The sequence below is a fragment of the Clostridium pasteurianum genome (genome assembly GCF_001705235.1).
Classification (GTDB): domain Bacteria; phylum Bacillota; class Clostridia; order Clostridiales; family Clostridiaceae; genus Clostridium_S; species Clostridium_S pasteurianum_A.
This window is the reverse complement of the sequence record NZ_MCGV01000001.1, coordinates 2,941,245-2,998,915: the sequence shown is the minus strand read 5'-3', so window position 1 is coordinate 2,998,915 and position 57,671 is coordinate 2,941,245. Positions and strand designations below refer to the sequence as shown.

Below are 57,671 nucleotides of genomic sequence, written 5' to 3'. Positions count from 1 at the left end.
AGACACATCTCCTTTTTTACTTTCTAAAACTAGTTTCTTTATCTCCAAATCTTAACCTTCTTTCAAATACTGCAGCATTTTGATTTTACATATGTTAGATGATTATGTAAATAAAAAAGTTTCATATAAAATAATAATATTACTGAACATTAAATAAAAATCATAAATCTAAGGGGCTTAATCATTAAAAAGCTAAGAAGTTTTAATAACTCGCTAAAAGCTCAAACACTTAAAACTTCTAAGTTTTTTAATGATTAAGCTCCAAGATTTATTGATTTTTATTTAAATCGTTCTGTAATATTATTATTTTATATGAATATGATTTTAAGGAAAAAATTCCTCCGTACCTACGGAATTTTGAAATACTACGTAATTATAAGTAGTGTCACAAAAATGAGAATAAACTATATAATTTTAAAAATATACTTAATACTATAAAGATAAATCCATATTAACAATCCACTATCCACTTACATCCTAATCAAATTCAAACCTCCTAAAATTGCCATAATTAAAAGTTTAAATCTATATAAGCTTTTAATTCAGATTTTCGAGAGCGCGAGTGGAAGAAAATCTTCCTTGCTTTACCCTCTAAGTGAATTAACAGTGATTTGGAACGATTTAAAAAAATTCTAATAAATCTTGGTTGAAAAATCTTAAAATACTTAGATATTTCAATTTGTCTGAGCTTCTTTTCAGCGAGTTATTGAAATATCTTAGGATTTTCATTATTTATGTCTTAGCATTATATAATCTTTTAACCTAGATTTTCCGAAGCGCGAGCGGAAGAAAATCTTCCTTGCTTTACCCTCTAAGTGAATTAACAGTAATTTGGAACGATTTAAAAAAATTCTAATAAATCTTGGTTGAAAAATCTTAAAATACTTAGATATTTCAATTTGTCTGAGCTTCTTTTCAGCGAGTTATTGAAATATCTTAGGATTTTCATTATTTATGTCTTAGCATTATATAATCTTTTAACCTAGATTTTCCGAAGCGCGAGCGGAAGAAAATCTTCCTTGCTTTACCCTCTAAGTGAATTAACAGTAATTTGGAACGATTTAAAAAAATTCTAATAAATCTTGGTTGAAAAATCTTAAAATACTTAGATATTTCAATTTGTCTGAGCTTCTTTTCAGCGAGTTATTGAAATATCTTAGGATTTTCATTATTTATGTCTTAGCATTATATAATCTTTTAACCTAGATTTTCCGAAGCGCGAGCGGAAGAAAATCTTCCTTGCTTTACCCTCTAAGTGAATTAACAGTAATTTGGAACGATTTAAAAAAATTCTAATAAATCTTGGTTAAAAAATCTTAAAATACTTAGATATTTCAATTTGTCTGAGCTTCTTTTCAGCGAGTTATTGAAATATCTTAGGATTTTAAGATTTTTTAATCTTAGATTTATAGAATTTTTTTAATGTTCCAAATCACTGTTAATTCGCTATTTCGTTAGTTCATCAAGAGTTCCTATTTTATAGCCCTGCTTCTCCCACTCTGTTAAAAGTTCATCTAGTACATCAGCATTTGTTTTTGAAACTGCATGAAGTAAAAGAACTGTTCCATTATGCGTTCTGCTTAAAATCTTATTTCTTGCTTCATATTTACTAGGCTGCCTATTGGGTTCCCAATCACCATAGGCAAAGCTCCAGAATATCGTCTTATATCCTAATTTTTGAGTGTGATAAAGTGATAACTCACTGTACTTTCCCATTGGCGGTCTAAAATATTGAGGCATTTTCTTTCCTGTTACTTTCGTATAAGCTTCCTCAACACCTGTTAGTTCACTTTTAAACTTCTTTTCATCATATATAGAAGGCATAGAACCATGATGTACACTGTGATTACATACTAAGTGTCCTTCTCTTTCCATTCTTTTTATTATTTCTGGATTTCCTGTTATATATGGTTTAACTACAAAAAAGGCTGCCTTTGCCTTATGCTTTTTTAAAACATCCAAAATCTTAGGTGTATAACCTTTTTCATATCCTTCATCAAAAGTAAGATAAATAACTTTTTTAGATTTATCTCCAATATAGTAACATTTGTACTTAGGAACATAATCTGATGTTTCTTTTGGTGGACCTTCTTCTACACCCTTTTTCTGATTTTCATTCATATAATACCATTCATGTGCCTGAGTTTTAAATCCATTATGACTTTTATTCTGAAAAACATTTTTAATTTTATCTACAAAATTCTCTCCTTGTGAGCCATCAAACTTGGAATTTTCCTGCATAACAGGTGTCTTACTTACATTGGCAGCAGCAATTTTATTTGGCAATACTAAAATACTCATCAATATTACGACTAAAATCAAACTAACTTTTTTCTTCAACGGTAACACTTCCTTTTCATCTATTATTATGTTCCTTTTTTTTAAATATATTTTAAGAAAAAAAAAGCACCTTAGGTTTTTTTATCCTAACGTGCTTTTAGTAAACTTCTATTTATTATGCTTTTTTCTAGATTTAGCTACTTCTATATTTACTCTTCTGCCATTTATCTTTTTACCATTTGAGCTTTTTATTATAACGTCCTTAAGTTTTTCAGGAACATCAACAAAAGTAAATTTATCAAGTATATCTATATCTCCAACTTCATTACCTGAAACACCTGCTGTATCATCTATAAATTCAAGCAACTTTTTTACACTCAATTTATCTTTTCTTCCTACGCTGAAGAACAATCTAACATTCTCATCAGTAGTATTAAGTTCATTTTCCTTGTAATCAAAGTTCATTTCTTTATCAAATATCATTTTTACCAAAGCTGCTGATACATCAACAATATTAAATTCATCATCAAGCTTTTCAACAAAAGGAACATACTTTTTAAAATCATCTTTTTCTATATTTTTTCTTATTTTATCAATTAAATTATTATATTTAGTCTCAAAAATATCATCTACTGTAGGTATTTCTTTTCTTCTTATTTTGCTCTTTGTAAACTTTTCAATTTGTTTAATCATTATGTACTCTTTAGGAGTTACTAATGAATACGCTGTACCTTCAGCATTGGCTCTTCCTGTTCTTCCTATTCTATGAACATAAGATTCCATATCCTGAGGTATATCATAATTTATAACATGTGATACATTATGAACATCTATTCCTCTAGCTGCTACATCTGTTGCAACTAAAAAATCAATGTTATTTTCCTTGAATTTTTTAAGAGTACTTATTCTTTGATTTTGACTCATATCACCATGCATTCCTTCAACATTGTATCCTCTAAACTGCATAGATTCTACGAGTTCATCAACTCCTCTTTTAGTTCTACAGAAAATTATAGTAATTTCAGGTTCTTCAACATCTATTATCCTGCATAAAGCTTCGAACTTATCTTTATTTTTAACTTCAAAATAAAACTGCTTTATTTTCTCAACAGTTAATGAATTTTTCATTATTGCTATATGCTTAACTTCTTTTTTCATATAATGAGAAGCTAATCTTTTTATTGGTTGAGGCATTGTTGCTGAAAAAAGCATTGTCTGTCTATCACTATTTATATTTTTTATTATACCTTCAATATCATCTATAAATCCCATATCAAGCATTTCATCTGCTTCATCAAGGACTAAAAATTTAACCTTATCTAGTTTTACTGTCCTTCTCTTTATGTGATCCATTATTCTTCCAGGAGTTGCAACTATAATATCTACTCCTCTTTTAATTGCTCTTACTTGTCTCTCTATCGATTGTCCTCCATATACAGGTAAAACCTTAACTCTTGCATACTTTGAAAGTCTTGTAAGTTCATCAGTTATTTGAATAGCAAGCTCCCTTGTAGGTGTTAATATGATAGACTGAATTCCTTCTTTATTTTCCATATCTTTAATTTTACTTATTATTGGTGCTCCAAATGCAACAGTTTTTCCAGTTCCTGTTTGAGCCTGACCTATCATATCATATCCATCTATAACTACAGGAATTGCCTCTGCCTGTATTTTAGATGGCTCTTCAAATCCCATATCATCTATAGCCTTTAACACGCTGCTATTCAATTTTAAATCACTAAATTTTTTGTTTTCCATTAAATCTTTTCCTTCCTTTAATACACTTAATACACTTTTTCCCTTAAAAAAAGCTGTTGACATATCAACAGCCACCAAAATCAATCTATATACTTTTAGTATTGCCTATTCTTTAAATTTTCATGCACATTAAAATTCAAACCTAGATTAACATAATAATATTAACATACAAAAAAATAATAAGCAACATAAGTATACGTTTAACATACTAAATATCTATAAAAATACCTACATTAAAATATGATATAATACTTATATTGTATAATTTATATATATGAAAGTTAAGTTAATATAATTATACTTGTTTTCCTAATATAAATATGGAAAGGATTTTTGATATGAATTTAATAACTTTAGAAAATATATCAAAGAACTATGGTGAAAAAGTTCTTTTAAATAAAGTCTCCTTAAGCATAAATCAAGGAGACAAAATAGGTGTTATAGGCATAAATGGTACTGGTAAATCAACTCTACTTAAAATTTTATGCGGCACAGAAGATTACGACAGTGGAAAAATAACAACTTCTAATACTTTAACTATGAATTATCTGCCTCAAAATTCAAGCTTTGATGATAATGCCACAGTACTAGAACAAATTTTCAAAGGCGATTCTAAAGAAATGAATTTGCTTAGAAAATATGAGGCCTCCCTTGAAAATGCAGCTAAAAAAAGTAACGACGCTAAAAGCCAAGATTTACTGTTAAGTCTAACCAGTCAAATGGATTCTATGGGCTTGTGGAATATAGAAAGTAACGCCAAAACCATACTCACTAAATTGGGCATAAATGATTTTAGTGCAAAAGTTGGCACTTTATCGGGTGGTCAAAAAAAGCGTATTTCTCTAGCCGAAACCCTCATAACCCCTTCAAACCTTTTAGTACTAGATGAGCCTACAAACCATCTTGACAATGAAACTATAGAGTGGCTTGAACAATATCTTAAATCTACAAAGAGTGCAGTTTTCATGGTAACCCATGATAGATATTTTCTCGATAGAATATCAAATAAAATCTTAGAACTTCATAGTGGAAACATCTATACTTATACAGGTAATTACAGTGTATTCCTTGAAAAGAAGGTAGAAAGAGAACAAATTGAAGCCTCCTCTGAGCAAAAGAAAAACAATTTATTAAGACGTGAACTTGCCTGGATAAAAAGAGGTGCAAAAGCAAGATCCACAAAGCAAAAAGCAAGAATTCAAAGATTTAATGATTTAAATAATGAAGAAAGCACCATAATAGAAGATAAAATTGAAATTTCAACAGCAGGTTCTAGATTAGGTAAAAAAGTAATTGAACTAAAAAATGTAAGTAAATCATTTGACACTTTTAATGCAGTAACTAACTTCAGTTTTATCTTTTCAAGAGGAGATAGAATTGGTATAGTAGGCCATAATGGTATAGGGAAATCAACTCTCCTAAATATGATAGCAGGAAAAATAGAACCTGACAGCGGGACAATTGACGTAGGCGAAACCGTTAAATTAGGATACTTTTCTCAAGAGACTCCAATTATAGATGAAAATTCCCGAGTAATAGAATACATCAAAGAAGGAGCAGAATTTATAAGGGACTCAAAGGATGAACTTATAAGTGCTTCAAAGATGCTTGAAAAATTCTTATTTACTTCTGAAATGCAGTGGACACCTATATCAAAATTATCAGGAGGAGAAAAAAGAAGATTATTTTTACTTAGAATTTTAATGGAAGCTCCAAATGTTCTCCTTCTAGACGAACCTACAAATGATTTAGATATTGAGACACTTACCATACTTGAAGATTATCTAAAAGACTTTCAAGGTACTATCGTAACAGTATCACATGACAGATACTTTCTTGATAAACTTGCAAATAAGCTTCTAATATTTAAAGGAAGCGGCTCAATAGAATATAATACCGGAAACTATTCCGATTATCTTGAAAAAGCAAAATCAGAGGATACTCAAGCAAAAAAACAGGAATCACCTAAGGCAAAAAATAAAACAGAAAAATCAAAATCCTCAAAGCTCAAGTTTTCCTTTAACGAGCAAAGAGAATATGAAACAATAGATTCTGTAATAGAAAAAACTGAAGGCGAATTAACTGAAATTGAAGATAAAATAAATTCTGCTGGCAGCGACTACATGCTTCTAGAAGATCTAATGCCTCAAAAAAAAGAAATCAAAGATAAACTTGAACATCTTTATGCTAGATGGGAATATTTAAATGACTTAGCAGAAAGGATAAAAAAGCAATAGTTTTGTGACATTAAATAAATTTGATAAATCTAAGAGGAATATTATAAAAAGTCTAAGAACTTTTAATAACTCACTTCACTCAAACAGATTAAAAGTTCTAAGACTTTTTACAATATTCCACTAAGATTTATCAAAATTTATTTAAACCGTCACAAAAACTATTGCTTTTTTATAGGAACGTTTAATGAAAAAATTCCTTCGTACCTACGGAATTTTAAATGAAGTGGCAAAATACACCACTAAAAGATTTAGAGGAAATACAACCGAGGTGTAGAGTACTGACATCGCTTCGCCCGTCAGTAAGTGATTGAAACAGAAAAATAAAATAAAAAAAGAGGTGAATCCTAGTGAAAGTTTCGTACTTATTATACACTCTCTCACTAAAGATAAAAAATGAGTTATAAAGAAAAAGTAATATCCTTGTGGAATGATATAGATAAACAAAATTGGGATAACATAAGCACATATTTTGAGAAAGATGCTGTAGTAAACTGGCATAATACAAATGAAAGCTTTAATGTCAATGAATTCATACTGGCAAATCGTGAGTATCCTGGAGATTGGAAAATTGAAATTGAGCGCCTAGAATGCATTAAAAATTTAGTTATTTCAGTAGTCAAAGTACAATTACAAAATGATAACAACATTTCATTTCATGCCTCATCCTTTTTTGAATTTAATGATAACAAAATAAAATTATTAAATGAATACTGGGGAAATGACGAAAAAGCACCTCAGTGGCGAATCGATAAAAAAATAGGTAAAAAAATTAAGTAAAAAAACAAATAAACCTATACTATTTTTCGTAGAGCAGCGGAGAAAAATTAACCTTGTCTTTACCCTAAAGCAAAGTAACAATATTTTTGGAACGATTTAAATAAAATTGTATAAATCTTAGGGGAATATTTTGAAAAGACTTAGAAATTTTAATTGTTTGAACGCTAGTGAGTTATTAAAATTTTTTAGGCTTTTTAAAATATTCCCCTTAGATTTATTAATTTTATTTAAGGTTCCAAAATACTGTTACTTTGCTCTTTTCATGCTTCTTATATTATTTTTTGTATCCTTATCTACTCTAAATGATTCAGTGATTTTTTGCAAAGCTTTGTTATATGTAAAATCATCTAAAGTATTATTTTTAAGATATTCCATAGTTTCACTTGGAAATTTTACATAGCAAATAGAAACTGCCCACGCAACTGCCATTTTGGCATAATATCCAGAATGTTTTACAGTATCAAATAATTTTAAAATTTCATTTATATATCCTTCATTTATATAAAAGTCAAGTATCATCACAACAGCAAACCTAACTTCAAATTCTTTCTCGGATAATAAATAAGGTTTAATGAATTCAAAAACTTTCTCCATATTATCCACAGTAAACTTTAATCCATTACAAAAGCTATCGCATAAAGACCAGTTATTAATTTTAGGTATAAACTCAGTAATATATTTGAGACGTTTTTCGATATCCATTTTAGCATAACCAATAACCATTCCCTGAAGCATATTTTCTTCAAAATACTTGCCATCTGAAACATTTATAAAATTACGCCAATCATCTTTTGCAATCTTTTTAGCTAATTTTCTAAGTTCAGGCAATCTGACACCTAAAATATTATTTACATTAGGTAAAAGGGACGCTGAAAACTTTCTGTACTTTTCATCCGCTAAGTCAAACAATTGCTTTTGAACCATTTTATTAAAATCATCCATTAATTACTCCCTATATAAGCTTCTAAGTAATTTAATTTCTTCAGCATATCCACTGAGCTCGTTTGGTGTCTCAAGAAAAAACGGAATACCTTTAAGCTTTGGATGATTAATAATTCTTGTAATTGCCTCAATACCTATAGCCCCTTTTCCTATCTTTTCGTGACGATCCTTATGGCTTCCAAGAGGATTTTTACTATCATTTAAATGAATGGCATAAAGCTTATTTAATCCAATCACCTTATCAAACTCAAGGAGAACTCCATCCAAATTATTTACAATATCATAACCAGCATCATGAACATGGCAGGTGTCTAAACAAACTCCCATTTTATTTGAAAGCTCCACTCTATCTAGAATTTCCTTTAATTCCTCAAAGCTTCTTCCAACTTCAGTACCTTTACCGGCCATTGTTTCAAGAAGTACTGTAGTATTTTGCTCCGGCTTTAAAATGGCATTAAGCATATCTACTATATAATTAATTCCCACTTCTACGCCCTGTTTAACATGACTCCCTGGATGAAAATTATAAAAATTACCTGGTATAAGTTCCATTCGCTTTAAATCATCTGCCATAGCTTGAAGCGCAAATTTTCTAGTATCTTCACTGCCAGAACAAGCATTTAAAGTATATGGTGCGTGACCTAGAATTGCTGCAAAATTATTTTCTTTAGTAAGCTTAATCAAAGCTTTTATGTCCTCTTCATCTATATCCTTTGCTTTTCCACCCCTCGGATTGCGTGTAAAAAACTGAAAAGTATTTGCCCCAATGCTTATAGCCTCTTTTCCCATATGTTCAAAACCTTTTGCTACAGATAAATGACATCCTATGTTTAACATCTATAATTCCTCCTTTTTTTCAAGCCTTTCATAATAATATTCTGAAAGTTCTTTATACGTGCAGAGTGCTTTTTTGCCAAATTCATTTAACCCATATACTCCTCTATCTATCCTGTCAAACCAACCATAATGATTGTTATATAGAATGGATGAAGTCTTTTTTGCATCAGTTCCTAGTTTCTTTAAAGCTGAAGGTGACATATTTCCAAACCTACTAAGGCAGCAGGCAATAAAAATAGCTTGCTCCCGGTATGCAGTTACAAGTTTTTTCTGAGTACTCCCCCCAACATTTAAATTTTTGTGTCTATTTTTTATTTCATTAATTATTTTTTTTCTCTTTTTATCATTCCTAGTCATACTTTTTTTTCTATCAAAAGCCTCAGGCTCTACGGATATTTCAATAAATGATTTGTCACCCCTAAATGAAACCCATATTAAGCCTAGTTCAAGCCTTCGTATGAGATGATATATATCTTTTAAACTTGAATTCATTCTTAATTTTTTAGGCTTTAAAACAGCTATATAAACAATGTCTGCCGTCTTTTGCCTCTTAACCGCCTGTGATAACAATTTTACTGTTAAATTCTTTTTAAGTTCAACTGCTAAAAGCACATCATCTTTAACAGCTGCTATATCACAGTCCTCCACTTCACTTCTCACAGTGTATCCCTGACCAATTAAAAAATCCTCAACAGGCCGACTGAGATTTTCTTCCTTTATATCTTTAGTTGAATTCATGATTACACTCCTAATAAAATCATACTTACCAACAATTCTATATCAAACTTAATTGTATTTCAATTATGATTTTATATAAAGTAAAAAATACTTCCCCTATCATAAACAGCCTAATTATTTAAGCCACTTACTTTAAAGGAAGTATACTTTATACTTTATATTTTAAATTAGTTTGATTCGTCCTCTGCATCAAAAGAAGCTATTTGATCAAATGTAACATAATCTGTTTTTACTACACTTGAATTAGTCTGTCGTGTTAAATCAAATTTATAGAATGGTTCTCCAACTCCTGCTGCTCTTAAATTACGCCATGCTATAAAATTATTAACTTCATCCATTGTTACATCATATCTTTTAGTTTCTCCATTTATCATGGTTATATCTAATTCTGCTTCATCATGATTTGCTGCTTGAGTTACTGTTACTGTGCATTCTGCAGTTTTTCCATCATCTGTTGTTGCTGTTATTGTTGCTGTACCATCCTTTAATGCTGTTATTTTTCCTGTACTGTCCACATCTGCTATTGTCTTATCACTCGTACTCCACGTTACTCCTTTACTAGAAACTTCATCTGGTGTAACCGTTGCTACAAGTGCATCTGTCTCTCCTGCTTTCAATGTATCTGTAGTCTTATTCAAAGTTATTTTAGTAAGATATTTTGATTTTACTGAACTTTTCGTATAATCATGTACTTCAAAGGATGATATTTTATCGAATGCAATATAATCTGTTTTTATTATGCTTGAAGAAATACTAGGTACATTAATAGCATAATCTAAAGCACCAACACCTGTTGATTTTAATCTGTACCAGGATATAAATTTATTAACATCTTCCATTGTCATATTATACATTTTAGTTTGTCCATTTATCATAGTTACATATAATACTGCCTTATCACGATTTATTTCCGGAGTTACTGTTACTGTACAAGTTGCTGTTTTTCCATCAGCAGTTGTTGCTGTTATTGTTGCTGTTCCTACCCCCAAAGCTATTACATTTCCTGATGCATCTACTGTTGCTATTGTTTTATCACTTGTACTCCAGGTTACTCCCTTACTTGCTATTTCATCTGGTGTAACTGCGGCTGTAAGTGCATCTGTTGTTCCTGCTTCCAATGTATCTGTAGTTTTATTTAAGGCTATTGTTGTGGGATACTTTACAGTTATCGTACATGTTGCTGTTTTTCCATCATCTGTTGTTGCAGTTATTACTGCTGTTCCAGGTTTTACTGCCGTTACTTTTCCCGTTATATCTACATTCACTACTGACTGATCACTTGTAGTCCACTTTCCACCCTTACTTGCCATTTCCTCAGGTGTGATTGTTGCTATCAACACTTGTGTCTGTCCTACATCCATTGTATCAGTAGTTTTATTTAATTTTATTGTTGTTGGTTCTTTTACAGTTACCGTGCAAGTTGCTGTTTTTCCGTCAGTTGTTGCTGCTGTTATCACTGCAGTTCCAGCTTTCATACCTGTTATCTTTCCTGTTATATCTACTGTTGCTATTGATGGATCACTGGATGTCCATGATGCACCACTATTTGCAATATCTAATGGTGTAATCAATGCTGTTAATGTATCTGTTCCACCTACATCTATTTTATCTGTAGTTTTATTTAATACTATTGTTGTTGGATCTTTCACAGTTACTGTACAACTTGCTGTTTTTCCATCGGCTGTCGTTGCTGTTACCATTACTGTTCCTGCTTTTACTCCTGTTATCTTTCCTGATGCATCTACTGTTGCTATTGTCTTATCACTTGTACTCCAGGTTACTCCTTGACTTGCAATCTCATCTGGTGTAACTACTGCTGTTAAAGTATCTCCCTGACCAACATCTATTGTATCTTTTTCTTTATTTAATTTTATCGTTGTCGGTTCTTTTACTGTTACTGTGCAGGCTGCAATTTTTCCATCAGCTGTTGCTGCCATTATTACTGCTGTTCCTACTCCTACTCCTGTTACTTTTCCGTCTTCATCTACAGTTACTATTGATGGATCACTAGATTGCCATGTTACTCCTTTATCTGAAACATCCTTTGGTGTAACCGCTGCTGTTAATGTATCTGTCCCACCAATATCTATTTTATCTGTAGTTTTGTTCAAAGCTATTGTTGTTGGTTTTACAGTTACTGTACATGCAGCACTTGTACCATTAGCCGTTGCTGCAGTTATTGTTGCTGTTCCTGCCTTTACTCCTGTTATTTTTCCTGTTTCATCTACAGTTGCTATTGATGGATTACTAGATGTCCATGTTACATCTTTATTCACTGCATCATCAGGTGTAACTGCCGCTGTTAATGTATCTGTATGCCCTGTATATATTTCATCTGATGTTTTATTAAGATTTATTCCAGAAACAGCACTGATTTTTTGATGTATTACTTCTGACTCATTATTGGCATTATCTATTGCTGCAATGTGTACATAAAAATCCTTCTTATGTGATCCAGTCACAACATAATTTGTTGAGGTTGTCTTAATTTCTTTTCCGGGATCAGTATTGGGATTCTCATCTACTACTATAGAATATCCTTTTAGTCCAGTTGTTATAGTTGATTCTTTTTTGTCAGAAGTTATTTTACTGCCATCAGACTTATTGGTTGCTTCAACATAATAATCATATGTGCTTCCATTATCTGTTGAAGAATTGAAATTTATAGAAACTTGATTCTTTGTTATATCATTATTTACTGAAGTTATAGTAGGCTTTGTAGGCGCATCTACATCCTGTCCTTTGTGATCTTCCCAGCTTGTTTTATCTGTTACCTGTGCTAGATAAAATAAAGTATTTGCAAGTACTTTTTGTTCATCTGGAGTTGCTTGTCCGTCTGAATGTCCCGTCTGAATCATTGCTGTATTGTTCCATGTAGTTAGATAAAAATTAGATAAAGTACTATCATTAATATTATATTTCATCCATATGTCTCCATGTGCTTTTTGTCCCCACGAATGAGACACAGGAACTGTTAAAGTCTTACCAACATCTCCTATTTTCCATGGATAATCTGTCAAAAGTCCCTTTTTACTTATAGCTATAGAGGATACATCTCCAATACGCCCACCAACATATTCCATATTTAGATAAGAGCTTAATTTATCGAAATAAGTTTTAGGTTGGTTACAATCTATAGTATCATGTCCACATAAAACACCTCGTCCGCTTTTGATAAATGATTCTACAACATTTTCACTAGTAGCATTCATATCTTTACTATTATTTAAGTCCCAAGATCCAAACATGACAACATCATAATTCCAATCGTTATTATTATCCTTTTTTAAATAATTTTGCGGATTGGCATTAAAATCATCAATAGAAACTCCATCAACTTTTATAATACCTCTACCATATCCATTACTATCCTCTGAATTAGAATTTTCCATCCACCCTTTTAAATTATTTCCTACATCTGGATAAACATTCAAAACATTAACCTTGTCTGTATCTGTGCCTTTACAAGGTATACTTTGAAATTCATTCTCCGTTGATTTTTTAGAATATAATTTGTATGAATAACTTTGAGACATACCAGATATACCCCACTTAAGATCATTGTAATTTCCTTCATTATTAGGCGTAACTGCTAAATCCAAAGTTGGTGTACTCTGTGTATCTGCATACACACTATTAGTTCCAATAGCCGTAGTAGATATAAACACAGCCGTCAAAAATGTACTTAAAATTCGTTTTAATTTCATAAAATCCCCCCCAAATCCATTTTGTTTTATTTTGTAGTATATTTCACTATTTATTATAAATATAATATTAAGTTATTTCAATATAATTGATACATAAATGTAAAATTATTTTAAATTTTTTATAATGTTGGTTTTAATGATATTTTTAACTTGAAATAAAAAATTGCAAATAACACAAATTTTCTATACAAAAAAAATACTTTTTCCATCATAAACAACCTTATTATTTATAATCTGTTTATGATAGGAAAAGTAAATTTTATATTTTATGACTTAAATTAATTTGATTCATCCTCTGCATTATAGGAAACTATTTTATCAAATGTAACATAGTCTGTTTCTGCTATACTTGGAGCAGAGCATTGTGTTAAATCAAACTTATAAAATGGTTCTCCAACTCCAGTTGATCTTAAATTAATCCATGATATAAAATCATTAACAGTATCCATTTTTATATTATACTTTTTAGTTTGTCCATTTGTCATCGTTATAGACAATAGTGCATCATCGTGGTTTGCTGCCTGAGTTACTGTTACTGTACATGATGCTGTCTTTCCATCGTCTGTTGTTGCTGTTATTACTGCTGTTCCGTCTTTTAATGCTGTTATCTTTCCTGAAACATCTACATCTGCTATTGTTTTATCACTTGTACTCCAGATTACTCCTTTATCTGATATTTCATCTGGTGTAACCGTTGCTGTAAGTGCATCTGTCTCCCCTGCTTTCAATGTATCTGTAGCCTTATTCAAAGTTATTTTAGTAAGATATTTTGATTTTACTGAACTTTTCGTGTAATCATCTACTTCAAAAGATGATATTTTATCAAATGCAATATAATCTGTTTTTACTATACTGGAATTAGATTTATTAATCTCACTAATACCATAATATAGTGCACCTACACCTGTCGATTTTAATCTATACCAGGATATAAATTTATTAACACTGTCCATTGTTACGTTATATATTTTAGTCTGACCATTTACCATAGTTACACATAGCACTGCCTTATCACGATTTATCTCTGGAATTACTGTTACTGTACAAGTTGCTGTTTTTCCATCAGCTGTTGTTGCTGTTATTGTTGTTGTTCCTACTCCTAATGCTATTACATTTCCAGATGCATCTACGGTTGCTATTGTCTTATCACTTGTACTCCAGGTTACTCCTTTACTTGCTATTTCATCTGGTGTAACTGTGGCTGTAAGTGCATCTGTTGTTCCTGCTTCCAATGTATCTGTAGTTTTATTTAAGGTTATTGTTGTTGGATACTTTACAGTTATTGTGCATGATGCAGTTTTGCCATCAACTGTTTTCGCTGTTATTACTACTTTTCCTGGCTTTACTGCTGTAACTTTTCCTGTGATGTCTACAGTTGCTACTGTTGAATCACTTGTAGTCCATGTTCCACCCTGACTTGCAATCTCATCAGGTGTAATTGTAGCCGTTAATACTTCTGTCTGTCCTACATCCATTGTATCAGTAGTTTTATTTAATTTTATTGTTGTTGGCTCTTTTACAATTACTGTGCAAGTTGCTGTTTTTCCATCAGCTGTTGCTGCTGTTATCACTGCTGTTCCAGCCTTCACACCTGTTATCTTTCCTGTTATATCTACGGTCGCTATTGATGGATCACTGGATTGCCATGCTGCACCACTATTTGCAATATCTAATGGTGTAATCAATGCCGTTAATGTATCTGTTCCACCTACATCTATTTTATCTGTAGTTTTATTTAACGCTATTGTTGTTGGATCTTTCACTGTTACCGTACAACTTGCTGTTTTTCCATCGGCTGTCGTTGCTGTTACCGTTACTGTTCCTGCCTTTACCCCTGTTATCTTTCCTGATGCGTCTACTGTTGCTATTGATGAATCACTTGATTGCCATGTTACTCCTTGACTTGAAATCTCATCTGGTGTAACTATTGCTGTCAATGTATCTGCTCCGCCAACATCTATTATATCTTTTACTTTATTTAATTTTATCGTTGTCGGTTTCTTTACTGTTACTGTACATGAATCAATTTCTCCATCAGCAGTTGCAACCATTATTACCGCTGTTCCTACTCCTACCCCTGTTACTTTTCCAGATTTATCTACAGTTGCTATTGATTTATTACTAGATCTCCATGTTAAACCTTTGTCTGCAACATCCTTTGGTGTAACTGCTGCCGTTAATGTATCTGTCCCACCAATATCTATTTTATCTGTAGTCTTATTCAAAGCTATTGTTGTTGGTTTTACGGTTACTGTACATGAGGCACTTGTACCATTAGCCGTTGCTGCAGTTATTGTTGCTGTTCCTGCTTCTAGTGCTGTTATTTTTCCTGTTTCATCTACAGTTGCTATTGATGGATTACTAGATGTCCATGTTACATCTTTATTCACTGCATCATCAGGTGTAACTGATGCTGTTAATGTATCTGTATGCCCTGTATATATTTCATCTGATGTTTTATTAAGATTTATTCCAGAAACAGCACTGATTTTTTGATGTGTTACTTCTGACTCATTATTGGCATTATCTATTGCAGCAATGTGTACATAAAAATCCTTCTTATGTGATCCAGTCACAACATAATTTGTTGATGTTGTCTTAATTTCTTTTCCGGGATCAGTATTTGGATTCTCATCTACTACTATAGAATATCCCTTTAATCCTGTTGTTATAGTTGCTTCTTTTTTCTCAGAAGTTATTTTGCTGCCATCAGATTTATTTGTTGCTTCAACGTAATAATCATATGTACTTCCATTATCCGTTGAAGGATTGAAATTTATAGAAACTTGATTCTTTGCTATATCATTGTTAGCTGAAGTTATAATAGGCTTAGTTGGTGCATCTACATCCTGTCCTTTATGATCTTCCCATGAGGTTTTATCTGTTACTTGTGCTAAATAGAACAGTGTATTCGCTAATATCTTTTGTTCATCTGGAGTTGCTTGTCCATCTGAATTTCCTGTTTGTATCATACCTGTATTGTTCCAAGTAGTTAAATAAAAATTGTTTGTTCCTTTTCCTTCAGGGCTTGATATTTCACATCCGTTATAATTTATAAATTTCATCCATATATCTCCATAAGCAAATTGCCCAGTTGTATGAGAATATGGTATACTTAATGTTCTATTTTCATTTACTATATTCCACGGATAATCTGTCAACAATCCTTTTTTTAATATACTTACACTGTTTCCTCCAACATGAGGTGAATATACATTAAAATCAGTATTCGCATTTTTTTGATAGTCATTAAAAGGTTCATTTGAAAATGTCGACAAAGGATTATCTGTATACAAAGCTGTTTTTATATTTAAGAATTTTTTTAATTTCTCGAGATTACATAATTGCATCCATATTGTATCATGTCCACCTAAATATCCTCTACCAGATTGAATAAATTCCTCTATTAACTTTTCTGCATTTATTGATATATCTTTATAATTATTAGCATTCCACGCTCCTAAATAAATAACATCATATTTCCAATTTCCATTACTATCCTTTAAATATTTATCTGGATTAGCATTAAAGTCATCTATGGAATATGCGTCTACTTTTATAATATTTTTTCCATATCCATGTGCATCCTCTGAATTTGCATTTTCCATCCACCCCTTCAAATTATCTCCTTGGTCCGGATAAATATTTAAAACATTAACTGTATCTGTAGTTGTACCTTTACAAGGTATACTTTGAAATTGGGTTTCTCCTGATTCCTTCGAATAAAGCCTATAAGAATAACCTTGCGACATACCAGATATATCCCACTTAAGGTCATTGTAATTTCCGGCATTATTAGGCGTAACGGTTAAATCCAATGTAGGTGTACTTTGTTCATCTGCATACACACTATTAGTTCCAATAGCAGTAGTAACTATAAACACAGCTGCCACCAATGTACTTAAAATCCTTTTTAATTTCATAAAATCCCCCCTGATTCTATTTTTCCTTATTTTATATTATCATTCACTATTTATTATAAATATAATATTAAGCTATTTCAATTTAATATATACATAAATGTAAAATAATTTAAATATTTTTATAATATTGGTTTTAATAAGATTTTCAACTCAAAATTCATCAAAAAATAAAAAAATTGCAGAGAACACAAATTCCCTACAATTTTAATTCACAGTATTATATTTAATACAAAAATCATCTAATTCGTTATTAATCTCTAAGTATATTTACATCCTTACCTTCCATAACCTTGTTCATATTCCTTACAGCACACATTTTACCGCACATAGTACATGTATCTGGATCGGCAGGTGTGGATTCCTTTCTGTATCTTACAGCCTTTTCTTTATCTATTGATAAATCAAATATAGCTTTCCAATCAAGTTTTTGTCTTGCCTCAGCCATTTTGTTGTCCCATTCTCTTGCTCCTTTTACGTTCTTAGCAATATCTGCTGCATGGGCTGCTATCTTTGAAGCTATAATTCCCTCTTTCATATCATCAACATTTGGAAGCCTTAGATGTTCAGCTGGTGTAACATAGCATAAAAAGTCGGCACCATTTGCCGCAGCAATAGCCCCACCTATAGCACTCGTTATGTGATCATATCCAGGTGCTATGTCGGTAACAATAGGTCCAAGTACATAAAAAGGTGCTCCATGACACAATTTCTTTTCTATAATCATGTTAGACTTTATTTCATTTAAAGCCATATGTCCAGGTCCCTCTACCATAACCTGTACATTTCTGTCCCATGCCCTTTTTGTGAGCTCACCTAATCTAATAAGTTCTGTTATCTGGCTTGGATCAGTAGAATCATTTAAGCATCCAGGTCTACATGCATCTCCAAGACTTATTGTAACATCATACTTTTCGCATATGTCTAATATCTTGTCGTAATACTCATAAAAAGGATTTTCTTTCTTATTTAATTCCATCCACGCATATAAAAGAGAACCACCTCTTGAAACTATATTCATAGTCCTTTTATTCCTTTTAAAGATTTCAGCTGTCTCTCTGTTTATTCCCGCATGGATAGTCATGAAATCAACACCATCCTGTGCCTGCTTTTCAACTACATCTATCATTTCCTGTGCAGTTATATCCTTTAATTCTTTATCATAAAAACCAACTGCATCATATACCGGAACAGTCCCTACCATAGCTTTTGACATTCCAATTAATTTTTTTCTAAATTCTTCAGTTTTACCAAAAGAGCTTAAATCCATAATAGCTTCAGCCTTCATAGCTATAGCTGTTTTAACTTTTTCAATCTCCATATCAACATTCTGGCAGTCCTTTGATATACCTAAATTTACATTTATTTTTGTTGCTAATCCCTGTCCAACACCTTCTGCACTTAAAGCCTTGTGATTTTTATTAGCCGGTATTACTATTTTACCTTCCGACATTAGTTTCTTTAATTCATCAATATCCATATTCTCTTTTTCAGAAACTACTTTCATTTCCCCTGTTGTTATATTTTTTTTTGCTGCATCCATTTGAGTTGTGTAATCCATAATATACGCTCCTTTATTTTATATTAGGAGTCAGTTGCATCATAAAAAATAAAAGCTCACCCTAAATTAAGGCAAGCTTATAAAACACTTATAATTAAACAATGCACTGCTTCCCTACGGTAGTATTAACTACATCAAGTTCAAAGGGTCGGAATAAATCCTCTCAGCCTAAAAAGGCGCCCCTAGCTAATATTATTATTTTTTCTTATTATAGCATTTAATAACTATTTATATCAAGTGCGTACAACATTTGATATGTAAAAAAAATAATAATAATTTTTTACTAATTTCAACTTAATTTTTAACAATTATAGTATATAATATAGGTTGTGTGTAAATATATATAGTATTGACAGTAGTCATTAAGCTAGTATACTATTAAGTGTCTAAGGAGGACTCTGCGTATGCCTACAATCAATATGCTGTCTTCAGCGGCCAAAGTTAAAGGTCAAGGAGTTTTATCTGCTTATATTGAACAGGTTAACTTAGTCAGAAATGGTCTTAAACCAGATTACTGCACAGCTGTTAACAAATTTAAATTATGTGACATAACACACTATCATACAATTGATTTTAAATTTTTTCTCAGCATACCTATTTGTAGACTAAAAGGCGTTACTGTTGCTTATGTGCATTTTGTTCCCGAAACTATCGAAAACAGTCTTAATTTGCCTTTTATTATAAAGAAGATTTTCTACAAATACATAATTTGGTTTTATAAAAGTGTTGATTATTTAGTGGTAGTAAATCCATATTTTTTTAATATTCTTGAAGGTTATGGAATAAAAAAAGACAGGATTACATACATACCGAACTTTGTATCAGAAGATAATTTCTATCGATGTACTTTAGAGAAGATAAATAATTACAAAAGATTATTAGGTATAGATAAAGATAAATTTGTAGTTTTAGGTGTTGGTCAGATACAAACTAGAAAAGGGGTACTTGATTTTATAAAAGTTGCTAAAGAACTTCCCGATACACAATTTGTATGGGTAGGTGGTTTTTCTTTTGGTCGTATAACTGATGGTTACGAAGAACTAAAAAAAATTGTAGAAAATCCCCCAAGCAATGTAAAATTTCTAGGCATTATAGAAAGAAAAGACATGAATTCAATTTATAATATTGCAAATGTAATGTTTTTACCATCTTATAATGAACTATTCCCAATGTCAATACTTGAAGCTCTTGCTTTAAAAATACCAATACTATTAAGAGATATAGATATCTACAAAAATATATTGTTTAATTATTATTTAAAAGGAAATACTACAAATGATTTTTGTAATATTATAAAAGCTTTAAAAAACGATGCTAATTTTTATGATAAGTGGAGCAAAAGTTCTGCTGAATGTCATAAATTTTACTCTAAGAACTATGTTTTAAAACAGTGGAAATGCTTTTATGATAGGATATATTATAAAAAAATAAAATCCGGGAGTAGTAATCCTCATGAGGAACAAAATATTTAATTTAATTGTTGTAATATTATGTGCAGTTATATTCTTATCATTTTTTATGTTTAATAAAAATTCAACATCTTTAATTTTTATTTTTTCTACTTTAGATAAAAAGTGGATACTCATTGCCATTATTGGAATGCTGTTATTTTGGCTGCTTGAATCCATAATTCTTCACATTATAACTACAATAATTCATAATTCTAAAAATTTGTTTCGTAAATCAGTGAAGTTTGCAATGATAGGACAATTTTGGGGCTCAGTTACACCTTTTGCTACCGGAAGTCAGCCAGCACAATTTTATGCTATGACAGAATACGGTATTCCAGGCGCTAGCGCAAGCTCCATATTAATGATTAAATTTATAATTCATCAAACTGTTTTTACAATTTATTCACTCGCTATCATATTATTTAAATTTAATTATTTTAAATCCAATATAAAGTATTTCACATATTTTTGCATTGCAGGTTTTACTTTTAATACCATGATCATTATAGTTGCTTGCTCCTTTTTAGTTAATCACAAGTTTACAGAGAAATTTATTTTTGGGATTATACATATTCTTGGAAAAGTAAAAATACTAAAGAACCCAGAAAAAACTTTTGAAAATCTAAAAAACAGTTTGTTGGACTTTCATAAAAATTCACAAATAATATACCACAATAAACTTGTATGTTTAAATGCTTCTATGCTAACATTTATTCAATGGACTATATACTACTCTGTTCCATACTTCGTTTATAGAAGTTTTGGACTTAATGAAGCAAATATTTTAATAATGATTTCTGCACAAGTTTTTTTGACAATAATTATGTCATGCATTCCTCTTCCTGGCGGCGAGGGAGGCGCTGAGGGCGGATTTTATTTAATTTTCAAACTATTTTTTCCAAAAAGTAAAATACTTTCAGCCATATTAATTTGGAGAGTACTTTCTTATTATTCATGTATTCTAGCTGGCAGTATATTTACGATAATAAGACCGTCAAAAAATCCACAATAAATTATACGAATGAAAATAAAAATAAAACAATATATTATTTATAAATACATTAGAAGGTGAAATTCTTGAATAAAAAAAATCAAAATAAAGTTAAAAAATTATTAATTGAGCGAACTATTTTAATAGTTTGTGCTGCCATAATATGTTGGTCTGCTTTTTTTGCCTTTGGAAAACATTATCGCAAAAAAAGTATTGCAAATGCTAATGCAGCACAGAAAAAAGCTGTTGCACAAGTAAACACTAAAAAGAATAAACATCATAATTCAAAAAAGGACAAGTATAAACATCAAATCGCATCACTTGTTCCCGGTGATTGGGAGCCATGGAGAGCTGACAATGCTAACACTAAAAAAGTAGCCTACTTAACTTTCGATGATGGTCCATCAATTAACACCACAAAAATATTGGACATACTAAATGCTAATGGAATAAAAGCTACTTTCTTTCTCATTGGTCAAAATGCAGAAAGAAATCCTAATTTAGTTAAATTGGAAATTCAAAATGGTGAATCTATTGGTAATCACACTTACTCACATAATATACGCTATAATGAATCTCCCGACTTATTTGTAGCTGATGTTAATAAATGTGACTCTGTTTTAAAATCAATTGCAGGCGATAAATACACTCCTAAATTAGTGAGATTTCCTGGTGGCTCATTTGGAAAAAGATTAGCACCATTTAGAGATGCTATGAAAAATAATGGATATACATTCGTGGATTGGAATGATGAAAATGGTGATGCTGAACATCCTCTAGTTTCTGTTGACGGCTTAATGAATAACATAAAACGATATACAGGCGATCAAAAAACCATAGTAGTTTTAATGCATGATGCTCCTGCTAAAACAACAACAGTACAAGCTTTACCACAAATCATTCAATATTTAAAAAGTTTAGGATATTCCTTCGATAAAATTTCCTAAATTAATGATACCATAGCAAAATAAAATCTTTATAATAAAATAATAAAAACTTTATAAACTTATCTATGTATTAAAAAGAATTTTTTTACTCATAATATTACAGTAAAAACCCATTACAAATATAAACGAAAAAGGAAGTAATATTATGAGTGTTAATAATGCTATGACGGCTGATTTTCTACGTTCTGCCTACGGCGGTGAAAGTATGGCCCATATGAGATACTTAATTTGGGGCGAAGAAGCCCAAAATGATAACTATCCCAATATAGGAAAACTATTTAGGGCAATAGCTTATTCAGAATATATTCATGCTAAAAATCATTTTAATATACTTAAAGAGAAATTATATGATGCTTCTGTAGTCTCTGGTGCTGTATTTGGAAGTACTAATATTGTAGATAATCTACAAGGTGCAATAAATGGTGAACTTCATGAAATAAATCAAATGTACCCTGTATATTTTGAAACTGCTAAATTTCAGAATGAGAAAGAAGCTCAGAGAAGTTTTCATTTTGCCCTAGAAGCAGAAAAAGTACATGCAAAACTTTTTCAAGATGCCCAAAACTCCGCAAAATCTAATAAAGATATTGATATTAAAAATGTGTATGTATGCCCTGTTTGCGGATTTACAACTCTTGATGCAAACTTAGAAAAGTGTCCTATATGCAATACTAAGAAAGAACTTTTTAAATCATTTTAAGAGAAAATAGAAATGCTTCATTAAGAAATTTAAATCTGTCTGAACACTATCATATATGGGCTATTAAAAGTTTAGTCCTATATAAACTTTTAATTGAGATTTTCGGTAACGGAGCGGAAGAAAATCTTCCTTGCTTTTACCTTCTAAGTGAAGAAACAGTATTTTAAGAACGATTTAAAAAAATTCTAATAAATCTTGATAAAAAAATCATAAAATCCTTAGAAATTTCAATTTGTCTGAACGCAGTGAGTTATTGAAATTTCTTAGGATTTTATGATTTTTTTATCTTAGATTTATGGAATTTTTTTTAATGTTGTAAAATACTGTTTCTTCGCTTCACATTTTAAATTTCACAAAAAAATCGGTAACGCTATTTTCGTCAACAGGCTTACTAAATATAAATCCCTGTATTTTATTGCAATTCATATTATTCAAACATGAAATTTGTTCTTTATATTCTACACCCTCTGCCACAACATCAAGATTCAAATCTTCAGCAAGGTTTATTATATTTTTTGTAATTATAAAATCACGTTTGGATTCATATATTTTATCTATAAAAGACTTGTCTAATTTTATACCATCTAATGGTATACTATATAAGTAATTTAAAGATGAATACATTGTCCCAAAATCATCAATATAAATTTTTATACCTATGTCCCTTAATCCATTTAATATGTTAATAACTTTATCATTCAAAATACTTCTTTCAACTATTTCAAATATAACATACTGAGGGTCTATTTCTGTACTCGATATAGCTTTCTCCACAAATTCTAAAAATGAATTTTCACACAACTGACTTTCACTTATATTTATGGACATGCTTAAATTTTTATATCCCATATCATTAAACTTTTTCAATCGTTCAAAAGCTTGTTTTATAACAAATTTCCCCACTCTAGTTATCATACCATTTTTTTCAATGACATCTATAAAATAATTTGGACCTATAATTCCCTTTTTAGGATGCCTCCATCTAAGAAGTGCCTCTACACCATATACATTTTTTATATTAATATCAACCTGAGGTTGATAATACAATTCAAATTCATTATTTTCAACTGCTTCGGTTATTTCATCAATAATTTTTTCACTCTTTAATAATTTGTCACAAATATCATGGTCAAAAAATTTATAGTTAGTTTTTTCTTCCATCTTAGCAAATTTGAGTGCCATTTCTGAGCAAATTAAGATACCGTCAAAATCACTACCATCATGAGGATACATTGAAATTCCCATATTTATATCCGTTTTAAACTTTATATTATAAATATGAGTAAAAAAATCAAAGAACCAAAATATTTTTTTTATTGTGGCAATAATATCATCCTTTTGAGAAAACGGAGATACAACAGCAAACTTGTCTCCATCCATTTTTATAACTTGGCAGCTGTCTCCTAATTCATCATCCAAACTAACCAAAATTTTTCTTAATAGTATATCTCCATTTTTATATCCAAACTTATAATTGTAAACTCTAAAATTAGATATATCAATAAGATATACAGCAAACTTATCATAGCCTAATAGTGAATTGTTTCTTTTATATTCTTTAGTAAAATCTGTTATACTCTTCCACATAGAACTCACTACTTTCGTACCCTAATTATCGTATTTTTACCATAGATTTCATTTTTTTCGTTTTTTTACTTTATTACCTGATTATATCATAATATTGTTTTGACTACAAACAATATTAATCACTTAAAATACAAATTGTAATTAACAACAAATTTTATAACATTACTATGATAAAAAAACCACTATAATTAATATCGTAAAAAAAATCCAACTATTAAATTAAATTTGCTTAATTTATAAAATAATTATATTTATTTACTTTCTTTTAGTATAATAAGAATTTATCCTAACATATTCTTCCGTTAAATCCGCTCCCCAAACCGTAGCACTAGAATCCCCTATATTTAAATCAATTTGTAATTTACATTCTTTACTTTTTTTTAAATAATTTTCTATAGTACAGACATTTTCTTCACATATTTTACCTTTATCGTATACTAATATGGAGTTAAATGCTATTTGTATTTTAAATGGGTCAACATCATCATCAAAGGTTTTCCCTACTGCCATTGCGATTCTGCCCCAATTAGCATCAGCTCCATAAACTGCTATCTTTACCAAGGGAGAATTTATTACAGATTTACCTATAACCTTTGCCTGCTTAAAATTTCTACATCCTTTAACCGTAACTTCTATAAGCTTTGAAACACCTTCGCCATCTTTAACTATATCCTTAGATATATCTATACACATATTTGTAAGAACTTCTTCAAACAACTTTAAGTCAACCTCTCCAGCATATCCATTAGCAAGTATAGCAGCAGTATCACTTGTACTAGTATCATGATCTATGCTTATCATGTTAAATGACTTATCTGTTACCCTTTTTAACATACTCTTAAGTTCATCACCTGGTATATATGCATCTGTAAAGAAATAAACAAGCATAGTAGCCATATTGGGTTCAATCATCCCAGAGCCCTTTCCAACGCCAAGTATAGATGCATTTCCAACCTTACAACTTTTAATTTTAAGTTCCTTATCTGTAGTCATAATAGCCCTATTAAAATCTTCCCATTTATCTTTACTTAAAATTTCTTTTATTCCATCCATACCCTTAATAATATTATCTATCGGAAGCTGCTTCCCTATTATACCTGTAGATGACGGTAAAATACTTTTTTCATCTATATCTAATTCCTCAGAAAGTTTTTTGAGTATTACATGCGTGTTATTTAAACCTTCATCCCCAGTAGCAACATTAGCAACCCCGCTAGTAACAATAATTGCTTGAAGTTTATTATCCTTAATATTTTCCTTTCCCACAATAATCGGCACTCCGCAAAACTTATTTTTAGTAAAAACAGCAGCTGCATTGCACATTCTTTGGGAAAATACCACCCCTAAATCAAGCTTTCTTTTTTTTATTCCAACATGCTTCCCACAACATGAAAATCCTTCAGGAATTATATAATCTGTCATACCTACATCTCCTTAAATCAAAAAATCGTAAATGTCCCAAACATTCTACAATCTTTAGTAAATAACTTAAATATTACGCATGATTTAATATAATTATATAATTTTATTCATAAATATTCAACTTTATTTATAAATATGCATATTGATTATAAAATAACTGCTTAAATATAACTGTTAAATTAAGAATAGAAGTTCCTCATCATCTATAGATACCAAAATGTTGTAATATGCTAACACCAAGATGTTAGCATTAACTTTGCTGTACTAATTAATAGATTATGGCTTTACCCACTGGCGAGTGGAACAATGTCAATACACCAAACCTCAAGAATGATACTTATCCTCCTTATCCCAATATAAGCATTCTTAATATTATACGATTCCTAATTAGATTTTTTACCAATAAACCTAAAAATTATTACCCTTAAATATTAAGATAGCCTGTATTTTATGCAGAAGTATACTGAGTCCTTAACTCAATCCCCAGTTACAATAAGATTTATAAAATTCCCTAGACACGAAGGAATTTCTTCCTTGCTTTACCCTCTAAGCTAAGTAACAGTATTTTGAGAACGATTTAAAAAGAATCCAATAAATCTTGGTAGAAAAATCACAAAATACTTAGATATTTCAATCTGTCTAGCCATTATCATATGCCAGTTATTGGAACACCTTAAGATTTTACGATTTAGGCTCTAATATTTTTGAAATTCCGTAGGCACGGAGGAATTTCTTCCTTGCTTTACCCTCTAAGCTAAGTAACAGCGCTTTGGAACCATTTAAAAAAATTCTAATAAATCTTGGTGAAAAAATCGTAAAATACTTAGATATTTCAATTTGTCTGAGCATTTTTTCAGCGAGTTATTGAAATATCTTAGGATTTTACGATTTTTTTACCTTAGATTTATAAAATTTTTTTAATGTTCCAGAGCGCCGTTACTTAGCTTCATTTGGATCTTTCACTTCATACTCACCTATTAAATGGTTTGTATCATTTATTGTTATAATCCTTGGATTATTATCATCATCAAATTCTAACTTACAAATTGCAGTATTCCCTAATATCAATTTATGGTACATTGTCATATTCCAGTCAAAAAGCCCTATAAGACCTGCTTTTATTATTCCACCATGAGCTACTATTATAATATGCTTTCCTCTATTAGCACCAACAATCTTAAGTATAGAAGCTTTTGCTCTAAGTGAAGCATTTTTAGTACTCAAATCTCCACCGCATATAGGTCCTTCTTCAGTGTCACTTCTCCATATTTCAAACTCTTTAGTAAAATTACTTCTTATATCATTTACAGTTAAGCCTTCCCACTTTCCAAAATTTATTTCTCTTAATTCATCCTCTATTATAGGATCAATTCCTTTAACAGACGAAATTATTTTTGCAGTATGGAACGCTCTTTTCAAAGGACTTGTATATACACAATCAAACTTTCCATCTAATCTTTTAGAAACTAGCTTAGCTTGTCCAATTCCATCTTCAGTAAGATCTATATCATGGCATCCCTGAAACTTGCCCTTAGTATTCCACTCCGTTTCTCCGTGTCTTATAAGTGTTACCACTGTTTTCATCATAATCACCATACCTAACATCATATATTAGCTTCATTTACGTGGCTATTATACAATTAGTAAAAATAGATGTCAATAAAGGATTTCTGTAGTGAAACTTAATTGGGACTAGCTTCAATTTTAGTTTCACTCAGAAATCCTCCTACACTATATTCGCATATAACCTTTTCTACTTACAAACCCACAATCTTCAAGTGAGTATTATCATACACAAGGTTTGGGCTTTAGCCCATTATCCTTCTTAACCTAATACAAGCGCTCTCTATATTACACGAGGCTTGGGCTTTGCCCATTATCCTTCTCAACCTAATACAAGCACTCTCTATATTATGTAGGGTTGGGACAATTTAGACAATGATAATATAAAGTTGTTAGTAATGGTATAGAAAATGCCTATTTATAATTAAGAAGGATAATGGGTCTATGACACAAATAAAATTCTGTAGGTACGGAGGAATTTTTTCCTTGTTTTACTCCAAAAGTAAATTAACAATGCTGAAGGGACAATTTAAAAAAATTCTAATAAATCTTGGTGAAAAAATCATAAAATACTTAGATATTTCAATTTGTCTTGTACTATAAGTGTAGACACTTAATCTCATTTGATTAAGTACCTACACTTATTTTAATATAATAAGAAATGGGCTGATGATTCAATTGTTGGAATTTTGCTTCCGTGGCTCAAACTATCACCCATTCCTTGTTACGTATATTCGATTAAGCAGGTTGGAACTATAATTAGCTTCCGTGTAACGAACAAAAATGAGTAGTAATAAGTGGATGGACAAAATTTTTAGCAAAGGAGTCGATATTATGATTAGTGTTGGCATAGACGTTTCAAAAAACAAAAGTACAGTTTGTATTCGCAAATTATATGGTGAAATTTTAGAGAAACCTTTTGAAGTTAAACATACTTTAGAAGAACTAAAAAAGCTGGCTGATAAGATTATAAGTTTTGACGAAGAAAGTAAAGTAATTTTGGAAGCAACAGGACATTATCATATTCCAGTAGTATCTTATCTACAGGAAAGAGGAATTTGGGTTTCTGTTGTTAATCCCATGCTTATGAAAAAGTATGCAAGTATATCTATTAGAAAAGGTAAAACAGATAAATTAGACTCAAAAACAATCTCGAAATTTGGCTTAGACAATTGGCATGGACTAAGTAATTATAAAATAGAAGAAGATATATATTATGAACTTAAAGCTCTTTCAAGAGAATATTTTCAGTTTATGTCCTTAAGAATAAAACTTAAAGTAATTCTTTCAAACCTTTTAGATGAAACAATGCCAGGAATTGCAGGACTTCTAGCTTCAAATTCACCTAACTTTGCAAAAGATAAGTTATCAGATTTTGTTCAAAAATACTGGCATTATGACAATATTATTAAATTAAGCCAAAATAAATTTACTGAAAACTATAAGAAGTGGACAAAAAAAGAAGGATACCAATTTAGCGAGAATAAAGCTCATGAAATATATATTCTCGCTAAAAATAGTATCACAACTATGCCTTCTAAGATGTCAGGTACAAAAATGATCATCTTAGAAACTATAAAGGGCATCCATTCGACTGGAATAACCTTAAATAAAATATTATCACGAATGAAGGAACTTGCCAAGCTATTACCAGAATATGATGTTGTTTTGAATATGAACGGTGTAGGAGAAAGACTGGCACCAAGAATTATTGCGGAAATAGGTGATGTAAGAAAGTATTACAGTGCAAAGGCTCTTGTGGCTTATTCAGGAATAGATGCACCACCTTATCAATCGGGAAACTTTAATGGAAACAACCGAAAAATATCAAAACGAGGATCTCGATATCTTAGAAAAACAGGTTATGAGATAATGAAAAGCATAAAATGTAGAGTCCCCACTAAAGATACAGCAGTGTATGACTATATAATAAAAAAAGAATCAGAGGGTAAGGCAAAGAAGCAGGCTAAAATAGCAGGATTAAATAAATTTTTGAGAATATATTATGCTAGAGTTTCAGAAATTTTGAAAAACTAAAAAAATAAAAATAGAGCATTTTAAAAAAATCTTCTGTAAGAAGGTTCTTTTAAAGTTGCCCTATTTTACTGAAAAATTTCTTTGGAATTTTTTAATAAAAACACTTGACTTTACTTAGCAGGTTTGAGCATTTTTTCAGCGAGTTATTGAAATATCTTAGGATTTTATGATTTTTTTGCCTAGATTTATAGAATTTTTTTAATGTTCCAAAGCGTTGTTAATTTACTTTATTTTCCAGTATCTGTTCTATCCTCTCGGCTATAGCTTTATACCCAGAACTATTAGGATGGAAGTTGTCTATTGTAAGATATTTCTTTGTATTATATTGAAAAATATCATAAGTGGGAACAAAAACAGAATTTGAATCACTAGTAACAATATTTTGAGTATCATAATTCCAGGAATTTAGAAGCTGAACCTTATCATTAGCAATTTCAGTTCCAAAAGGATTATATAGCCCTATAAATATAACAATACATTTAGAATTTTTATTTCTTATAAATTTAAATATATTTCTTATATTATTTAAGTAATTATTTTCAACACTTTTTACCTCCATACTTGTTAAACTGCCTTCACTTCTAAATCCCTTTATCTCATTTCCACCAATGGATATGAATATAATATTAGCATTTTTTATTAAATCGTTGTTATCCTTATTCTCCACTACTTTAAGAAGACCATTTGACACATCTCCATTAATTGCTATATTGTCAGTTTTAACATTTTTATTTTTCTTACTTTTAAGATAATCAGAAAAGTATCCACCAAAGCCCTTTCCATTTTCATCACCGGTTCCTTTGGCCAGTGAATCTCCCATCACCAATACATTGTAAGTATTGCTTAAAAATTTAGATGGATTGACACTTGCAGTTTTAGTTGTACTTTTAGCTATATACTTGTCCCTTGGAGCCGTTGTTAAACTCAATGCCTCTTTAATTCCAAATATTGATATTCCAAAAATTATTGCAGCACATATAGTTACTATAGCCGCCATTATTTTTTTAATCATGCCTTCGCCTCCTTATACAAGTACATCCTTTTTATTAAAAACAATGAAACTTATCACTACTGAAAGAACTGTCCATACAATCAAAACCAACATTGAAAAATTGAAATTCATACCTGATACTATTCTAGCTTTTCCCGTAAGATATTGAGGTAAATTTAAATTCACTACAAAAAAGTACTTTGCCGCTTCTATGTCATCTAAAAAGGCACTCAAAATATTTCCACCAATTAAAGCCGCCATCATTATGCCAATTGATGCCGCAGTACTTTTCACAAAAATTGATACCATAAATGATATTGAAGCAATAACTACAGATATGAAAAAACTCAAGGCACACATAATCATTAAATACTGCCACTGATATATCCCTACAACACTGGATGAATCAACTTTTCCTCCAATAATTTTGTAACCAGTTATAACAGGCTCAAAAAAACCATTATAGTGAAAAGCTATTACTGACACACCTAATGGTATTAGGGCAGTTAGTAATACAACCAGCGCTGACATTATTATAAGTGCTATATACTTACTTAAAAGTATTTTCCATCTTGGAATTGCCCTTGTTAAAAGCACTTTTATAGTCCTATATGAAAATTCCGAAGACACAATATCTGCCGATAGTATTATTATCAAAAGTGGCAAAAGTAGTGACACTGACTCCCCCATAATTTCAGAGGTGAACTTTGATGAAGTTGGTGTAACAGGATTCATATTATTTTTAAGATAATATTTATACTGCTCAATCTGAATATTAATAGATTTTTCATCAGATTTTTTAACACTTTTGTACTTTAATTTATTTTGTAAATCCTGAATCTGCTGATTTATAGTAGGCCTCCAGTTATAATTAGCAGTGCTATTCGTATTAGTATAACTCCTCACTGTTCTTTCATACCTATTGTTTTCTCCATATGCAAATGAACAGCTTTCTAATAATATAATTGCTATAATCAAAATAATTTTTTTCTTAAATAACATTTTTATAAGCTCATTTTTTATGAGTTTTATCAAAGTTATCACCCCCTCTACTTATCACCAGTAATGCTTAAAAATAAGTCTTCAAGATTTTTCTGCTTGCTGCTGGCAAATTTAATTTTCAGCCCATTATCTACAAATGAGCTATTTATCTCCATTAATTTTCCTTCGTCTACTGAAGCTTCAAGCTTATCTTCTTTAATTCTAGCTGATACGTTCCAATATTTTTCTAATATTTCTCTTCCCTTTTCATTATTATCAAGCTGCCAGAATACCTCTTTAGTTTTAAGAATTTCTGATACAAAAGCATTTTTAAGAACTTTTCCATCCTTTATTATTGAAACCTTATCACATATCAGTTCAATTTCCGCTATAAGGTGACTTGAAATGAGTACCGATATTTTTTCTTCCTTTGAAAGCTTTTGTATGAGATTCCTGAGGTCATTTATTCCAGCAGGATCAAGCCCATTTGTTGGTTCGTCTAAAATGAGAAGTTTAGGTCTTTTCATAAGTGCCTGAGCCAATCCCATCCTCTGCTTCATCCCAAGAGAATACGTACTCACCTTATCCTTAATGCTTTTCCCCATATTGACTAAGTTAACTGCATATTCAATATCTTCCTTTGTTACATTCTTATCCATATCCGCAAGCATTTCCAGATTATCTCTTCCACTCATGTACTCATATAAATCCGGTCCTTCTATTATGCACCCCACATTTTCCATAGCTTTAACATAATCGTTCAATACAGAATATCCGCAAATTTCAATTTCACCTGAAGTTGGCCTTGAAAGTCCCACAATCATTCTTAAAGTAGTAGATTTACCAGCTCCATTTGGTCCTAAAAAACCTAAAACCTCTCCTTCTTTTATCGAGAAACTTATTCCCTTTATAATTTCCCTACCATGTATAGTTTTATGTACATCTTTAATTAGTAAAACTTCCCTCTCCATAATAAGCCCCCTATCATATAGCATACCTTTATTATGATTAATTTTTTATATAATATCAATACTATCATATACAATTTGCATAAAACCTATTAACCTTTGCTCCAATTAAATCTCTCACCTATTAACGAGCGAAGCAATGTCAGCACCTCGGTACCAGCCCTCTCTCAATCTTCTAGTCCCACAATGTTTCAAATCATTAAATAAATTTTACCATCCAGAATTCCATAGGCACGGAGGAATTTTTTCCTTGTACCGCCTCAAACGAGAAGGAGCAATGCTGAAGGAACGATTTAAGGCATCTGAAAAAAAATAATAAATCTTGGTGAAAAAATCATTAATCTTTACCCCAACTAACTGTCGAATCAAAGTTGATTCCCTCACCATGCTGACAAGCGCAGCAATGTCAACACCTAATAATCAGCCGTCCCATAACATTCTAGTGGCACAATATTTCTAATCATTAAATAAATTTTACCATCCAAAATTCCGTAGGCACGGAGGAATTTTTTCCTTATACCACCTCAAACGAGAAGGAACAATGCTGAAGGAACGATTGAAAAAAATTCTAATAAATCTTGATGAAAAAATCATAAAATACTTAGATATTTCAATTTGTCTGAGCTTCTTTTCAGCGAGTTATTGAAATATCTTAGGATTTTATGATTTTTTCACCTTAGATTTATAGGATTTTTTTAATGTTCCAAAGCATTGTTCCTTCTCCTTATTTTTCTAATGGCAGGAAGTATTTTAACACCTATAATTGATGCTATTATACACTTAACAGCATCCCCTGGAATAAATATAAAGAAACCTGTTTCAAAAGTCTTAAGTATACCTATATTAACATTTGAAACATACCTTAGTATTATATACATATAAGGCAAGCCTATTATATAAATTGATAAGCTTCCTAAAATGCATGCAACTGCTACTCTTAAAATTCCCACTTTGCTGCTCCTTGTAATAATACCAACTATAATGGGTGCTATAATAAATCCAATCAAATATCCAAAGGATGGATGAAAAACAGATGAAATTCCCCCGGTTCCACCCGCATACACTGGCAAACCTACAATTCCAAGTATTACATAAATTAATTGTGATAATGCCCCTAAATATGGTCCAAGTAATAATCCAGAAAGTAAACTAAAAAAACTCTGAAGTGATATAGGTACACTCCCAACTGGTATACTTATATATCCACCCACAACCGTTAAAGCTGCAAATAGCGCTACTAAAATCATATCTCTCGTTTTTATTTTCATAAAGAGCCCCCTAATATAATCTGTATTGTAAACCTATGTATATTATATAGTTTACAATATAAAATTATAATTGATTGCACAAAATATGTCAATAAACACACGTGCAAATTGTAAAATAAGATTTAGTATTATATACTTAAAATAATAAACCTGATTAAACTTTAAATTTCAACACAATATATCAGGAGGATTTTAACAATGAATAAACTTATTTCACTATGGATTTTGGTAAAGCCTAAAATAAGATACCTTTTTTTAATGTATACTGCTTTCCTACTTTATACAAATTCTAAAATAATCAGTACACGTTCAAGTATTTTAATTTTATTAGATGCTTTTCTCATAATTTACACTTTTATTACATTAAATAAAAATCATGATAAACAATATAGTAATTCTTTTTTTATAATCTCTATATGTATATATAGTTTAATTTGGATTTTTGGTCACTGCGATAATATATACTATTTTATTTTACTCGACGATTTATTTGATATCAAAAACAGTAAACGTCGAAATATTTTTTTGATTTTTCATGCTTCAATTTTTGCCTTTATAATTTGCTTTAAATCACTATCAGAAGAAAGTTTTTCTAACAGCATAAATGATATAGCTTTTTTATTTTTAATTTACGCATTGATTATAATAACTTATTTTTCAATTCACAAACTTAGGTGGGACAGGGATAAACTTAAAATACTAAACTCAAATTTAATAGAATATTCCTTTAAAGAAAAAGAATTTTTAATTTCAAACGAAAGAAATAGAATTTCCCAGGAGCTTCACGACTCCATAGGTCATTCACTCATGGCTCTTTCTATGAATGTAAGATATTTAAAAGCTATAAAGGGCACTCAAAAAATGGATAAAGAACTTGATGATATAGATGATTTAGTAAAAGAAAGCATAGATACTCTTAGAAATACAGTATACAATTTAAGAAAGCTAGATGAAAACTTGTGCTTCAATGAGCAAGTAAAAAACATAATAAACAAATTCAACGAACTTGATATAGTAAAAATTAATTTCGATTGTGATAAATCAATAGAAAATACATCAGTACATATAAAAAACGTTTTACTTACCACCATAAAAGAAGGAATAACCAATGGTTTAAAACATGGTAACCCTAATGAAATAAATATTTCTGTAGAATCAATAACTTCGAATAAAAATGTACCATTAATAAAATTACTTATTACTAATAATGGTACGGGATGTAAAAATATAATTAAATCACATGGACTCAATGGAATTACAGAAAGAATAGAAAGTGTTAATGGCAGCGTAACCTTTAAAAGCCCTAATGGCAAGGGTTTTATTATAGAGGCTTTAATAAAGGGAAACTAAAGGAGGTAGGCTTAAAATGATTAGAGTAATGATTGCAGATGACCAGGCAATAATACGTGAAGGCTTAAAAAAAATATTAAGTTTAGATAATGAAATAGAAGTAGTATCACAAGCCTCAAATGGATATGAAGTTCTTGAAAATTTAAGTAAACATATTGTAGATATAATACTGATGGATGTAAGAATGCCAAAAATGGACGGAATAAAATGTTCTAGTCTCGTAAAAAAAGATTACCCTAACGTCAAAATAATAATACTTACAACCTTTAATGAGGATGACTATATTTTTGATGGAATTGACAGCGGCATCAGTGGATATTTACTTAAGGACAGCGAAATTGACTATATTATAAAAAGCATAAAAGAATCCTTTAATAATAAAATGATGTTTGATCCAAGTGTCACCCCAAAACTTGTAAATGCTTTATCTACTAGGAACACAAAACCAAATAAAGCTGAAGTTTTAGATTTATTAACAGATAGAGAAAAGGATATTGTAAAGCTTGTTATTGATGGAAAGAGCAATAATGAAATATCAGACATCCTCTTTATTTCGGAAGGCACAGTTAAAAATTATATATCAAAAATTTTAAAAAAATTAAATCTGAAAAGAAGAACTCAATTATCCGCGCTTTTTCTAAAAAATAATCTTTAATTATAAGTACGTATGTTACTAAAGTAATGTATGTGCTTATTTTTTTACGTGTAATGTTACTTATTGCACATTTAATATTCTTTGTTTTAGCTATAAATTATAAATATAGAAAAAATAATTTATTAGAAATTGGAGGAGAAAATTTTGGATTTTACTGATTTCACAAAATTTACAAATATGTTTGAATACAAGGTATATCTTTATGCCCTTGGATTTATGTTTTTATCTGAATTTATAATATGGGTATTTACTTCAATTGGAAACAAAGAAAATAGTAAAAAATCTGATAAAGGTTCAATTTGGGCAATAATTTTTGGATACTGTCTAAGTATTTATATAAGCTATTATTTTACAGGCTCAGCGGTAAATGCATTTATAAAAAATCTTATGTTCCCACATTTCTTTTACTATATAGGAATCTTCTTAATAATAACAGGTACGATAATTCGTGCTTACTCTGTTTGGACACTAAAAAAAGCATTCACATTATCTGTACAAACCACATCTGATCAACATTTAATACAAAAAGGATTTTATCATTACGTAAGAAATCCTGCCTATACTGGAAGCATTCTTAGTCTTTTAGGTATAGCATTTTCGCTGCGAAATATATTATCACCTATAGTTGTCTTAATTATCTGCATAATATGCTATGGAATTAGAATAAAAGTTGAAGAAAAAGCATTAAAAAAACAGTTTAATAAAGAATTTGAAGACTACTGTAAACACACTTACTGTCTATTCCCATTTATATGGTAAATCATTTTAAAATTGCAATAAAGGTGCTTCACTTGGAACTTCAAATTCTATAGCAAATGGCTATAGAAATACTTTAAAAAATACCATTGGAGGTAAACAAAAATGAGTAATTATATTGGTAATCTACTAATTGGTTTATTGGTGTTATTTATAATCTTTTATAATCAAATTAGAGTTAGACAAGTACGTAATGATATGAGATTAATTTTTCCAATAATTCTTATAATATTAGGTCTATCAAATCTAAAAAACTATTTTAATACTCATACTTTAACTTTTATGTCACTAACATCAATTTTAATAAGTTTGTTTATCCTAGCAGTTGCTATGGGAACATTGAGAGCCTATACAGTAAAACTATGGTATAAAGGCTCTATTCTATTTCGCCAAGGAACCTTACTGACTATAGTATTATGGATTGCATCATCAATACTTCATTTAATGATTGATTCCATATGGCATACTAGTCAAGCTACATTTCTAATTTATTACGGAATAACTTTATGTTCACAAAGATTGGTAGTATACTACCGTTCAAAACATATTGTTTCAAATGCCTAAAAAACAGTTTTCTATTTTAACAATAAAACAAAGGTCTATTAGAAGGAACGATTTATAAGATTTTTTTAACGCGACGAAGCATTGTTACTTCACAAATTTAAGCTTAATATCAACGATCTCCCCTTTTGTCCCTATTCTCATAGGAGGCCCCCAGGTTCCATACCCAGATGTAACTATCAATTTGAAGTTTCCTTCATTTAAATATCCATAGGCATCTTTAAAAACTAAATTTGTTGTAAGATTAAAAGGAAATACTTGCCCATCATGAGTATGACCTGAGAGCTGCAAATCCACTCCATTTTTCTCTGCTTCATCTAATGCTACTGGTTTGTGGTTAAGCTCTATAATCGGCAGTGCTTTGTTCCTACCTTTTAAAATATCCTTTAAAGGTTTTGGCTTTTTACCACTAGCTGAATCATTTCTCCCTACTACATAAAAGCTATTATCAACCTTAACCGCTTCATCCTGCAAAGTCCTAACATTTGCTTTTTTCATATATTTAATAGTTTCAGACACATTGTCAGAATAATATTCATGATTTCCAGTAATGGAATAAACACCATATTTTGATTTTATGTTTTTAAATTCTCTTCCATAATATTTCTTTAAACTTGTAGGTGTACTTTCATCTACCATATCACCGCAGAAAAAAACTATATCTGGCTTAAGTTTATTTATGGAATTTACCATCTTATTAATTCCATTTTCCCTAATCATTATTCCCATATGTACATCAGATACCATTACAACATTAAGTGTTTTTATATTTCCTGCCTTTTTATTTATATTTAATTTGTAGTTAGTTACTGATTGATGATTTGCATGCCAGAATCCAAAGCAAAATATAACTATAACAACTGCAAAAATTGAAATTCCTCTACCATAAACTACACTTAAATAATTTCGCATGTTTCCGCTAAACCCTAGTTTGTTAAGAATAAACTTCATTATATCTGTCATTGGAAATAATATTATAAGATAAAAGAACAAAGCTATTGAAACCGCACCTATTACTGTCAAAGTTTCAGTTAATCTATTATTTATAGATATAGTACTTCTTGCTATAGCAGCTAAAATAAATGAAAATGCCAAAAACCAAAATACAGTCCAATAGATTTTTGAATTTGCTTTTCCCCTTTTAGTAAATAATATTCTGCTGCCTTTTTTTCCAACATAATACCACAGCATTGTATATAAAAATAGTATTAATAGCTCTAAAATAATATTTCCAATTGTAATTAACATTGTTTTCAATTCATATCACTCCCACCTTTTTTGATGTCTTTCTGCACATATCAATTACTATAAAAACAGCAATTACTATAACCACTATATAAGTTAGCACAGGTACTCTTCCAGAAGAATTTAATACAGCTCCATATGTATTATCAATTCCATGAATCAAAACTGGGAATAACAAGCTTCCATCAGTTTTATTATAAACCCAAGTAATCTCTATAGATAATATTATAGTCTCTATCATATAAATTAAAAAATTGTCATATCCAGTACCCGAAATAAAAAACATAGGTAGGTGCCAGAGTGACCATACTACTCCTACAATTACAGCTGAATAAACTGGGTGAAATTTCTTTTGAAGCCTTGGAAGTAAAAATCCCCTCCAGCCAAATTCCTCATTTAAAGGTCCTCCAAATAATATTATTACTATAAATAGAACAAGGATACCTAGAACACTATCTGTTTTAAAACCTTCATAACTACGATTAACAAAAACTTTTATGTTAAATCCAATAATACTACATATAAAATAACTTAAAAATGCTTGCGCAGTTAAAGGTAGCAATGAAAATATATAAAAAATAGCATTAAATCTCCAATTGGTAATTTTCTTTAGTAGCAGCTTTATTTTTTGTACCCCACCAAAATATCCTATAGTAGCTATACCCATAATGCTTGGCATACTTCCCCCTAACACACGGAAAAAAGTATAATACATATTATTTGTATATATACCTTTACTTAAAACTCCTTTAGAAGATAATAATAAAGTTCCCCAACACAAGTAGGTACCCACAAAGGTCATAATTAAAAATAATAATATTTGTTTCTTTTTTAGCTTCTCTTTTAAGCTATACGTTTATACCACTTCCTTTGCCAAGCTTTTTTCTTTTAATATATATAATAGCTATCAAAATTATAATTACAATAATCTTTATAATAATCTGTACCAATCCGTTAATCTTATCAATATAATTAATTCCAAACTTATTATTTAAATTTACTATGAATAGCGATGGATCTTTTTCAGTACTCCAAAGATCCAAATAAAAATCCCATGCAAAATGAAGTCCAATAGGCATATATAATGATTTTGTTACTATAAAAGCCTTCCAAGTATAATTCCCATAAGAAAAACATTAGTGAGAGAATTAATATCTTGATAACGGGTAATATGAAATGCTGTAAATATAATAGAGCTTACTATTAAAGCAAAAATTTCACCTTTCCACTTAGCTAAATAATTAAGCAAAATTCCTCTACAAAATATTTCCTCACAAATTCCTGCAAAAATTGCAACTAAAGAAACTAAAAATATAGACCAAATCACCTTATTCACTGCTGCAAATTCAAAACCCAGACCCTTGATGCTTATAATTTTAGTAACCATTAAAACTACTACCAAAGTTGTAATCATAAGTATTGAAATTCCCATACCTTTAAATAAATCGCTTAAACTATTTCCTTCAAATTTCATAGAAATAAGTTCTAAATTAAATTTTCCACCACTATTTTTTTTAACTACTAAGCATGGTACAATTGTAACTATTATCTCTAGAATTAAAGTATTTACTGTTCCATTGTTAAATAATTCGAGTTTCGTTTTACTCATAAGTAAAGTAAAACCTCCAAATATGCATGCAGCAATTGTGGTTAAAGCAAGTGCCATAATTGCAATTTTAAAATTTTTATCTAGTTTCCTTAAGCTCATATTCATTCTCCCCCCTTATCTTTTTCACCCCAAAAATTAGCATAAAAATAAAAATCATTATAATAACAATTCCACAAATAAAAATTTTTTCAAAGCTATAAGAGTTTAATTTATTACTTAAATTTATTATAAAAAGATTTGGTTCATTAAGACTTACTAAATTAGTAAAAAAGTCCACTGCAAAGTGGATTCCAATTCCCAAGCACAAAGAATTAGTATATATAAAACTGTACCCTAGAACAATTGCCATTATAAAAACACTGATTAGCATTAAAAAATCGTGATACCTACTTGTATGAAATATAGTAAAAATAATTGAACTCAATATGAGTGCTAATAAATTCCCTTTAGCTTTAGATAAGTAATTTAATAAAACTCCTCTAAAAAAAATCTCCTCACAAATTCCTGCAAAAATTGCTATAAGAAAAACACTAAGCACACTCTTTATAACTTCACTTCCTGTGTAAAATTCAAAGCCTAAGCCTTTAAAGCTCATAAACTTCATTCCCCAAAAGGTTAAATATAAAACCATAATGTCTGCAAAAACAACGGCCATTCCGAAAAATATATTCTTCATTTGACCATGAAATGTTATTCCTATAAGCCTTAAATTGAGCTTTTGATTACTAAATTTCTTTACAATCAAACAAGGAATAACCATAACTACAATTTCTAAAATAGCATTTGAAAGTGCAGGATTATTTAATATACTTAAACCATGAATTCTAAAGAAATTAATTATTGTCTGCTCTAAAATTATTCCTAAAATAACTGCAATTAAAGAAATTAAAGCTATTTTAAAATTTTTATTCATTTATAAATCACCTTATTCTTATTGTATGTAAGTACTATTTATGTAGTACACTTGCTTTTTAATTTTCCTTCCTACCTATAATAATATCTAAAGCATAAGTAATAAAAAAGTTACCACAGTCACAATTTATATGACTTATAATAACTTTAATAGTTTCTTGACCATATGGTCATTATATAATATAATGTGATTACCGAATGACCATATGGTCAAAAGCAATGTATGGAGGCTACATATGATATTCAAAGAATTTGGAAATAAAAACAATCCAGTTATCATCTTTCTTCATGGCGGAGGCCTATCCTGGTGGTCATTGAAACCACAAATTGAAGCACTGCAAAAAGATTATTTTATTGTCACACCAATTATCGATGGTCATGGTGATGATTGGGATAATACCTTTATAAGTATAAAAAAATCGGCAGAACAGGTTATTTGCTATATAAAAAATAATTGTAACGGAAAAGTTTTTGCAATTTGCGGTCTTTCCATAGGCGCTCAAATTGTTGTAGAAATACTATCAGAAGAATGTGATATTACCGAAAATGCTGTTATAGAAAGTGCTCTAGTTTATCCTATGAAAATTTCCACAAAATTAATTGTACCAATGTACAATCTGTGTTATGGATTAATCAAAAGAAAATGGTATTCAAAGCTGCAAGCTAAAACATTAAATGTACCTGAAGAATTATTTGAATCTTACTATAAGGACAGTTCACGAATGACAAAACACTCTCTAATCAATATGACAAAAAGTAATGGTAATTATCCAATGCCTCAAACCTTATGCAATACAAAAGCAAAAACATTAATATTGGTTGGCGAAAGGGAACTATCAATTATGAAAAAGTCTGCAAAGCTACTGCATAATACTGTAAAAGGTAGCTCTTTGAAAATCCTAGAGAAATATGGTCATGGAGAAATTAGTTTAATTCATACAGATAAATATATTGATTTGCTAAAGCATTTCTTTGAGAGTACAAATCAATAACCTTTAGAAAATAACCAATTAGGAGTGATCTAATCTTGTACGAAGCTTTTGAAAAATTACCAGATGAAAAGAAAGAAAAAATCATTGATATATGTGTTAAAGAATTTGGCCAAAATGCCTACAGCAGTGCTTCAACAAATACTATAGTAAAAAAATCAGGAATATCTAAGGGAGCTTTATTCAACTATTTTGGAAATAAAAAAAATTTGTTTTTGTACATTTTAGATTATATTACAAATTATTATGTAAATTACTTAATAGACGAAATGGGAGAAAATAGTCCTGACCTTTTTAAAAGAATACTTGACTGGACTGAACTTAAAATAAAAATATCTTATAAAAATCCTGATGTGTATAAATTTTTTATAAACGCCTATGTAAATACTCCTGACGAATTAAAACTTGAAATTACAGAACGTTTTAATGCACTTTATTCAAAGGGTCTATTTTTGACCTTTGATGGTTTAGATTTATCAAAATTTAGAGATGATGTAGATATACATAAATCAATACAAATAATACTCTCAGCTATAAATACTATATCAAGAGAGAAATATATTAATGATCCTTCTTTGGGCAAAGATAAAGGTTTAAGCAGCTTAAACAATAGATTCCAGGAATTAAAAGAATACATTGAAATTTTAAAGAAAGTCTTTTACAAATAATATATTATTTTCTTAAACTTTTAATTTGCTTTATAGGCATAATCATATTAACTATCAAAACAAATAGTGGAACTAAAAAAGCCGTAAAAAAGTACTCTAATTTAAAAACAATAGCATATTCTCCCTTAGGTTCCCATATAATTATATTTAAAATTTCCATTGTAAGTGCTGCTACCAAAGTTCCCACGCAAAATGCAACTAAATTAAGCACAGCATTTTCCTTAAATATTTTCTTGTAAATTTCAATTTTCTTATATCCAATCAAATTTAAAGTAGAGAACTCTCTTTTCCTATTTGAATATACAACAAAATTTATATGTACAATTGAAATACACAATACAAAAATAATAAGTCCATCTAAAATAATTTTTAAAACATTTACACTGTTATACATACCATAAATCTGTTTTTTTAAACTTTCATAGTCATAAAAAGTTATATCGTCTCCATTTATACTCTTAAGTTTTTTACTTATATTGCTCTGTTTTTCACTATTTAGAGAGCAGATAAAACTATGCTTTAATGCCTCACTTCTACTCATCCCTATATTCTCAGTGTTAGACGTAATTATAATATTACATGGACCATCCATTATTCCAACTACTTTATAATCATCATTAAGATAAATATTTGAGTTTGTATTTTTTCCAAGATAATCCCCAACAGCTATCTTATTCTGCTTAGCAAAATTAAGTGGAATAATTATTTCATTGCTGTCTCCACGTGGCATTCTTCCCTTTATAAGCTTCATATGAAATAAGCTAACAGTACTTTTTACATCTTCCTTAAAAACATTAAAAGTGATTCCTGTATTGCTCATAAAAATAGATGTATACCCAAAGTAACCTATATCACCTACTACTGGTATTATTCTGCCTACATCCTTATCGTTTTCAACAGTACTGATTAAACTTTTAGGAATATATTCTTTAGCTCTCGCTTTTACCATAATGCCCTTTTCAACCAAATTCAGTCCACATGAGTTAGAACCGTGTATACTGCTGTAAAATAAAACTGAAATTAAATATATAAAATACACGCTTAATACAACACATATAAACTGTGGTAAAATTTTTTTTAAATTGTTTTTTAAATAGTTCGCAGCACCTAAAGGTTTCATTAATCTTCTATCCCCTCTCCGGTTTCAATAGAAGTTACTGAACCATCAAACATATTTACTATACTATCTGCATTCTTAAGTATAGATTTATCATGAGTTACTATTATAATCATCTTTTTATTTCTATATTCCTCAAAAAAATCCATAACCTTAAGTGCATTTTCATGATCTAAAGCCGCTGTAGGCTCGTCTGCAAATATAACTTTAGGTTCCCCTATAAATGCTCTTGCAATTGCAACCTTCTGCTTTTGTCCTACTGAGAGCTGATGAGGTTTTTTTCCTGACAAATGCAGTATGTCAAGCTTATCCAGTATAGTTATCGCTTTCATTTTTGCTTCATTACTATCATCATTTATAGGTGTCAAAACATTCTGAAGCACTGTCATATAATCAATTAAAAAGTGTTTTTGAAAAATAAATCCAAAATTTTTTTTTCTAAGTTCAGCATTTTCATCAGGAGAAATTTTACTATAATCTATTTCATTGTAATAAGCTTTTCCAGAAGTTGGGCATTTTAATCCAGCCAAAGTATATAAAAGTGAGCTCTTTCCACTGCCTGATGGTCCCATAATTCCAATCATTCTGTTACCTTTAAGCGAAATAGTTATATTTTTAAGGGCATAAGTTTGAAGTTCCTTTCCCATATCATAAACAAGATTCACATTTTCCATCTTTAAACTCATTTTTTCACCCCTAATTCTCTTCAATCATATTAATTGGATCAAGCCTGCTTATCATTACATTTATAGGTACTATAGTAAAAAGTGCCGTAAACAGCGGTATATAAAGTGCTATTACAAATGCTTCTAAATTAAATACAATCCCAACTGCACCAGATGCCTCAAATACATATTTTTTCCATAAAAGACTCATACCAATTCCAAAAATCAATCCTAAAATATAGGACAATGCATTTGTCTCTAAAACCTCAATTAAAGATCTTTTTAAAATTTTTCTTTTGCTGTAACCTATTGCATTTAGTATTCCAAGTTCTTCTTTTCTATTTAAAAATTGTATACACCTAGAGCTTCCAACCGTAACTACCATTAGAAAGATTGAAGCTATAATAAAGATATTAAACATACCCAAATTATTTTCTGCTTTATCAAATTGATCCTTCAAATTATTTAAAGTATATACTTCCACTTGTTTTCCCGAAATCTTTTCAATAAATTTATTCATTTCATTTATATGTCCACTTTTAGGCACAATAATAAATCCATCTGTATTTGACTTTTCATTATTTTCATAATTAGGCATAGAATCTTCATTAGCTGACATCAAAGATATTAAGTTTTCCCCACCTATTATACCGACTACTTTATAATCACCATCAATATCATTAAGAAGTTTTGTTTTCTTTCCAACTATATCTCCAACTTTAATTTTCTGATTTTTTGCTTCATCATAGTGAACTGCAATTTCATTTTTGCCATCTTTCGGAAGCCTTCCACTCATTATATTATCATGAGCTTTAACTATAAAATAATTCATATCATCATTTCTCATGGCTAGAATCTTTGTAGATGAATCTTCATATGGAATAACATATCTTATATCATACTTTTGCATCGGTATTATTTTATCCACATTTTTATCACTTTGTATTTTATATAATATATTTTTAGGAATTCCTTTTGACTTTGAATACGGAATACATATAGAATAATCTTTAAAATTCAAAATGGCTCTATAAATTGAATTATCCGTACTTTTAACAAAAGTGATTACCATATACAAAAAACCAACTGCAACAGCTACTGAAACAATTGAACTTAAAAATTTCATCTTATTATTTCTATTGTAATTAAATGCAGACAATGGTTTCATAAGCATATTCCTTCCAGATTATTAAAATCATATTTCTTAATCATTATATTAAAATTAAAAGTAATAAAAAAGTTACCATGGTCATATATTTAATGACTAAACCAAACATTTTTATTGACTAAACTTATCTTCAAACATAGACTTTAAAATTTTAGCCGCCTCAAGCCTATTTGAAGTTTCAATCTTACCATAAATATTACTTATATAATTTTTCACTGTACCCTCAGAAATAAAAAGAGATGATGCTATCTGCTTGTTATTAAACCCGCCAACTATCATTTTGGCAATTTCTTCTTCCCTGTTTGAAAAATTTTTTAGTACTTTTTTAGCTTCAGTACCGACAATAACAGTGCTTTTTGAAATACTTTGAGCAAGTTTTTTAGCTACCTTTGATGGCAGCATAAGTGAACCTTTATAAGCATCATTTACAGCTTTAATAAGTTCATCACCTTCTATGTCCTTTAATATGTATCCCTCTGCCCCATAATTTAAAGCTTCTATTATGTATTCTGTATCATTAAAAGTAGTAAGTATTAAAATCTTTATATCTTTATAGAGGCTTTTTAATATTTTAGTACATTTTACTCCATCCATTTTAGGCATCCTTATATCCATAAGCACTAAATCCGGCCTATTTTCTTTGCAAAACTTTAAAACCTCTTCTCCATTTTGAACTGTCCCTACTATTTCAAAATTTTCTTCAAGCTCAAGTATTGTCTTTAATCCATCTCTCATAAGTGTTTGATCATCTGCTATAAGTATTTTTATATTATCCATATTTCACCTCATATAATAACTATTAAACTTCAAATGATAAATATATTCCAAAACCCTCTCCACTTTTAGATAATACACTAAAATCTGCTCCTATTTCTTCTGCTCTACCTTTCATTGCCCTCAATCCAAAACCAGGCACAATTACATCTGATGCCTTTCCATTGTTCTCCAGTGAAAAGTATGCTCTTTCATTTTCTCTATATATCTTTAGGAGAAACGCTGTACTATTACCATGTTTTATACCATTAGTTAATCCCTCTACGAAAGTTGATATTATAACTTTCTTCTGATCCTCACTAAATTTTATACTTTCATCTACTTGAAATTTTATTATAACGCCCGAATGTTTTTCAGTCTCAGCAGCAATGGATTTTAGTTCAGAATAGAAATCCATTATCTCATTTCCCTTTTCAAGTATACGTACAGATTCTCTTATACTATTAAGACCCTTCCTTACCTGCCCCTGAGCTAAGTCAAGTTTTTCTAGAGACTTTTCTATATTATCTTTTGCCATAAGTCTTTTGCATGCTTCAATTTCTACTAACACTGTAGTAAGAGTATGTCCAACAGTATCATGTATTTCCCTTGCAATTCTATTTCTTTCCTTAAGTGCTGTCATTGTTTCTACCTTTTCATAAGCAACCCTTAAATCATCATACATAGAATCCTTTTCCATCTTTTTTATAGTTGCATCTTTTAGTGATTCTTGTATAAGTAAGTTTTGATTTAAAAGTCTATTTATCAGAAAAAATATAAGATAAACTATAACAAGAATTAGGAAACTACCCATTATTAATATAACAATAGTACCTTTATCGTAAGGCTTGTTTAAAATTGCAATAGATGATATTGTACACAAAATAAAAGAACATATAATACTCCAAATATAAGTCTCATCAATAACTATATCAGCTATAATAAAGAAATAAAGACTATTGGATATAATTGTAGTGTCTATCCTATTAATTATAAATATTAAACTAACTTCAATAGAATATAATAAAAAAAATGCAAGCCTATTTCGTCTTACCTTTATTGGAACATTATGTAGTGCAAAAGCATTAATTGTGTATAATGTCATGAAAATTAAATATAAAGTTATAATCGGAATCCATTTATTATAATTATAAAGACAATCCATAATCATAATTATTACAAACATGCCATAATTAATTCCCATCACCATACGTATTGCATTATTATTCATATATACTTCCTCCAAAATAAGCTTATATACATTTTAACATAAAATTACACATAATTATAATTAATCGAAGCTCATCTTGGATTGGTTCATAATATCATTTATTTCCAAAAACATACTGATTTAGAAGAGAAGTTTTATTTATATTGAATAGAAAATAGGATATGTTTTTTTATTCTCAACACCAAAATATAGTTTTAACTTTTTTCATTACAAAATCTTCTATGGAATAAAGTCTCTTTAAAAATTTCCATCCGCGTGAATTATGGATTTTATACAGTGAATTTTGATAGTATAAACTTTTTTTTCTACATTTATTTAATTCATGATTTGCATTTCCCAAGTTTATTTTATACTGCTCCAATTCACATATTAATTTATTCATATTATTTTGAAGAATAGAGTTCTGCATGTTTAATTGAGTTGTTTCACAATTTTTATTGTTTTCATTTATTAAGCTAACCCCATTGCCTGGAATAAGTTCCTTTATTGTTTTCATATGATTATCAAGAATTTTCTTATCTTTTGATATAAGTTTAGAATAATCCAAAGGTTTATTTAGCATAGCTTCTGATAAATTAATCATTTCCTCTAAATTTCCAAATAAATTTGCCTGTAAATTTCTATCCTCAAGAAAGAATCTGCTTTTTTCCTGATCCATCAATATAAAAGGCACATTATGTATATATGAAAATATTGAACCGTGAAGTGAACATGTAATAACATAATTAAACTTTCCCATAACCGTAAATACTTCAAGAGGCTTCATTATGGGAAGTATAGTAGCATTCGCAATTCTTTTGCTAAGCTTATACATATAATTATAATCGTAATTATAATGCGTTATTGGAATAAAATATATATTATACGGCAGTTTAGATATCCACTCTATTAATATTTCCTCCTCTTCACCTGAAAAAAGATTGGGAATAAGATGAATTCCAATGCTTGGTTTTTTTATTTCTATAGGAAAACTTCCTTTTAAATCCTCTAAAAGCATAGTAGTACACGGTACAACACTGCTTTCCTTACCTGTATATTGAGCCTTCTTCATATCACCCGTACTCCTAAAGGTAACATATTTATAATCCCTTAAGTAATATAAGTCTTTAGGATTTCCAACAACACCAACAGCATTTAAAATATTTCTCCCCCTCAATTTAAACTTATCATAAAAAAAGTCACTATTTTCCCTTATTAAGTGCCCTCCCCCTATTATTACAGTATTATATTTAAACGAAGAAATATCATTGAGTAAAACCTCTTCAAAATCCACTTTTAGTTCTTTCATCATTTTTTTCAGGCTAATACCAATGGCTGCATCTCCCGTATTTCCACTTATGTTATCATACATTATACCAATTTTATTTTTCAAAATGTACACCTCTTAAATTCACAGCGTATTTCTATCCTAAAGTATTATTTTTATCCAAATCACTTATATTATACATTTAGGAAATAAATTCAATATAAAATTAATGTAAAATTTTTATAACTATAATTAATTGCGAGAATTTTTGACTATTATAAGCATTTTTAAGTACCATTTTCATTACAAAAAAATACTTATATTATGATAGCATAAATTTTGAGGTAGCAAAATGAACGTTGATATAGTGTTTCAAGGTGAAGGTGTTTTAGGTATAGGCTACGTCGGTGTACTCAAGGCACTTGAGGAGAATAATGATTTTGCCAGATGACCTAAGAAAATACAATATTGATCCCATGGAATTCAGTATTGCAAAAGCAGTGCGCATGAGTTGTTCTATACCACTTTATTTTACTCCCTACATTCTAAAAAATACTTCACCATACAGTTTTATTGTTGATGGTGGTCTCTTGAGCAACTTTCCAATATGGATCTTCGATGTTTAAGGAATACCTGAGTGGCCAACATTCGGAATAAAAATAAACAAAACCGCAAGTAATATTCTTAAAGGTAAAACAAATATACTCCCATATCTTATAGATTTAGTAAGTACTCCTTTAAACTACGACTCAGGAATGTTTGTACGTGAAAAAGATGACATCAGAACTATAACTCTAGATTATAACAATAAAATTTCTAAGTCTTTTTATAATTTTGGGCAAGGCTTATTGAATTTTATTTAAATCGTTCCCAAAATACTATTGCTTCGCTTTATAAGTGAAACAATGATACCTTTTCTCCGTTCCACTACGAAAAGCTTATAACTTAATTTACTGATTAGTAATAACTTTTTAATCTACTTACTGTATAAAATACATGCTGTCTTAACATTTACCTCAAACATAGTCTAAGCCCAAAATTCCGTAGGCACGGAGGAATTTTTTCCTTGTTTTACCCCAAAAAGAAATTAGCAGCATTTTGGAACGATTTAAAAAAATTCTAATAAATCTTGGTCAAAAAATAATGAAATACTTAGAGTTTTTAATTTGTCTGACCGATAGGGAGTTATTAAAAACTCTTAGTATTTCATTATTTTTTGATCTTAGATTTATAGAATTTGTTTAACGTTCCAAAATGCTGCTAATTTCTTTAATTTCTTTCACAAACCTATCCATCTCTTCATCATTCCCTATGCTGACTCGCAAATAATTATCAATTCTTGAATCATTAAAGTATCTCACTAATATTCCTCTTCTTCTTAATTCTTTAAATATATCCTCTGCGTAAACCTTAGGATGACTTATAAATATAAAGTTAGCTTTTGAATCAATAACTTTAAATCCTATTTTTCTTAATTCTTCACTTACTCTATCTCTAGTTTTTATGATTTTTTTTCTTGTATCTTCAAAATATTCTTTATCCTTAAAAGCAGCTTCAGCTCCTGCAAGTGCAATTGTATCCAAAGTATAAGAATTTATAGAATTTTTTATTCTCTCAAGTCCTTCTATAAGCTCATGATTTCCCATTGCAAAACCAACTCTAAGACCAGCTAAAGCTCTTGATTTAGAAAATGTTTGAATTATTAAAAGGTTCGGATAATCATTTATAAATTTAACTGCTGATTCGCCACCAAAATCTATATAGGCCTCGTCTATTATAACAACAGAGTCAGGATTTGAATCCAATATTTTCTTTATTGCTTCAAGTCCAATATATTTTGCAGTAGGCGCATTAGGATTTGGAATTATTACTCCTCCATTATCTTTACAAAACTCATCTACATCAATACTAAAGTCATCTTTTAAAGGAATTAATTTGCAATTCAAATCTAATAAATTGGCATAAACCTTATAGAAACTGTATGTTATATCTGCAAAAAATACAGTTTTCTTAGGACTAAAAAAAGTCATAAAAGAAAATGCCAAAACTTCATCTGAACCATTGCCTATAAAAATTTCATCTTGAGATAAGTTGTAATATTCAGCAATAGTTTTCTTAAGTGAATCACAATTGGCATCTGGGTACAATTTAAGTCTATAATCTGCAACCTTATTTATAGCCTCTATTACCTTAGGCGACGGTGGATATGGATTTTCATTTGTATTTAATTTTATATATTTCTGATCTTTAGGCTGTTCACCTGGAACATATGGTTTTAACTTTTTTACACGCTCATTCCAAAACTTACTCATAGCTTCACCCTCTAAACTAAAATTTTTGTATGTATAAATAAAATTGTATATTTATATAATATCATAAAATTTTATCACGTTAAAGTGGTAAATCGTAAAAGTAGTAAATCAATTACACCTTTCCTTCATTTCACTACAGAAAGCTTTTAATTCAGATTTTCGGTAGCTCTAGCGGAAGAAAATCTTCCTTGCCTTTACCCTTTATGGGCAGTAACAGTATTTTAAGAACAATTTAAATAAAACTCAATAAGACTTTGCTTCAAATTATAAAAAGACTTAGATGTTTCAATTTGTCTGAGCTTCTTTTTAGCGAGTTATTGAAACTTCTTAGGATTTTTATAATTTGAAGCTTAGTCTTATGAGTTTTATTTAATGTTCTAAAATACTGTTACTGCCCAGCCGCTTATTCATTAATACTAATAGAATATGTACATGTAAATTCTTTTCCTGCTTCAAGTTTAATTCCATCTTCTTTTTCTCTAAAATCGCCATTAAAATCTTCAAAATCAGCATGACCAAACCATGGTTCTATACATACAAATGGTGCACCACTTTCTTTAGACCATAATCCAAGATAAGGAAATCCATCAAATTTTACTGTTATTGTACTTTTATTTTTGTTATTCTTAAGTGAAATACTCTTTGAATTTAAATCTTTAAATATCAGTACTCCCTGCTTAAACAATTTTTCATCTAAATTTATTATATTTGAAGCATACAAAAATGGAGATGTATTTCTTCTAAGCAAAGAATCGCCATTAAGTCTTGAAACTCCTACTGTCTCTGGCTTTTCAAACTCAAAATAATAATTATTGAACTTTAACTCATCCTCTTCAGATTGCTTTCCAATGACTGGGCAGTTAAATCCAGTATGAGCACCTATAGAAAATACTATATCCTTATCATCTACGTTCTTTACATTATAAGAAATTTCAATTGTATCTCCATTAAGTACATATGTAACTCTTAATTCAAATTTATATGGGTACTTTTTTATAGTTTCTTCATCCCATAAAAGCTTAAACACAACCTTATCATCACTTTTACTTTCAACTTGAAATTTCATATCTCTAGCAAAGCCATGTTGGGGTAAATCATAAACCTTATCATTAATTCTATATTGATTATTTTTAAGTCTTCCAACTATAGGAAACAAAATAGGTGCATGTCTTCCCCAATACTTAGAATCTGCTGTCCAAATATATTCATTTTCATTTTTTTTACTTTTTAGACTTGTAAGTTCTGCTCCATTTTCTGCTACCTCAACTTTAAAAATTTCATTTTCTAATTTTACACACACTATTACCACTCCTTAAACATTTACTATTAAATTGGATTCAAAGGCATCCACTTATATATTTTAACATAAAATGCTCCTGTATTATATAACAGTTTTTTTAATTCAAATTTACTGTTATGTAAGATTTTGACACCTAAAATTTTACATATGCCACCTAATGTGTTATCATAGAAGAAGTTATAATTAAATCTGAGGGGGAAAGCAATTGAATAAGAGAGTTTTATCTGTTATTACAATGCTGGCTTTAAGCGTTACTCTTAACAGTAATGTAATGGCTGCACAACCATCCAATAACGAATCAGATGCATTAAAACAAACTCAAGAAGACAAAAAAAATATACAGGGCAAAATTCAGAATTTAAATGGTAAAATTCAAGATGTATTAAAACAAATAGACAGCAACAAAAAAGAAATGAATAAAGTAGCTGCTGATATGAAAAATACAGAAAGCAGATTGGATTATGCAAAAAATAATTTAAATTCACAACAAGATTTATTTGAAAAAAGAGTTAGATCAATGTATATGAACGGCACAGATTCATATATAAACATAATTTTTTCTTCAAAGAGTTTAAGTGATTTTGCAGAAAAAGCAAATGCTATTGCCACTGTAATAAAATTTGATAATAATGTTATTGGTAATGTAAAAGAGGAAAAAGAAACTATAAATAAACAAAAACAAACTTTAACCGATGAAAATAACAAAATATCGGCTCTAAAGCAAAGTAATGAAACTATTTTAGCAAGTTTAAGCAATGATATGGGCAATCAAAAGACTTTGCTTGACAAAACAACTAAAAAAGAACAAACGTTACTCGCAGCAAAACAAGCTGAGGAAGAACGTCAAAAGCAGCAAGCTGCAGCTGCGGCGGCAGCAGCAGCGGCCGCAAATAAAAATAACTCAAAGAGTTCTAGCAGCACTCAATCTAGTGGAAGCATTCAATCCTTTAAAGGACAACCTGTTAAAACACTTACTATGGTTGCAACAGGATATTCTACTGATGGTTTTACCGCAAGGGGAACACAGACTGTTAGAAATCCTGGTGGTTACAGTACTGTAGCTGTAGATCCTACAGTTATACCATCTGGGAGCAAACTTTACATTGAAGGTTATGGATATGCAGTAGCTGATGATACCGGTGGAGCTATCATAGGAAATAGAATTGATTTATTTTTCTCAACAGAAGCAGATGCTAATAATTGGGGTGTACAGAGTGTAACAGTACACATCCTAAATTAGTTGTAATATATACAATTAATAACACCTTATGAACATAAAAACTAGAGAACAATATATATTTTCTGTTGTAAAACAGGTGAAGAATTCAATATATATTTTCTCTAGTTTTTCATATCGCGAATTAATATTATCATACGTGAGGTTTGGGCTATTTAGAAAATGCTAATATGAAGTTGCTAGTAATAATATAGAAAATGCCTATTGATAATTAAGAATGATACTGGGTCTTTGACCCAAACCCCGTATATGATCGTTATCCTTCTTAATCTAATATAAGCGCTCTTATCATATACAAGTTATTAAAAGTTTGACTCTGTATAAACTTTTAATTCAGATTTTCCGCAGCGGAGCGGAAAAAAATCTTCCTTGGCTTTATTCTAAGCGAAATAATAGTATTTTGGTAACAATTTAAATAAACCTCAATAAGTCTTGTTCCAAATTATAAAAATACTTAGAAACTTTAATTTGTTTGAGCTTTTTTTCAGCGAGTTATTAAAATTTCTTAGTATTTTTATAATTTGAAACTTAGACTTATGAGATTTATTTAATGTTTCAATATACTATTATTTCGCAACATCTATACCTATCATTTTCATTAAATATTTCGCATTTGTAGTATCTGATGGTCCGGTTTTAATTTTATAGTCAAATAATATTTTATTTTCTAAATACGTTTCTGAAAAATGATAATTTACTATTCTACTTTTTTTATCATCTTCTAATTCACACAGTTCAAAATCATGAGTAGAGATGAGTCCAAAAATCCACGGTTCATTTAAAATTTGAAGTACCTTCTTTGCTCCTGCTATCCTATCATTAGCATTGGTACCATGAAATATTTCATCTATTAAAAAAAGCATTGGCGCTTTTTTCTTTACATTCTCTATCATTTTCTTTATTCTCATAAGCTCAACATAAAATGTAGACATACCGTTATTTAAATCGTCTGTTATCCTCATAGAAGTATATATATCTACCACAGAGCACTTTAGACTAGAAGCACAAACAGGAGCCCCTGCATATGCCAAAACTAAGTTTATTCCAACAGTTCTTAAAAATGTGGTTTTGCCTGCCATATTAGCACCAGTTATTATAAAAATTTTATCAGTCATATCCACATCATTATTTACCCTCTTGTCCTCAGCTATAAGTGGATGACCAACTTCTTTTCCATCAAATACAAGTCCCTCTCCTGCAATCTCTGGAAATACCATATGATTATTTAATTGTGCAATCACTGCAAGACTTGAAAGACTTTCAATTTCTCCTATAATATCAATCCACTTAAGAGCTTCAAGTCCATATTTTTCTTTCCAACTTTGAAATTCATAAATACACTGATAATCCCAAAGCATTATAATTCCAAAAATAATATAGCCAAAAATATTATTTTTAAATTCAAGTTTTTCTGTTATACTAGTTAAACTTTTAAATATTTTATAAGCCGGCTTATTGTCAAAATATAGACTAGCTTTTAAGTTAGTTAAATAATCACTTTTAAATTCCTCTTTTTCTATATCATCAAGTATTCTAAAATACGACTTCAAATCATTCCTTATTTTATATACTCTGCTCAAAACAGGGGCTATTTTTAAATATCCTATAACATTTATAAACATATGTAATACAAATAAAGCACCTATAACCCAGTAGTAATTTCTCATTCTCATATATATTATAACTATACTCACTACTATAGATATAACAGGAAGTACCCTTATAAAATTTTGAAACCATAGATTTTTAAAAAGACGTCTTGTATCTTTTAAATCAGAAAATAATTCTTCAGGACTACTTTTTAAATTGTCCTCTCCCCCATGTGCTTCTATTCTTTGACAGAAATCAAATTTTTCTTTAAGTTCATTTACAGCCTTCTGCCTTAATTTTATTTTCTTAACATCCTTTTCTGGATTCTTCAAAGCCTTAACTAATTTTTTTCTTCCTAAAAAAGTTTTAGTTGTGTTTATGAGTTGAAATAGCGATTTCTTCCCGAATATATCTAAATCGCTTAAATACGGATATCCCTCTTCTTTAAATTCTTCTCCGCAATCATCAAATGATGTCCATGTTCCATCTATTCTTTTTAAGTACTTTTCATTTACATCAATCAAGCTATTTATTATTAAAAGATTCTCCGATATGTTTCCATGTATTTTTAAAATATACACAAATAAAACATAAGATAAAACTGCTCCTAAGAGTATAAATATGGATGGAGTTTTCACTAAAAAATATGTAAATGAAACTGCTGCAATAAAAACACAAAACCTCATAAGGCTCATCATATTGTAATTTTGCTTCAATTTCGTTTTTTCGATTTTAAGCTGCTCTATTTTATCTATAAATTCTTTACTTTTCTCCATAACAAGTTTCCTTTCTTTTCACTTCTACAATTATATCACATATGTATATTATTTGAAATACATGTAACAACTACTATTTCAAAATAAATTTCTCTATAACCTTAGCAACTCCATCATTATCATTAGTCTCTGTAATGTAGTCAGCAGCCTTTTTTGCCTTTTCGGTTCCATTTCCCATAGCAACTCCTAAACCACCATACTCTATCATAGACAAATCATTTTCACTATCACCTATAGTAATTATTTCTTCTCTCTTAATATTATAATAATTAGCAAGAATTTTAATAGCATTTCCTTTTGAAACTGATTTAGATGTAATTTCTATATTATTTTTGCTTGAACTTGCTATCTCTATGCCATCTATTTTTTCTATTTCTCTCCTGAGTTCAGCTATTTTCCCTGAATTTAGATCGATTACTTCACACTTTATTATGTTATTATTCTTCTTAAGCTTCTCCATAAACTTATCATAATTTCCAATATATCTAACTTTAATTTTTTCTGGTTTTGACTTAAGTATAAACTTAAAAAAGAAACTAAGCATCATTATATACATAAGCTTACCAGCACATAAAATACTATCACATGTATGAAAGTTTATTCCCATATTAAATTTTTTACATAATGTTAGAACACTCTTTAAAATATCTATATTGATAACATTTTCATAGATAACTTCATTACCTTTACCTCTTATAATAGCACCATTTGATGCAATAACAGGCGATTTCACACCAATTAGTCTTGAATAATAGTTAGCATTTGCATAAATTCTACCAGTGGTTACAGTAACATCTACTCCAAGAGCACTAGCTCTTTTAATTGCATTCTTAGTTGCATCACTTACAAATCTTCTGCTATTTAAAAGTGTTCCATCCATATCTACACACACTAGTTTGTATTTCACTATTTATCACCCGCATTCAAAATATTGTGTAACCACAATTATTTTATACTACAGAGTTATATAACACAAGTTGAAGTTTAAAATAGAATTTTGGAACATTAAATAAATTTGATAAATCTAAAGGGCAAATTATTAAAATCCTAAGATATTTCAAAACTCACTATCGTTCAAACAGTTGAAATCTCTAAGTCTTTTGATAATTTGCCCTTAATATTTATCATAATTTATTTAAACCGTTCCAAAATTCCGTTGGTACTTATGATTTTTATAATTTAAAGCTTAGTTTTATGCAAGCTTTAATTTCAGATTTTCAGTAGCCAAGCGGAAGAAAATCTTCCTTGCCTTTCCCCATATGTGCAGTAACAGTAGTTTGGAAACAATTTAAATAAAGCTCAATAAGACTTTGTGCCAAATAATAAAAATACTTAGTAATTTTAATTTGTCTGAGTAATCTTCCCAGCGAGTTATTAAAATTTCTTAGTATTTTCATTATTTGGGGCTTAGTCTTATGAGCTTTATTTAATATGTTCCAAACTACTGTTACTGCACAGTCTGTATGCTTTTTATGCCCATGCTCTCCAATTTAACACATAAGTTATCCATAGTTATTTTTGGATTTCTGTAAAATTCACTTCCCTTTAATCTACAGAATTTCCAGCCTACCCTTTCAAGTGCCATTTGTCTTTCTCTTTGCTTTTCCCAATTTTCCATATCACTATAACTTCCACTATCACATGCTATAGCAATTCTATTCGAAGAATCCTCAACTATAAAGTCCACTTTATATTTTCTAAGATCGTCAAAAGGTTTCACATTGTATCCCCTCTGCCTTATATTATTAAAAACATCCTTTTCAAAATCATCTGCAAGTATCATCTTATTCTTATGATTTTTATTTTTGCTTAAAGCCGGATCAAGACAATATCGTAAAAATTTTGCTCTAACACAATTACTGCTAAGC

46 protein-coding genes and 1 riboswitch (2 of these 47 cut by a window edge) are annotated in these 57,671 nt (G+C 29.7%); of the genes, 14 read left to right on the top strand and 32 right to left on the bottom strand.

Translation table 11 applies throughout. The annotated features are described in order from the left end of the window. From BEE63_RS13445 to BEE63_RS13435, 3 genes are all read right to left on the bottom strand, one after another. Nucleotides 1-48 carry the 5' portion of an RNA polymerase sigma factor gene (locus BEE63_RS13445; protein ID WP_081312551.1) on the bottom strand. It extends 477 nt beyond the left edge of the window, so 48 of the gene's 525 nt are visible here — the first part of the coding sequence; the start codon lies at nt 46-48; the stop codon falls past the left edge of the window. A gap of 1,398 nt (nt 49-1,446) precedes the next feature. Then, nucleotides 1,447-2,340 carry a delta-lactam-biosynthetic de-N-acetylase gene (gene pdaA, locus BEE63_RS13440; RefSeq protein WP_066021871.1) on the bottom strand — a complete coding sequence of 298 codons (894 nt, stop codon included), beginning with the start codon at nt 2,338-2,340 and terminating at the stop codon, nt 1,447-1,449. A 108-nt stretch (nt 2,341-2,448) separates the two neighbouring features. After that, nucleotides 2,449-4,038, bottom strand: coding sequence for a DEAD/DEAH box helicase (locus BEE63_RS13435; protein ID WP_066023236.1), 1,590 nt, complete (start codon nt 4,036-4,038; stop codon nt 2,449-2,451). A 338-nt stretch (nt 4,039-4,376) separates the two neighbouring features. On the opposite strand from BEE63_RS13435, the gene BEE63_RS13430 reads away from it, so the two are divergent. Both BEE63_RS13430 and BEE63_RS13425 read left to right on the top strand, forming a co-directional pair. Beyond that, a complete protein-coding gene (locus BEE63_RS13430) occupies nt 4,377-6,275 on the top strand; it encodes an ABC-F family ATP-binding cassette domain-containing protein (protein ID WP_066021870.1) in 1,899 nt (632 codons plus the stop codon). Nucleotides 6,276-6,668: 393 nt separating this feature from the next. Next, nucleotides 6,669-7,052 carry a nuclear transport factor 2 family protein gene (locus BEE63_RS13425; RefSeq protein ID WP_066021869.1) on the top strand — a complete coding sequence of 128 codons (384 nt, stop codon included), beginning with the start codon at nt 6,669-6,671 and terminating at the stop codon, nt 7,050-7,052. A gap of 246 nt (nt 7,053-7,298) precedes the next feature. Here BEE63_RS13425 and BEE63_RS13420 read toward each other — a convergent pair whose 3' ends face one another. The 6 genes from BEE63_RS13420 to thiC form a co-directional block, all read right to left on the bottom strand. Beyond that, nucleotides 7,299-7,994: a DNA alkylation repair protein gene (locus BEE63_RS13420; protein ID WP_066021868.1), complete on the bottom strand. Its 696-nt coding sequence runs from the start codon at nt 7,992-7,994 to the stop codon at nt 7,299-7,301. Between the two features lie 3 nt (nt 7,995-7,997). Continuing rightward, nucleotides 7,998-8,831, bottom strand: a complete 834-nt coding sequence (locus tag BEE63_RS13415; protein ID WP_066021867.1) for a deoxyribonuclease IV — start codon at nt 8,829-8,831, stop codon at nt 7,998-8,000. After that, complete coding sequence (locus BEE63_RS13410; RefSeq protein ID WP_066021866.1) at nt 8,832-9,569, bottom strand: DUF2161 domain-containing phosphodiesterase; 738 nt, start codon at nt 9,567-9,569, stop codon at nt 8,832-8,834. Between the two features lie 167 nt (nt 9,570-9,736). Further along, nucleotides 9,737-13,276 (bottom strand): Ig-like domain-containing protein, encoded by a 3,540-nt coding sequence (locus BEE63_RS22165; RefSeq protein WP_066021865.1) that lies wholly within the window; start codon nt 13,274-13,276, stop codon nt 9,737-9,739. Nucleotides 13,277-13,554: 278 nt separating this feature from the next. Further along, on the bottom strand, nt 13,555-17,199 hold the full coding sequence (locus BEE63_RS22160; protein WP_066021864.1) for an Ig-like domain-containing protein: 3,645 nt from the start codon (nt 17,197-17,199) through the stop codon (nt 13,555-13,557). Nucleotides 17,200-17,449: 250 nt separating this feature from the next. Continuing rightward, entirely contained in the window at nt 17,450-18,757 is a 1,308-nt protein-coding gene (thiC, locus tag BEE63_RS13395) for a phosphomethylpyrimidine synthase ThiC (RefSeq protein WP_066021863.1), read from the bottom strand. A 94-nt stretch (nt 18,758-18,851) separates the two neighbouring features. After that, nucleotides 18,852-18,951, bottom strand: a riboswitch (TPP riboswitch). A 210-nt stretch (nt 18,952-19,161) separates the two neighbouring features. On the opposite strand from thiC, the gene BEE63_RS13390 reads away from it, so the two are divergent. The 4 genes from BEE63_RS13390 (at nt 19,162) to BEE63_RS13375 (ending at nt 22,846) form a co-directional block, all read left to right on the top strand. After that, on the top strand, nt 19,162-20,229 hold the full coding sequence (locus BEE63_RS13390) for a glycosyltransferase family 4 protein (RefSeq protein WP_066021862.1): 1,068 nt from the start codon (nt 19,162-19,164) through the stop codon (nt 20,227-20,229). Continuing rightward, the gene (locus BEE63_RS13385; protein ID WP_066021861.1) at nt 20,210-21,220 is read left to right on the top strand and encodes a lysylphosphatidylglycerol synthase transmembrane domain-containing protein; all 1,011 of its coding nucleotides are present in this window, start codon (nt 20,210-20,212) and stop codon (nt 21,218-21,220) included. The genes BEE63_RS13390 and BEE63_RS13385 overlap by 20 nt, the downstream gene beginning before the upstream one ends. Before the next feature lie 65 nt (nt 21,221-21,285). Continuing rightward, the gene (locus BEE63_RS13380) at nt 21,286-22,146 is read left to right on the top strand and encodes a polysaccharide deacetylase family protein (protein WP_066021860.1); all 861 of its coding nucleotides are present in this window, start codon (nt 21,286-21,288) and stop codon (nt 22,144-22,146) included. A 145-nt stretch (nt 22,147-22,291) separates the two neighbouring features. Then, entirely contained in the window at nt 22,292-22,846 is a 555-nt protein-coding gene (locus BEE63_RS13375; RefSeq protein WP_066021859.1) for a rubrerythrin family protein, read from the top strand. Nucleotides 22,847-23,182: 336 nt separating this feature from the next. Here BEE63_RS13375 and BEE63_RS13370 read toward each other — a convergent pair whose 3' ends face one another. The 3 genes from BEE63_RS13370 to BEE63_RS13360 all read right to left on the bottom strand — a co-directional run bounded on the left by BEE63_RS13370 (nt 23,183) and on the right by BEE63_RS13360 (nt 27,439). Beyond that, complete coding sequence (locus tag BEE63_RS13370) at nt 23,183-24,433, bottom strand: putative bifunctional diguanylate cyclase/phosphodiesterase (protein WP_066021858.1); 1,251 nt, start codon at nt 24,431-24,433, stop codon at nt 23,183-23,185. A gap of 255 nt (nt 24,434-24,688) precedes the next feature. Then, nucleotides 24,689-25,855, bottom strand: coding sequence for a bifunctional glutamate N-acetyltransferase/amino-acid acetyltransferase ArgJ (gene argJ, locus BEE63_RS13365; protein ID WP_066021857.1), 1,167 nt, complete (start codon nt 25,853-25,855; stop codon nt 24,689-24,691). A 936-nt stretch (nt 25,856-26,791) separates the two neighbouring features. Further along, nucleotides 26,792-27,439 (bottom strand): histidine phosphatase family protein, encoded by a 648-nt coding sequence (locus BEE63_RS13360; protein WP_066021856.1) that lies wholly within the window; start codon nt 27,437-27,439, stop codon nt 26,792-26,794. A gap of 813 nt (nt 27,440-28,252) precedes the next feature. Here BEE63_RS13360 and BEE63_RS13355 point away from each other — a divergent pair. Continuing rightward, nucleotides 28,253-29,455, top strand: a complete 1,203-nt coding sequence (locus tag BEE63_RS13355; RefSeq protein WP_066021855.1) for an IS110 family transposase — start codon at nt 28,253-28,255, stop codon at nt 29,453-29,455. 217 nt (nt 29,456-29,672) lie between these two features. Here BEE63_RS13355 and BEE63_RS13350 read toward each other — a convergent pair whose 3' ends face one another. The 4 genes from BEE63_RS13350 to BEE63_RS13335 all read right to left on the bottom strand — a co-directional run bounded on the left by BEE63_RS13350 (nt 29,673) and on the right by BEE63_RS13335 (nt 33,663). Further along, nucleotides 29,673-30,467 carry an SGNH/GDSL hydrolase family protein gene (locus BEE63_RS13350; protein ID WP_066021854.1) on the bottom strand — a complete coding sequence of 265 codons (795 nt, stop codon included), beginning with the start codon at nt 30,465-30,467 and terminating at the stop codon, nt 29,673-29,675. 12 nt (nt 30,468-30,479) lie between these two features. Next, nucleotides 30,480-31,481: an ABC transporter permease gene (locus BEE63_RS13345; RefSeq protein WP_066021853.1), complete on the bottom strand. Its 1,002-nt coding sequence runs from the start codon at nt 31,479-31,481 to the stop codon at nt 30,480-30,482. 14 nt (nt 31,482-31,495) lie between these two features. Further along, nucleotides 31,496-32,398, bottom strand: coding sequence for an ABC transporter ATP-binding protein (locus BEE63_RS13340; RefSeq protein ID WP_066021852.1), 903 nt, complete (start codon nt 32,396-32,398; stop codon nt 31,496-31,498). 692 nt (nt 32,399-33,090) lie between these two features. Further along, nucleotides 33,091-33,663 (bottom strand): biotin transporter BioY, encoded by a 573-nt coding sequence (locus tag BEE63_RS13335; protein ID WP_066021851.1) that lies wholly within the window; start codon nt 33,661-33,663, stop codon nt 33,091-33,093. A 198-nt stretch (nt 33,664-33,861) separates the two neighbouring features. Here BEE63_RS13335 and BEE63_RS13330 point away from each other — a divergent pair, with 198 nt between their 5' ends. From BEE63_RS13330 to BEE63_RS13320, 3 genes are all read left to right on the top strand, one after another. Next, nucleotides 33,862-35,013 carry a sensor histidine kinase gene (locus BEE63_RS13330; RefSeq protein WP_066021850.1) on the top strand — a complete coding sequence of 384 codons (1,152 nt, stop codon included), beginning with the start codon at nt 33,862-33,864 and terminating at the stop codon, nt 35,011-35,013. Nucleotides 35,014-35,029: 16 nt separating this feature from the next. After that, a complete protein-coding gene (locus BEE63_RS13325; RefSeq protein WP_066021849.1) occupies nt 35,030-35,668 on the top strand; it encodes a response regulator transcription factor in 639 nt (212 codons plus the stop codon). Between the two features lie 144 nt (nt 35,669-35,812). Next, nucleotides 35,813-36,427, top strand: coding sequence for a methyltransferase family protein (locus tag BEE63_RS13320; protein ID WP_081312550.1), 615 nt, complete (start codon nt 35,813-35,815; stop codon nt 36,425-36,427). A gap of 645 nt (nt 36,428-37,072) precedes the next feature. Here BEE63_RS13320 and BEE63_RS13310 read toward each other — a convergent pair. From BEE63_RS13310 to BEE63_RS13290, 5 genes are all read right to left on the bottom strand, one after another. After that, entirely contained in the window at nt 37,073-38,242 is a 1,170-nt protein-coding gene (locus BEE63_RS13310) for a metallophosphoesterase (RefSeq protein ID WP_081312549.1), read from the bottom strand. Nucleotide 38,243: 1 nt separating this feature from the next. Beyond that, nucleotides 38,244-38,909 (bottom strand): CPBP family intramembrane glutamic endopeptidase, encoded by a 666-nt coding sequence (locus BEE63_RS13305; protein WP_066021847.1) that lies wholly within the window; start codon nt 38,907-38,909, stop codon nt 38,244-38,246. Nucleotides 38,910-39,078: 169 nt separating this feature from the next. Further along, a complete protein-coding gene (locus BEE63_RS13300; protein ID WP_066021846.1) occupies nt 39,079-39,309 on the bottom strand; it encodes a hypothetical protein in 231 nt (76 codons plus the stop codon). Nucleotides 39,310-39,326: 17 nt separating this feature from the next. Then, entirely contained in the window at nt 39,327-39,938 is a 612-nt protein-coding gene (locus BEE63_RS13295) for a CPBP family intramembrane glutamic endopeptidase (RefSeq protein WP_157797113.1), read from the bottom strand. Then, nucleotides 39,916-40,752 (bottom strand): CPBP family intramembrane glutamic endopeptidase, encoded by an 837-nt coding sequence (locus BEE63_RS13290; protein ID WP_066021844.1) that lies wholly within the window; start codon nt 40,750-40,752, stop codon nt 39,916-39,918. Before BEE63_RS13290 ends, BEE63_RS13295 begins: the two co-directional genes overlap by 23 nt. Before the next feature lie 235 nt (nt 40,753-40,987). Between BEE63_RS13290 and BEE63_RS13285 the strand changes: the two genes are divergently transcribed. Beyond that, complete coding sequence (locus BEE63_RS13285; RefSeq protein ID WP_066021843.1) at nt 40,988-41,743, top strand: alpha/beta fold hydrolase; 756 nt, start codon at nt 40,988-40,990, stop codon at nt 41,741-41,743. Between the two features lie 35 nt (nt 41,744-41,778). Beyond that, nucleotides 41,779-42,408 carry a TetR/AcrR family transcriptional regulator gene (locus BEE63_RS13280; RefSeq protein ID WP_066021842.1) on the top strand — a complete coding sequence of 210 codons (630 nt, stop codon included), beginning with the start codon at nt 41,779-41,781 and terminating at the stop codon, nt 42,406-42,408. Nucleotides 42,409-42,412: 4 nt separating this feature from the next. Here BEE63_RS13280 and BEE63_RS13275 read toward each other — a convergent pair whose 3' ends face one another. The 6 genes from BEE63_RS13275 to BEE63_RS13250 form a co-directional block, all read right to left on the bottom strand. Beyond that, nucleotides 42,413-43,528, bottom strand: coding sequence for an ABC transporter permease (locus tag BEE63_RS13275; RefSeq protein WP_066021841.1), 1,116 nt, complete (start codon nt 43,526-43,528; stop codon nt 42,413-42,415). After that, on the bottom strand, nt 43,528-44,211 hold the full coding sequence (locus BEE63_RS13270; protein WP_066021840.1) for an ABC transporter ATP-binding protein: 684 nt from the start codon (nt 44,209-44,211) through the stop codon (nt 43,528-43,530). The genes BEE63_RS13275 and BEE63_RS13270 overlap by 1 nt, the downstream gene beginning before the upstream one ends. Before the next feature lie 10 nt (nt 44,212-44,221). After that, nucleotides 44,222-45,358 (bottom strand): ABC transporter permease, encoded by a 1,137-nt coding sequence (locus BEE63_RS13265; protein WP_066023233.1) that lies wholly within the window; start codon nt 45,356-45,358, stop codon nt 44,222-44,224. 111 nt (nt 45,359-45,469) lie between these two features. After that, nucleotides 45,470-46,135, bottom strand: a complete 666-nt coding sequence (locus BEE63_RS13260) for a response regulator transcription factor (protein WP_066021839.1) — start codon at nt 46,133-46,135, stop codon at nt 45,470-45,472. Between the two features lie 22 nt (nt 46,136-46,157). Then, complete coding sequence (locus BEE63_RS13255; RefSeq protein ID WP_081312546.1) at nt 46,158-47,342, bottom strand: sensor histidine kinase; 1,185 nt, start codon at nt 47,340-47,342, stop codon at nt 46,158-46,160. A 175-nt stretch (nt 47,343-47,517) separates the two neighbouring features. Beyond that, nucleotides 47,518-48,714, bottom strand: a complete 1,197-nt coding sequence (locus BEE63_RS13250; RefSeq protein WP_066021838.1) for a polysaccharide pyruvyl transferase family protein — start codon at nt 48,712-48,714, stop codon at nt 47,518-47,520. A gap of 308 nt (nt 48,715-49,022) precedes the next feature. Between BEE63_RS13250 and BEE63_RS22575 the strand changes: the two genes are divergently transcribed. Further along, on the top strand, nt 49,023-49,214 hold the full coding sequence (locus BEE63_RS22575) for a patatin-like phospholipase family protein (protein ID WP_081312545.1): 192 nt from the start codon (nt 49,023-49,025) through the stop codon (nt 49,212-49,214). A 615-nt stretch (nt 49,215-49,829) separates the two neighbouring features. On the opposite strand, the gene hisC is transcribed toward BEE63_RS22575, so the two are convergent. Both hisC and BEE63_RS13235 read right to left on the bottom strand, forming a co-directional pair. Beyond that, nucleotides 49,830-50,900 carry a histidinol-phosphate transaminase gene (gene hisC / locus BEE63_RS13240; protein ID WP_066021836.1) on the bottom strand — a complete coding sequence of 357 codons (1,071 nt, stop codon included), beginning with the start codon at nt 50,898-50,900 and terminating at the stop codon, nt 49,830-49,832. Nucleotides 50,901-51,303: 403 nt separating this feature from the next. Beyond that, nucleotides 51,304-52,200, bottom strand: a complete 897-nt coding sequence (locus BEE63_RS13235) for an aldose 1-epimerase family protein (protein ID WP_066021835.1) — start codon at nt 52,198-52,200, stop codon at nt 51,304-51,306. A gap of 205 nt (nt 52,201-52,405) precedes the next feature. Between BEE63_RS13235 and BEE63_RS13230 the strand changes: the two genes are divergently transcribed. Continuing rightward, a complete protein-coding gene (locus BEE63_RS13230) occupies nt 52,406-53,440 on the top strand; it encodes a 3D domain-containing protein (protein WP_066021834.1) in 1,035 nt (344 codons plus the stop codon). A gap of 563 nt (nt 53,441-54,003) precedes the next feature. On the opposite strand, the gene BEE63_RS13225 is transcribed toward BEE63_RS13230, so the two are convergent. From BEE63_RS13225 to BEE63_RS13215, 3 genes are all read right to left on the bottom strand, one after another. Continuing rightward, nucleotides 54,004-55,803: a MutS-related protein gene (locus BEE63_RS13225; protein WP_066021833.1), complete on the bottom strand. Its 1,800-nt coding sequence runs from the start codon at nt 55,801-55,803 to the stop codon at nt 54,004-54,006. Nucleotides 55,804-55,876: 73 nt separating this feature from the next. Continuing rightward, a complete protein-coding gene (locus tag BEE63_RS13220; protein ID WP_066021832.1) occupies nt 55,877-56,710 on the bottom strand; it encodes a Cof-type HAD-IIB family hydrolase in 834 nt (277 codons plus the stop codon). A gap of 540 nt (nt 56,711-57,250) precedes the next feature. Then, a protein-coding gene (locus tag BEE63_RS13215) for an AAA domain-containing protein (protein WP_066021831.1) crosses the window boundary here: on the bottom strand, nt 57,251-57,671 show its 3' portion. Its footprint extends 3,641 nt past the window's final position; 421 of the gene's 4,062 nt are visible here — the last part of the coding sequence; its start codon lies off the right edge, out of view; it ends in the stop codon at nt 57,251-57,253.

What these genes read in the sequence shown, in the direction of transcription:
- BEE63_RS13300 (WP_066021846.1), bottom strand. Translation starts at nt 39,309, where the DNA reads ATGCCTATTGGACTTCATTTTGCATGGGATTTTTATTTGGATCTTTGG.
- BEE63_RS13415 (WP_066021867.1), bottom strand. Translation starts at nt 8,831, where the DNA reads ATGTTAAACATAGGATGTCATTTATCTGTAGCAAAAGGTTTTGAACAT.
- BEE63_RS13295 (WP_157797113.1), bottom strand. Translation starts at nt 39,938, where the DNA reads ATGAGCTTAAGGAAACTAGATAAAAATTTTAAAATTGCAATTATGGCA.
- BEE63_RS13410 (WP_066021866.1), bottom strand. Translation starts at nt 9,569, where the DNA reads ATGAATTCAACTAAAGATATAAAGGAAGAAAATCTCAGTCGGCCTGTT.
- BEE63_RS13265 (WP_066023233.1), bottom strand. Translation starts at nt 45,358, where the DNA reads ATGAAACCATTGTCTGCATTTAATTACAATAGAAATAATAAGATGAAA.
- BEE63_RS13375 (WP_066021859.1), top strand. Translation starts at nt 22,292, where the DNA reads ATGAGTGTTAATAATGCTATGACGGCTGATTTTCTACGTTCTGCCTAC.
- BEE63_RS22575 (WP_081312545.1), top strand. Translation starts at nt 49,023, where the DNA reads ATGATTTTGCCAGATGACCTAAGAAAATACAATATTGATCCCATGGAA.
- BEE63_RS13350 (WP_066021854.1), bottom strand. Translation starts at nt 30,467, where the DNA reads ATGATTAAAAAAATAATGGCGGCTATAGTAACTATATGTGCTGCAATA.
- BEE63_RS13435 (WP_066023236.1), bottom strand. Translation starts at nt 4,038, where the DNA reads ATGGAAAACAAAAAATTTAGTGATTTAAAATTGAATAGCAGCGTGTTA.
- BEE63_RS13340 (WP_066021852.1), bottom strand. Translation starts at nt 32,398, where the DNA reads ATGGAGAGGGAAGTTTTACTAATTAAAGATGTACATAAAACTATACAT.
- BEE63_RS22160 (WP_066021864.1), bottom strand. Translation starts at nt 17,199, where the DNA reads ATGAAATTAAAAAGGATTTTAAGTACATTGGTGGCAGCTGTGTTTATA.
- BEE63_RS13305 (WP_066021847.1), bottom strand. Translation starts at nt 38,909, where the DNA reads ATGCCAAGCATTATGGGTATAGCTACTATAGGATATTTTGGTGGGGTA.
- BEE63_RS13385 (WP_066021861.1), top strand. Translation starts at nt 20,210, where the DNA reads ATGAGGAACAAAATATTTAATTTAATTGTTGTAATATTATGTGCAGTT.
- BEE63_RS13330 (WP_066021850.1), top strand. Translation starts at nt 33,862, where the DNA reads ATGAATAAACTTATTTCACTATGGATTTTGGTAAAGCCTAAAATAAGA.
- BEE63_RS13355 (WP_066021855.1), top strand. Translation starts at nt 28,253, where the DNA reads ATGATTAGTGTTGGCATAGACGTTTCAAAAAACAAAAGTACAGTTTGT.
- BEE63_RS13390 (WP_066021862.1), top strand. Translation starts at nt 19,162, where the DNA reads ATGCCTACAATCAATATGCTGTCTTCAGCGGCCAAAGTTAAAGGTCAA.
- thiC (WP_066021863.1), bottom strand. Translation starts at nt 18,757, where the DNA reads ATGGATTACACAACTCAAATGGATGCAGCAAAAAAAAATATAACAACA.
- BEE63_RS13290 (WP_066021844.1), bottom strand. Translation starts at nt 40,752, where the DNA reads ATGAATAAAAATTTTAAAATAGCTTTAATTTCTTTAATTGCAGTTATT.
- BEE63_RS13285 (WP_066021843.1), top strand. Translation starts at nt 40,988, where the DNA reads ATGATATTCAAAGAATTTGGAAATAAAAACAATCCAGTTATCATCTTT.
- BEE63_RS13260 (WP_066021839.1), bottom strand. Translation starts at nt 46,135, where the DNA reads ATGGATAATATAAAAATACTTATAGCAGATGATCAAACACTTATGAGA.
- BEE63_RS22165 (WP_066021865.1), bottom strand. Translation starts at nt 13,276, where the DNA reads ATGAAATTAAAACGAATTTTAAGTACATTTTTGACGGCTGTGTTTATA.
- BEE63_RS13275 (WP_066021841.1), bottom strand. Translation starts at nt 43,528, where the DNA reads ATGAAACCTTTAGGTGCTGCGAACTATTTAAAAAACAATTTAAAAAAA.
- BEE63_RS13325 (WP_066021849.1), top strand. Translation starts at nt 35,030, where the DNA reads ATGATTAGAGTAATGATTGCAGATGACCAGGCAATAATACGTGAAGGC.
- BEE63_RS13430 (WP_066021870.1), top strand. Translation starts at nt 4,377, where the DNA reads ATGAATTTAATAACTTTAGAAAATATATCAAAGAACTATGGTGAAAAA.
- BEE63_RS13360 (WP_066021856.1), bottom strand. Translation starts at nt 27,439, where the DNA reads ATGAAAACAGTGGTAACACTTATAAGACACGGAGAAACGGAGTGGAAT.
- BEE63_RS13420 (WP_066021868.1), bottom strand. Translation starts at nt 7,994, where the DNA reads ATGGATGATTTTAATAAAATGGTTCAAAAGCAATTGTTTGACTTAGCG.
- BEE63_RS13225 (WP_066021833.1), bottom strand. Translation starts at nt 55,803, where the DNA reads ATGGAGAAAAGTAAAGAATTTATAGATAAAATAGAGCAGCTTAAAATC.
- BEE63_RS13335 (WP_066021851.1), bottom strand. Translation starts at nt 33,663, where the DNA reads ATGAAAATAAAAACGAGAGATATGATTTTAGTAGCGCTATTTGCAGCT.
- BEE63_RS13270 (WP_066021840.1), bottom strand. Translation starts at nt 44,211, where the DNA reads ATGAGTTTAAAGATGGAAAATGTGAATCTTGTTTATGATATGGGAAAG.
- BEE63_RS13255 (WP_081312546.1), bottom strand. Translation starts at nt 47,342, where the DNA reads ATGAATAATAATGCAATACGTATGGTGATGGGAATTAATTATGGCATG.
- BEE63_RS13425 (WP_066021869.1), top strand. Translation starts at nt 6,669, where the DNA reads ATGAGTTATAAAGAAAAAGTAATATCCTTGTGGAATGATATAGATAAA.
- BEE63_RS13370 (WP_066021858.1), bottom strand. Translation starts at nt 24,433, where the DNA reads ATGTGGAAGAGTATAACAGATTTTACTAAAGAATATAAAAGAAACAAT.
- hisC (WP_066021836.1), bottom strand. Translation starts at nt 50,900, where the DNA reads ATGAGTAAGTTTTGGAATGAGCGTGTAAAAAAGTTAAAACCATATGTT.
- argJ (WP_066021857.1), bottom strand. Translation starts at nt 25,855, where the DNA reads ATGACAGATTATATAATTCCTGAAGGATTTTCATGTTGTGGGAAGCAT.